Genomic DNA, 41121 nt, shown 5'->3' on the forward strand with positions numbered 1-41121 from the left:
TGGAATTTAGGGCTAATCTACGTCAGCCCCAAAAAATAAGCCGGAGCTTAAAATTTCTGCGGCATGAGGCTACCTGAAAAATATGGTCAATATAACTAAACCATTTTGAGTTTTCAGGTAGCCTTTCCGTTTATCAATCAGGCTACCTGAAATCTGTTTGGTAATGGTTAAACAAAAACTGGGACTGCTTTCACTTATCTTGCTGTCCTGCTATTAGCTATTTCATACCCCGCAAAAAACCAGCCCCGCCATCTGAAACGGCGGGGCTGTGCTGTGATTCCGGTTTACATATGCTGCGTGAAGGTACGGGTAATCACATCGCGCTGCTGCTCGGGCGTGAGGGAGTTGAAGCGCACGGCATAGCCGGATACGCGGATGGTGAGCTGCGGATATTTATCGGGATTAGCAGCTGCGTCTTCCAGCATTTCGCGGCTCATCACATTCACGTTCAGGTGCTGACCACCTTCCACTTTCGGACGCACGTAGCTGTCTACAGCCACTTCTTGGTAGCTCACATCGCCCAAATCGCTCAGGGCAACGATTTGGTCGGCAGCGAAATGCTCGTCCTTGCTGCACAGGCAACGTGCCTGCTGGGTTTCGTCGTCCAACAGCCAGAAAGAGTGCACCAAGGCGGGGTGTTGGGCCGATTGGGTAATTTGAATACCTTTAATCATAATGATTCATCTCCAAGAGTTGTGTTGTAAGGCGATGGTTTTAAAATAATTCCGCATTGCCGGGCAATACGGCGCGAAAACGGTTAAACGCAGCAGCGGCCGAAGCGCAGTTTTTGGTTGAGCAGGGCGTGGTAGCACAGCTGTTTCACCACCAGCACGGAGGTGTTGTCTTCCAAGGCCACCAGGGCATGGGTTTCCTGCGGTTCAAGCCGCGCCAGGGTCATCGGCTGCAAATCAATCTGCCCTTGCTCGGTTTTCAGGCACACCGAGCCGGAGAGCACGGTAATGGTAATGATGGCCTCGGCTGAATAAGGTGGAACTTCGTTGCCTTTTTGCAGATTGAGCTGCACGATTTGCTGATCGGCATCCTCTGCAATCACGCCGCCTACGGGTTGGTGTGGGTCTAGTTGATAGCCTCGCATGGTATTTCTCCTAAAAATTCGGATGCTGCCAACGCTAGGATAAAGCTTCAACAGACCGTTGGAATACGGCAACCGTTCAGTTTTAAATCAATCTCAGCAGAAAATGCATCAGCAGCCAAGCTGAAGCGGCTCAGGGAAAATTAATGATGCAAACAGTATTCCCAAGCTGCTGCTCTATTCTGCTATTGACCGCTATTTTACAGATTTTACTGATCTTTCTCAATTTTTAGTTGACCTCAAATTAGCATAGCTGGCTGCATTTGATTAAAAAACCACACAAAATAAAAGGCTACCTAAAAATCAGGCTATTTTGTTTTCAGGTAGCCTATAAACTTCAGCATGTAAAATTAGCTCCTCACACTAACATGTCTCTTTTTAAACTCATGCAAAAAGGCTACCTGAAATTTTCAGGTAGCCTCTTCAATACTTGCCAAGCGTTATTTGAGCAGTTGGCGTTTGGCATCGGCCGTTTGATTGTCCAGCCATGCGGCAACGACTTGGCCGCTGTAGAATTCCTGTTTCCAAATCGGCACTTCGGCTTTCACCGTATCTATAATATAACGGCAGCCGGCGAAGGCCATGTCGCGGTGGCCAGCAGTTACGCCCACCCACACCGCCATATCGCCCACTTCCAACCGGCCATAGCGGTGCACGCACACGGCAGCTTCTAGGCCGAAGCGGCGTTTGGCCTCTTCAATTACGGCCTGCCCTTGCCGACGCGCCAGCTCTTCATACACGCTGTATACCAAATAATCTACGCGCTGCCCGTCATTTTGTCGGCGCACCCATCCTTCAAAGCTGAGGAAGGCGCCGCATTGCTCGTTGTTTAAAAGCTGTTGGCGCAAGGCCTGGCTGTCTATCGCTTGTTCGGTTAAATCAAACATTTCAACCTCCTGCTACCGGCGGGATAAAGGCCACGATGTCGTTGGCGGCAAGCGGCTGCAGCCAATCGGCAAACGCATGGTTTACCGCCGCCCGCACGCGTTCTTGCGGCAGAGTGAAGCGGTATTGCTGCGAGAGTTGCTCGTATAAGGCTGCTGCGGTGCAGCCCTCGGCGACGTGGATTTTTTCTTGCTCTTTGCCCGCCTGTTCGCGCAGGGCGGCGAAATACAGCACGGTGATTTCAACGGTTGAACTCATGTTTGCCTCCGGATTTGTGTATTAGGCGGATGTCTTGAATTTGGATGTCGTGGCTCAGGGCTTTGGTCATGTCGTACACCGTGAGCGCTGCCACGGATACGGCGGTGAGCGCTTCCATTTCCACACCGGTTTTATGGCTGACGGCCACTTCGGCGCGAATATTCAGGCCGTGTGCGGCATCGTCGTATTCCAGCTCCAGCTTGCAGCGCTCCAGCATCATCGGATGGCACAGCGGAATCAAGCTGGCGGTATTTTTCGCCGCCATGATGCCGGCCAAGCGCGCCACTTCGGTAATCGCGCCCTTAGCAGTTTGCCCGTTGGCCGCCTGGATTTGGGCATACACTTCCGGCGGGAATACCACCCGCCCGGCAGCCACAGCCACACGGCGGGTGACAGCTTTATCACCCACGTCCACCATGCTGCTGCGGCTGTGTTGATCTAAATGTGTCAGCAAAATTTTATCCTTAGACTATCATCTATGAATGCATATTCATCGTTTTCAACGCATATGCATCATTTACTACATACTCAAAATCTTTTTCTCTATCACAATAATAATATATCTTTGGAGTCATAAAATCATTGCCATAAATTGAGGCAAGATGCTCTCCCGCATTATCTGGAATATAGAATTTTGCGCCCTTGAAATAACACTCCTCCAAGTTAAAGCTATCCATCTCAATACAGTTCACAATTAATTTTCCCTCCCAGCCTTCGTTACCAGCATCAAAATGGTAACTGTATTTTTTATCGCCCACCGTCCTAAATACGAAAAAATCAATCTTTACAATATCCTTATAATAAATAGCATATTCCGCAATAAAATTATTTAAATCCTTATTCGAGTCTGACTGAATTTTAAAATAATTCACCACCTTAAACCCATTACGTACAAGATGATTAATAAAATTACTCACAAATATAGAATCCTCAATCCCAAAATCAATATCAGTATCATGAGCAATAACATCTCCCTCTCTATAATAACCTAATAACGTACCAAACTCTAACCAAACTTTTATAGGTTCATTAAATGATTGTATCGCACTAGATAACTTCTGAAAAATAAGTTGCGAATTTTCTAAAAATATTTTTTGCCTAAGCTCTTCTCTTCTCTCGCCTATTTCTTTACGTTTTTCCTTTCTCTTTTTAGAGCTAAATGGGTGACATAAAGATATAAAAAATGTGCTTTCAAAAAAATTTTTCATTTTACCACTCTCCTATATTAGAAATAAATTTATAATGCATGATATTATCCATCTCATACGCATCACAAATACTTAACTCCCTAACTCTTATTTCCATTGAACCAAGTAATGACATTGGAATATTATCCCAATATAACTTACTATCCTCTAAAACACTCAATTTGTTATATTTTTCCAGCTCAGCTAATATTTTCTTGGAATCACCAAGATTCCAAAATGAAATACCAAGCAAGCTAGGTAGGTGTCTTGAAGAAATAATAATATCAGTTACTATCCCCTTTTCATTTAGAATAGGATTCCACTCAAGCTCATCAGACTCTGGCCTTATGATAGTATAATAAGTGCTAAATACGGGTTTATCTAAAAATATATTTTTAAATAGGACCACATCAGAATCAATTACGTAGGAATCACTAAGATACTTAGAGGCTAAGTAAAAAGAGTATATATTATTATATTCTCTATATTTGTTATTCTTTATCAGCTTACACCCATACTTATAAGTTAGATATTCAAACTGGCTAGAAAGGTAGCCTGTTACAATATAAATTTCATCAATACCCGCCTCTTTGAGATATAAAATAGTTCTTTCAATATTAGGAATACCTTTAATTTCAATAAGAGCTTTATGTTTACTCTTTGTAATTTCTTTAAGCCTACTCCCTAGCCCAGCTGCTAGAATAATCGCATTCACAAAGGTACCTTTCTAGATGATAAAGTAATACATGTACCAATAAACATCCCTAAGCAACACAAAATAGTCATTAAATTAACATCTATATCTAAAAATAAATAACTCATAATAACCGTCCATATTGTATATGTAATATTCATGGTTATAGCTCGAATTGGCCCAACCAAACCAATTGATTTATAATAATAAAAATAGGACAAGAATCCCGAAGCAAGTATAAATAATATTATAGAAGAATTTCTTATAGTTAATAAATGCAGCAATGAATAAATTTCTATTTTATTAAAGAAAATAATAACAAAATAGCCACTTATGGCCCCTAAAACTCTTATTGCATATACTAATTCCGGTGCAATAAACTTCATGGTATAGGATGATAAAACCACTTCAAGGCTCCACCCAATCGAACAAATACATACAAATATAAAATAAAAATAATCCAAATTTTTATGTTGATAAGATGGAAGAATAAGCATTACAGATGAAACAATTAAGATAAAAAAACCAGCCACCCCAACAGAATTTAATTTATCTTTTAAAAAAATACACGCTAACAAAGCAGCAATTGCTGGGTAACTACTAGATAATAATGCTGTATATTCAATACCAATATATTGAATACTCATCAGATAAGCATACATACCAACTGCGCCACCAAACACTCCGGAAAAAAATGGGAGAATCGCATACTTAATTTTTAGCTCTGGTATTTTTCTGGATCTAAAAGAAAATATAACTGATAAATTTAAGAAAGAGAAAAACTCAGATAGTAGCAAAATATATACCAATACTCCTATTGCATTAAAATTCGGGTAATTGGTATATAAATAACTGTATAGCACACCAGAAAGTGCCCAAAAAAATCCTGATATTCCTCCAAAAAAATATCCCATTTTATAATTTTATCTCCCTCATAATTCTTATAGAACGTTCTAACCGACATTTGGCATAATCCCCAAAATATTCATTATGCTCTTCCTTAATTAGCGTCCACACAAACCAAAGCAGATCCTGGGAGAACTGATAACTTCTTATTTTATTTAGAATATCTTCTTTATAGATAGGAAAAACATCTCCATAGTAATGTTCTAAAAAATAGCAACTTTCTTCTGTATCCAACTCAGCTTCAAGCAAAAAAGCTGCAATATCAAATATGGGATTATTCATGCCAGAATATTCCCAATCAATTAAAAATATCCTCTCCTTTTTTAATAATATATTCTCAAGAACCAAATCATTATGGCATGGAGATATCTTATTCTCATGGGAGAAATATCTATCATTTAATTTAAATAAAAAATTTATCAACTCACCAATCGATGAATGATATTTTAAAAGTCTATTTTTATCCTTCAGTAGAGATATGTAATAGTTAAATTCTGATAAAACATTAAATCTATTAATAAACTTACAACCTGCATTATGTAAATTCAAAAAAGTTTTTGAGATCTCTTTAACTATAAAATCATCTAGAATATCGGTTTTTTTTAAGACCCTACTTTCATGTAGGTATTCTGTCAATTTGACACCTGTTTTGGAATTAAAGTATAAAGTATTTACATTGACTCCAATATCAGACGCAAGTTTAGAATTATATTCCTCATAATTTCTATTTATCAGCAAGGAATTGATTTTATTTGGAATCCTTAGAACGTATTGAATATTGTCAATCGTTACCAAATAATTTTGATTTGTCATTCCTCCTATAGAAGAGAAAATTATGTGATACTCGATTAAAGCACTGATTAGGTCCTGAGGCGCTCTTTCAGACAATAGTGCAATAAATTGATTAATTTTCATATTATTAATCACTCATATTTATGCGACAGGGTTTCATTTCTGGCAAGGATATTTTTGGTTTATATCTATTATTCTAATATAACCTGCCTTCCATGACCAAACAACCGTTCTGCCTGCTCCACCGCCCGTGCAAACTCTGGTGGCGTGTTAAAGTTGCACAGCGGCAGCCATTCATCCGGCAGCGGCGCAACGGCAAACGGCACGGTTTGCAGCCAGGCGGTTACGCGGCGCTGCCCGCTTGCTACGTATTGGCGCAGCGGGGCGGCCAGGGCGGCAGACCAATGCGCCAATAGCGGATAATCCCGCCCGCCGCCGCTCAGCGCGGCCACGCCCTGCTGCCAAGCGGCACTGTTTCGCGATTGTTGCAAACAGCCTGCCACTTGCTCAGGCAGCAGCAGGGTATCGCAGGAGAGCACATAAATGCCGGCATGGCCTTGTTCGGTAGCCAACTCGAGCGCGGGCAGAATGGCGGACAAAGCACCCTGCCGTTCGGGCAGGGCATCGGGCAAGTATCGCGCGAGGGGGAGATGGGGGAAACGCTGCCCGGCCGAAGCAATCCACAGCGGCCGGTTTGCCGCTGAGGCCAGGCGCTCAATCAGCGGCACGCCGCGAAACGGCAACAGCGGCTTGGGGCGGCCCATCCGCCGGCTGAATCCGCCGCATAAAATCAGCAGCGGCTCGGTAGCAATCTCCATGAGGCCGGGTTTACTCACTTGCCCCAAGCGTTGAACACGCGGGTGAAGCCACAGCTGTTGATGCGCGGGTCGAGTTGCGGGGCGATGACTTTTTCCCAAGCGGTGCGGCAGGCACCGGTGGAGCCGGGCAGACAGAAAATGAGCGTGCGGTTGGCGATGCCGGCCACGGCGCGCGATTGGATGGTCGACATGCCGATTTCCTGCAGAGACACGGCGCGGAACACTTCGCCGAAGCCGGGGATGGTTTTGTCGAACAGGATTTCCACCGCATCGGGGGTAATGTCGCGCTCGAACATGCCAGTGCCGCCGGTAATCAACACGATGTCGGTTTGCGGCTCGGCAATGGCGGCGGAAACGATGGCGCGGATATCGTAGCGCTCGTCGCGGCACCAATCACGCGCGTACAACACGTGGCCTGCGGCCTGCAGGGCTTCGGCCAGATAGTTGCCGCTGCCGTCTTCGGCGGGGCTGCGGGTGTCGGTTACGGTGAGCAGGTGGATGCGGAAGGGGCGGAATTCGGGTGCGGAGCGGTGCATTTAGCCTCCGGTCATGGAAAGGTTGGTGATGAGGCCGACTTTTTTATCGTGCAGATAGTGGTGTTCGGGTTTTTCGGCAATGGTTTGATGCAGATAACGGCGCAAGCCTTCGGCATCACCTTCGCGCAGATGGGGGCGCAGGTCGTAGGCAATACCGCCGAACAGGCACAGGTGCATTTTGCCTTGGGCGGTAACGCGCAGGCGGTTGCAGCTTTTGCAGAAATCTTCGCTGTAGGGGGCGATGAAGCCGATGCTGCCGGAGAAATCGCGGTGGAAATATTCCCGTGCGGGGCCGGCGTGCGGCTGGCGCGGCAACAGCTGCCAGCCTTGCGCCTGCAGGCCGCGTTCGATTTCGGCGGCGGAGAGGTGCTGGCTGTTGAAGAAGCTGCCGTTGTCGCCGGTTTGCATCAATTCGATGAAGCGCAAGGTTACGGGGCGCTCGCGCACGAAATCGAGCGCGTCGGCCAGCGTGCGCTCGGCGTAGCGGCGCAGCAGCAGGGTGTTGACTTTGACGTTGCAGAAGCCTTCGGCCAGGATGTTGTCGAGCGCGCGCAGGATGTTGGTGCATTCGCGCTTGCCGGTGATTTCGAAGAATACGTCCGGGTCGAAGCTGTCGATACTGATGTTAATTTTGTCCAGTCCGGCAGCGCGGTAGGCTGGGAAGAGCTGCGCCAGTCGGAAAGCGTTGGTGGTAAGTGCCACGTTTTCAATCAGCGGGTTGGCTTTGCACACGGCGATGATGTCGGCCAAATCGCGGCGCAGGGTGGGCTCGCCGCCGGTGAGGCGGATTTTGCGCGTACCAGCGGCAGCGAACACGTTTACTAGAGTTTCGATTTCTGGCAGGGTAAGTTCGTCGGGCTTGGCTTTGCCTTGGTAGCCGTCGGGCAGGCAGTAGGTGCAGCGGTAGTTGCACAGGTCGGTAACCGACAGCCGCAGGTAGCTCAGGCGGCGGTTGTAGGGGTCGGTGAGTGTGTGGGGCGGGGTCATAATGGGTTTCCGTCTGGTGTGTGCCGGTTGCTCTATATTCTATTTACTTATGGGACACAGGCTACCTGAAACTTAGCTGGCGTGGCTTTTCAGGTAGCCTTTCCAGCTTTACAAAAATGCTTCGGTAAAAGGTTGCACCGTCACTTCCGCACCAGCAGGCAGCGAGCCGCTTTCGGCGGGGAGAATCAGGTAGGCATTGGCGCGGCTCACCTGATAAATACGGTGCGAATCCTGGCTGCCGCAGGGTGCGGCCAGCCAAGTGCCGTCTTCCTGACGGCTTATGATACCACGCTGAATATCGGTGCGGCTGTGGTTTTTCTTCACCGGCTCGGCCAGTTTGGCCGTAAAGCGCACGGGCTGAGGGATTTCGGCCGCGCCGCACAGCTGCCACAGGGCGGATTTGAGGAAAATATCAAAGCCTACAAAACCAGACACCGGGTTGCCCGGCAGGCCGAAACACCAAGTAGTCATGATTTGGCCGAACACGAAGGGTTTGCCCGGCTTGAGGGCAACCTTGTAGTGATGAATGCTGCCCACGCGCTCCACGGCTTCGCGCATGAAGTCATAATCGCCCACGGATACGCCGCCAGTGGTAATCAGCACATCGGCTTGGTGGATAACTTTATTCAGTATTTTCAACACGTCTTCCAACCGGTCGGCCACTTGGCCAAAGTCGATCACTTCCACCGGCAGGGGTGCGAGTCGCGCCATCAACATATAGCGGTTACTGTCATAAATGCGGTCGGTACGGTTGTCGGCCGTGCCCGGTTCGAGCAGTTCGTCGCCGCTAGAAAGTACGGCCACACGCAATTTGCGGCGCACTTCGATTTGGGCATAGCCCAAGGCGGCCAGCAGCATGATATCGGCCTGACGCAGAATCCGCCCTACCTGCAACACAGTATCGCCTGCCGCAATTTCTTCGCCACGGCGGCGGATATTGCCGCCCTCAGCCGCGTCTTTTTCCAAACGGATCACACCGTCTTGCAACTGCACGTTTTCTTGAATCACCACGCTGGAGCAAGCTGCCGGCACCACTGCACCGGTCATGATGCGCACGCAACCATCGGCAGGCAGGCTACCTGAAAACGGCTGCCCGGCCACCGATTCGCCCACTACTTTCCATTCACTACCTGCCGCCGCGGCCACGGGCAGGGCGTAGCCATCCATGGCAGAAATATCTGCGGGCGGAATATTCACCGCCGCCGCCACATCCTGCGCCAGCACACGCCCCACTGCCGACACCAGCGGTACGGTTTCGGTTTCCAACGGCTTTTGCACGGCGGCGATTTTGGCGTGAATCAGCGCTTGCAGTTCGTGAACAGGGGTAAGGGCCATGGATAGATTCCTTATTATCAAAAATATAAAGAGATGAGTGTGTGCTGCTCCTCCTGCCAGTTGGCGAACTGCAACCAATTATGGGTTACAGCAAAACAAACCAACGCAGGCAGGCAGAAACTGATGCTTTAGCTATTAAGTGGTTAAAAGGCTACCTGAAAGCCTGTTTTGCATTTTCAGGTAGCCTGCCGTTTTAGCACTTGGCTTCGGCATTCTTACGGGCGTAGTACCACCAGTTCAACCCGGCACAGATAATGTAGAACAGGATAAAGCCGATCAAGGCTCCGTTCACACTGCCCCAAAGAGAGAGCGCAGTACCGAAGCTTTTCGGAATCAGGAAACCACCATAGCCGGCAAATGCGGCGGTGAACCCGATAACAGCGGCGGCTTCGCGGTTAGCATTTTGTACGCATTGTTCTTGGGTGATTTGGCCGGCATCGGCAAATTTCTGATGGAAACCCAAGAAAATCAGCGGCACTTGTACGAAAGTGGAAGCATTGCCGATGCCGCTGAGTGCAAACAGCACCATAAAGCAGGCAAAGAAGGCAGGGAAGTTGCCCTGGCCGTTCGTCGGCAAGAACATCAATACGCCGAGCACGCCGATAATCATGCCCACGAACACCACCTGCGTGGTGCGCGCGCCGCCACCGAGTTTTTTACACACCCAACCGCCAGCAGAACGGGTGAGCGCGCCTACCAAGGGGCCGAGGAAGGCGAATTTGGCGGGATTAATCTCCGGAAACAGCAGTTTGATCAAAAATGGAAAACCGGCAGAGAATCCGAGGAAAGAGCCGAACGTACCCAAATAAAGGATACACATAATCCAGTTGTGCTTGCGTGAGAAAATCACAGACTGCTCTTTGAAGCTGGATTTGGCGCTGGCCAAATCGTTCATGCCAAACCAAGCTGCCAAAGTGGCCAAGATAATGAATGGCACCCACACAAAACCGGCGTTTTGCAGCCAGATTTGCACGGTTTCGTTGTTTTTCATCATGGTTTGCGGTTCGCCGCCCAACGCGCCGAACAGGCCGGCGGTAATGGCCAGCGGCACGATGAACTGCACGGCAGATACGCCGAGATTACCCAAACCGGCATTCAGGCCGAGCGCACTGCCTTTTTCCGCTTTGGGGAAGAAGAAGCTGATGTTGGCCATACTGGAAGAGAAGTTGCCGCCACCGAAACCGCACAACAGGGCAAGAATCACCATAGTGCTGTAGCTGGTAGTCGGGTCTTGCACGGCAAAGCCGATGCCGATAGCGGGCAACAGCAGGCTGGCGGTAGTAATCGCAGTCCATTTGCGACCACCGAAAATCGGCACCATAAAGGAATAGAACACGCGCAAGGTAGAGCCAGATAAGGCGGGCAATGCAGCCAGCCAGAACAGTTGGTCTTTACTGAAATTGAAGCCGACATTGGGCAGATTAAGGATGGTTACGCTCCATACCTGCCACATAACAAACGCCAAAAACAGCGCAGGGATGGAAATCCACAAATTGCGCCGTGCGATTTTACGGCCGGTGCTTTGCCAGAATTCGGGATCTTCCGGCCGCCAGTCTTGAATTAAGTGAGACATATCATTTTCCTAATGTGGTAAGTGTTCAGCTTTTGCGAGCACGTTTTTAACATGGAGGCTACCTGAAAAACCGCTGCGCAGTTTTCAGGTAGCCTTTAAGCGGATTACTGTTCGCGTTTGGCTTTGAAAGAGAAGTGCATCCAAATCAGCGATACACACACCGTGCCGTAGAGCAGCATGAAGGTGGTGGAGCGGATACCGGTGAGGTCGAGCAACATACCGAACATAATCGGCAGGAGGAAACCGCCCAAACCGCCAGCCAAACCCACGATGCCGGATACCGTACCGATGTCGTTCGGGTAGTCGTCGGCCACAAATTTGAACACAGAGGCTTTACCCACCGCCATGGCGATACCGGCGGCAAACATCAAAACGGTAAACAACACCACATTCAGGCCGATGTGCAGGCTTTGCGGACCGTGCGTGGTGGCAATCACGAGGTCGGTTTGCGGGTAGGACAAGATAAAGAAGCACACCCACAATACCCACATCACACCCCAGGTAACCTTATAGGCACCGTATTTATCTGATAACCAGCCACCTACTGCGCGCAATACGCCGCCAGGCAGGGAGAAGCAGGCAGCCAACATACCGGCGGTAGCAATACTCAGCCCGTATTCATTAATGTAGTATTTAGTCATCCACAGAGCCAATGCCACATAGCCGCCAAACACCACGGAATAATACTGGCTGTAACGCAACACGCCGGGGTCTTTCAGCATGGCCAGCTGGTCGGCAAGCGAGGCTTTGGGCGCGGTGTTGGGGTTATGCGGGGTGGGGTAGGTGGTGAACCAGAACAATACGGCGGTAGCGGCCATGATGACGGCGTACACTTTCGGTACGATTACCCAAGCGGCTGCGCCGGCACCGGCTGCTGCCGAATATTTAATCAGCGCAGGGGCAACGAATTTGTTGATGGCGCTACCGGCATTGCCCGCGCCGAAAATGCCCATGGCCAAGCCCTGCTGGTGTTTCGGAAACCAGCGTGCCACATAGGGGGTGCCCACGGAGAAGGAGCCGCCGGCCAAGCCCATCATCAGGCCGATGGCGATGAAGTGCCAGTAGTGGGTGGCGTAGCTCATCAGGAAGATGGCGGGCACGGAAAGCAGCATCAATACAAACATTACAATACGGCCGCCGAATTTGTCGGTCCAGATGCCCAGCGGTACGCGAATGAGCGAGCCGGAGAGTACCGGCACGGCCATCAGGATGCCGGTTTGTGTTTCGTTCAGGCCGAGCTGCTCCTGCACTTTCACGCCAACAATCGCCAGCATCATCCAAATCATGAAGCAGACTGTGAAGGCAAACGTGCTGAAAATAAGCACGGAGTAGCGTTTGTAATTTTCTGATTTCATTTTTTGTTTTCTCTATACTAAGGGGAAATTTCGCGGTTTGCACACCCTGATAAGGAAGAGGCTACCTGAAAACCGCCGATTGAAGCATGCGAAGCCAAACCGTTTATTTTTCGAAACAAAAAATCACACTGGAAAAATAAGGGTTTTAGCCGTTGCGAATTTTAAAACAATGATTTGGATTAAATAAGCCCTGTTGTAGCTAGGTCTTCTAGTCCGAAAGTATTAGAGCGGTAACCATTTTCACTAAGCCGATAGTTAAGCTTCATGGGTTAAACGCGTATAATGAGAGATTGCTCTTTTTGATTTCTCCGCTCATATCCATGAACTTTTTCAAAAGCCTGTCTGTTCGGCTAAAGCTGCTGACCCTACTGTGGCTCGTCATCGCCGTGGCCTCCATCAGCTACACCCTGCTGATTTCCTGGCGGCTGGAGGGCAGTGCTGCTGCCATCAACGACATCGGCAGCTTGCGCCTGAGAAGCTTCCGCATTGCCCTGTTAATTCGCGAAAATGCCGGAGCAGAAGAAATCGAACAGCGGTTGCAGCAATACGACAGTATCCTCGACAACGTGCGCCACGGCGACCGTGCCCGCCCGCTGTTCCTGCCGCCAGACAAAGTGGTGTGGCAGCGTTTCAACGAATTAGACCAGCAATGGCGGCAAAATATCCGCCCGGCTTTTCAGGTAGCCTACCAACAAAATCGTCCGGTTACCGATAAACAACTGCAACCCTTCCTCAGCCGTTTGGATAATTTAGTTTCTGCCGTTGAGCAAACCAACACGCGCTATATTTCTTGGCTGCGCTTGTTTCAAAGCTGCCTTTTGGTGTTGGTGGTGATGAGTTCTGCCTTTATGGTGTTTTTGCTGTATTGGTGGATTATTAAACCTTTACAGCATCTGCAACAAGGCGTGGCTGCTATTCACGATGGGCAGTTCGGCATTCAAATCCCCATTGATCACTCCGCCGAGTTCGCCCGTGTAGACAACGGTTTCAACCAGATGAGCAGCAGCCTGCACCAACTCTATTCCCACCTAGAAGAAGAAGTACTGGAAAAAACACGCGACCTGGCCAGCAAACATCACACCCTAGAAACCCTGTATTTCTTTTCGCGCTTTCTCAGTCAAACCCAAACCACCACCGAGGCTGCCGAAGTATTCCTGCAGAAAATGCTGGAAATGGTGGCCGCTGATGCCGGCAGCATCCGCTTAATCGATTTCAAACGGCAGCGTATGGATTTGGTGAGCCAAATCAACCTACCCGACAGCCTGCAAACCGCCGAAGCCTGCCAGCGCTTCGACGACTGCTTGTGCGGCCACGCCGTGGTACACGACGACTGGCAGCCCATCCAATTCGTGCGTGAACCAGACGGCCACGCCTTCGACACCGATAACAGCGAATGCAGCCGCATGGGCTTCCAGCAGCTGCGCATTTTTAAAATCCAATATAAAGCGCAAGATTTCGGCATGGTTACGCTCTATTTCAAACAGAAAGAGCCCGTGGCCATGGCCGATACCGAACTGTGGGAAGCCCTGTGCAGCCAGTTCGGCGTGGTGGTGAGCAACCTGCGCCTGATTGATGAGAGCCGCCAGCTGGCTGTATTGCAGGAGCGCAACCTCATCGCCCAAGGCCTGCACGACAGCATCGCCCAAGCCCTCACCTTCCTCAACCTGCAAGTGCAGATGTTGGAAAGTGCCCTGCAAAACCAAGAACAAGAGCAAATCAACGAAAACCTGCACTATATTAAAGACGGCATCCAAGAGTGTTATGACGACGTGCGCGAACTGCTCATCAACTTCCGCACCAAAATCAACAACAAAGACTTCACCGAAGTGGTGCAGACCCTAACCGACCGCTTCCAGCGCCAAACCCAAATCGGCGTGCGCCTGCATTGGCACGGCAACGGCCCCCAGCTCAACAGCGAGCAGCAGCTGCAAGTCGTGTTTATATTGCAGGAAAGCCTCTCCAATATCCGCAAACACTCCCAAGCCACCGAAGTGGATATCCGCTTCGACAACCGGCAGGATTTTGTGATGGAAATTGAAGATAACGGGCGCGGCTTCAATATCGAACGGCTCAAAGAACAGCATTCCGGCAACCATGTTGGGCTGAACATCATGCACGAACGCGCCCAACGCATCCGCGCCCAGCTTTCCCTACACTCCAAACCCGGCGGCACCCGGGTAACCTTGAATCTGCCTTACGAAGAAAGAAGACAGGTATGACCGAAAAAATCCGCATCGTACTCATCGACGACCACACCCTATTCCGCAGCGGCATCAAAGCCTTGCTCGCTCGGCAGGAAAACTACGAAGTAGTGGGCGAAGCTGCCGACGGCCTCAGCGGCGTGAAGCTGGTGAGCCAGCTTGCGCCCGACGTGGTGCTGCTCGACCTCGACATGCCCGTGATGAACGGGCGCGAAGCGCTGGCCCAAATCCTCAGCAGCCGCCCCGAGCAGAAGGTGGTGATGCTCACCGTATCGGAAGACGGCGAAAACTTAGTGGAATGTATGCGCCTGGGTGCGTGCGGCTTCCTCTTGAAAAACATTAATGCCAACTTCCTTATCGACGCCATCGGCAAAGCTGCCAACGGCGATAACGTCTTCTCCCCCGAAATGATGGCCTGCATGGTGCAATCCCTCATCCGCCCAGCTCAGCCCGCCGCCGAAAGCGCCCTCGACACCCTCACTTCGCGCGAACTCGAAGTGCTACGCTACCTCGCCGTGGGATACAGCAACAAAATCATCGCCAAGCGCATGGATTTGGCTGAGTCCACCGTGAAAGTGCACGTGCAAAACATCCTGCGCAAGCTCGAACTCGGCAGCCGTGTACAAGCCGCCGTTTATGCCGTGCAGCACAATCTGCCCTTGCCAGAAGAAGAGGAACCCGCTGATTGAGGCCACCTGAAAACATCATCTCCATGATCCAAATTTCTTCCCCCAATTTTCAGGTAGCCTGCGCCCTGCCCTACTCCGGCAAAAGGCTACCTGAAAGTCATCTTCCCCAATCTAGTCCGTCCCCTTCTCCCTCCAGCCGGATATTTTTTCCGGTCTGCCCTTGAATTCGACGCCTCCAACTCCATTTCCTTCGCCGCATAAGCAGCGTGCCGCGCCCTGCCCGGCACATTTCTGTTTACCCTCAATTGGGTAGCAACAAATCATCAAATTCAATTTTGGAGAGAAGATTTATGAAAATTCGTCCGTTGCACGACCGTGTGGTTATCAAACGCCTGGAAGCCGAAGAAAAAACCGCTTCCGGTATTGTTTTGCCCGGCTCTGCTGCTGAAAAGCCCGATATGGGCGAAGTGGTAGCCGTGGGCGCTGGCAAGCTCACCAAAGGCGGCGAGCGCCGCAAGCTGGATGTGAAAGTGGGCGACCGCGTGATTTTCGGCAAATACAGCGGCCAAACCGTAAAAGCCGATGGCGAAGAGCTGCTGGTGATGCGCGAAGAAGACATCTTCGGCATCGTGGAATAAACCGCGCTGATTCAAGAACAGAAATTACTGATTTTTTAATTACTGATTTTTTATTTTAGGAGTCATACACATGGCAGCAAAAGATGTACAGTTTGGCAATGAAGTCCGCCAGAAGATGGTAAACGGCGTAAACGTTTTGTCCAACGCCGTGAAAGTAACCCTCGGCCCGAAAGGCCGCAATGTGGTGCTCGACCGTGCTTTCGGCGGCCCGCACATCACCAAAGACGGCGTGACCGTGGCCAAAGAAATCGAACTGAAAGACAAGTTTGAAAACATGGGCGCGCAGATGGTGAAAGAAGTTGCCTCCAAAACCAACGACGTAGCCGGCGACGGTACCACCACCGCTACTGTGTTGGCACAAGCCATCGTGGCCGAAGGCATGAAATACGTTACCGCAGGCATGAACCCGACCGACCTGAAACGCGGTATCGACAAAGCCGTTTCCGCTCTGGTAAAAGAGTTGCAGAATATTGCCAAGCCCGTGCCGGAGAAATCTAAGGAAATCGCCCAAGTGGCCTCTATTTCCGCTAACTCTGACGAATCCATCGGCAATATCATCGCTCAAGCCATGAACGAAGTGGGCAAAGAAGGCGTGATCACCGTAGAAGACGGCAAATCGCTGGAAAACGAAGTGGAAGTGGTAAAAGGTATGCAGTTCGACCGTGGCTACCTCTCCCCCTATTTCGTCAACAACCCGGAAAAACAACTGGCCGAACTGGACAGCCCGTTTGTTCTGCTGTTTGACAAAAAAATCAGCAACATCCGCGACCTGCTGCCTGTGTTGGAACAAGTAGCCAAAACCAGCCGCCCGCTGTTGATTATCGCTGAAGACGTGGAAGGCGAAGCCTTGGCCACGCTGGTGGTGAACAACATCCGCGGCATCCTGAAAACCGTGGCTGTGAAAGCCCCGGGCTTTGGTGACCGCCGTAAAGCCATGCTGCAAGACATCGCCATCCTCACCGGCGGCACCGTGATCGCCGAAGAAGTGGGCTTGTCTTTGGAAAAAGCCACGCTGGAAGATTTGGGTCAGGCCAAACGCATCGAAGTGGGCAAAGAAAACACCACTATCATCGATGGTTTGGGCGATAAATCCGCCGTAGAAGCCCGTGTGGCCGAAATCCGCACTCAGATTGAAACCGCCACCAGCGAATACGACAAGGAAAAACTGCAAGAGCGCGTGGCCAAACTGGCCGGCGGCGTGGCTGTAATCAAAGTGGGCGCAGCCACCGAAGTGGAAATGAAAGAGAAGAAAGACCGTGTGGACGACGCGCTGCACGCCACCCGTGCCGCTGTAGAAGAAGGCGTGGTGGCCGGCGGCGGCGTAGCCCTGTTGCGTGCCCGCTCTGCCCTGAGCAAAGTAGAAACCGCCAATGCCGACCAAGAAGCCGGTGTGCAAATCGTATTGCGTGCGGTTGAATCTCCGCTGCGTCAAATCGTGGCCAACGCCGGCGGCGAGCCGAGCGTGGTGGTGAATAAAGTGCTGGAAGGCAACGGCAACTTCGGCTACAACGCCGGCAACGACAGCTACGGCGACATGCTGGAAATGGGCGTAATCGATCCGGCCAAAGTTACCCGCTTCGCGCTGCAAAACGCCGCTTCTATCGCCGGCCTGATGCTGACTACCGAATGCATGGTAGCCGACATTCCGGAAGACAAACCTGCCGCTCCCGACATGGGCGGAATGGGAGGCATGGGCGGAATGGGCATGATGTAATCATCCCAACACCATGCAAAAGCACCCTCGCTAGAGGGTGCTTTTTCTTGCCTGCCGTTTGCCGTTTAAAGGCTACCTGAAATTTTAACTTTGCAGAAACTTTACAGCGTTTTCAGGTAGCCCCTTTCCGTCACCACTCACATCTCAACCATAAAAATTCACATATATAACAACAAATAACAATCAAAAATAGCAATTCATCACGCCAAATCTAATCCAGTATCAAACTTTGGCACGCTTTATGCTTGTCCACTATCGCGTTCCTTTTTCTACCTATCTAAACTATCCCAACAATTATTAGGACACTAAATACAATGGCTACAGCAGTGAGAAAATTATCCCGTAACAACAAATCCCGCAGCAAACGCAGCGGCAGTAGCGGCGGCGGCGCATCGCGCGCAATCGGCCTGCTGCTGGCCCTGATTCTGGTGGGCGGTGGTGTTTATGCCTATATGAACCCGGAAATCATCGAGCAAGCCAAAGCCATGGTCGGCTTGGCCGAACCGGCTGATGAAGGCAACATGGGTGGTAGTGGTGCGGCCGCCCAACAGGCTCCCGCCGCCCCCACCATCACCGATCCGAAAGCCGTTGAGGCACTGAACATGGCGAAGGTATGGGTGGAAACCCGCTTGGCCAAAGGCACTCGCCTGAATGAAATCAACGAAGCAATCGACGTGCCCGCCAGCCAGAAGGAATTCTGGCAGAGCATTACCCTCAGTCAAGGCGCGATTACTGCTATTCCGGCCGGCAGCACTGCCGAGCGTGCGGTTCTGCTGCTGCCGATGCAATCGCAAGGCCAGCTGATTTGGGCTTGTGCCGGTGATATCCCACAGGCTATCGAAAGCATCTGCGCCCAGTAAAAGTTACTCTCTAGCTGTTCTTTTAGGCTGCTTGATTTTTCAGGTAGCCTGCTTTTTTCCTACATGCTTTGTATGGCTAAAGCTTAGTAGATTAAACTTAAATCAGAACCAAGCAACGAGCCGAAAAAAGCATGCGGCATGCAGCAAACACCACACTGGTTTAAATCGAATCCACTACCCTTCTCCATACCAAGCAAAAGGCTACCTGAAACATTTTCAGGTAGCCTTTTGCATATCAGTTGCTTCAAATCTGCCAACTTCACTCACGCAGCTCTTTAGGCAGCACAAACACAATACTCTCTTCTTCCCCTTCACCTTCCCGCACCGTCTCAAAGCCCCAGCCGTGCACGGTGTCCACCACCTCTTGCACCAGCACCTCCGGTGCGGAGGCTCCAGCCGTAATCCCTACCCGCTCTTTGCCAGCAAACCATTCCTTTTTCAGATAGCCTGCATTGTCCACCATATAAGCATCCACGCCATGTTGTGCGGCCACTTCGCGCAAACGGTTGCTATTAGAAGAATTGGGCGAGCCCACCACCACCACCACATCGCTGGCCGCCGCCAGCTGTTTCACTGCCTCTTGGCGGTTAGTGGTGGCATAGCAAATGTCTTCCTTGTGCGGGCTGCGGATATTGGGAAAGCGCACCCGCAGCGCATCGATGATTCCTTTGGTTTCATCAATCGACAGCGTGGTTTGGCTCACGTGCGCCAACTTATCTGGATTGCGTACTTCCAAATCAGCCACATCCGCCACTGTTTCCACCAACAGCATGCTGCCTGGCGGCAGCTGCCCCATAGTACCCTCCACTTCCGGGTGGCCGGCATGGCCGATCATGATGATTTGGTAGCCATGCTCATCCAAACGCGCCACTTCGCGGTGCACCTTGGTAACCAGCGGGCAAGTGGCATCAAACACGCGAAAACCGCGCTCCGCCGCTTCCTCCTGCACCGCCTTGGATACGCCGTGCGCCGAATAAATCAGCGTGGCGCCGGGCGGCACATCTGCCAATTCTTCGATAAAAACAGCTCCTTTGGCGCGCAAATTATCCACCACGAATTTATTGTGCACCACTTCGTGCCGCACATAAATCGGCGCGCCAAACAGCTCCAATGCCCGTTCCACAATATTGATGGCACGGTCCACCCCCGCGCAAAAGCCGCGCGGATTGGCCAGCATAATGGTTTTCGCCATGTTTTTTCCTCTGAGTGTGGTTGGTCTAGCTATCACTGAAGCTGACACTTTCAGGTAGCCTGATTACGCTTGCCCTGACGGAAACCGTCAATTACGAACAATGCTGCGCCAACGCAGATAAAACTGTCGGCCACATTAAACGCCGGATAGTAGTGATTATTCCAATAAAACAACAAGAAATCGATTACATGGCCGTAGTTGATGCGATCGATAACATTACCGATGGCACCACCGATAATCATCGCTGCCGCCACATCGCCCAAGCGGCCAAACTTCCCCGAACGGATACCCAAAGCCAAATACAGCGTCACCACCGCCGCCAAGCCGGCAAACAGGTATTTCTGCCAGCCAGAAGCACCGGCCAAGAAACTAAACGCCGCACCCGGGTTGTACACATGCGTCAAATCGAAAAAACCCTCGATCACCGGCTCGCGCCAGTTATACACAATATGATCCAACACCCACAGCTTGCTCCACTGATCCAACACCACCACCAAAGCAGCCAGCAAAGCATACGGCCACAGCCGGAACCACGAAACTTCTTTCATATTCATCATTACCCAACAGATAAAAAAAGTGGCCGCATTTTACTATAAAGCGCCAGTAGGCAGCGAAACTTATGGGCCAAGCCCGGCCGTGCAAACCAATGCACCACCATCAGGCTACCTGAAACCACTATTGCAACATAATTGCCCAACCTTCTCTTTTATTAAATAAAAAACCTATTGCCAGGCTAATTGGTTTCCATTACCATACAACAATAATACTGATTATCAATAGAACAACTATTTTCAAGGGGGCACACCCATGTTTGTTTGCGTTTGTAATGCCATTTCCGACCGCCAAATCAAAGAAACGGTTGCCGCCGGAGCCACCAGCCTTACCGACCTGCAAAACGCCTTGGGCGTGGCCACCTGCTGCGGATGTTGCGCCGACTTGGCCGTTTCCTACCTAGGCAACCACAGCGAAAACCATCAGGCAGCTGTCGGCAAAAACAACCTGCAATAGCCGCGTTGTCGTCGCCACCCACCTAACCCTACGCACATTGACACTGCTGCCGTATTACGGCAGCATTTTGCTTTTCAGGTAGCCTCAACAATACACATCATGGACTTATTCAATACCCGCTCCGTTACCTTCGAGCAGCCTACCGCCATGCTGCGCGCCTGCCATGGCAAAGTAAAACGCTTCTGCAGCCAGCTGCACGCCCTGCCCGACTATCTGCAACAGCACGGCTACAACACCGTAGCTGAGCAAGCCGTTGCCCAAATCCGTCACTATTTCAACGTAGCCGCCCCGCTACACCACCAAGACGAAGAAGAAGATTTCTTTCCCCTGCTGCTGCAATACGCCCCCGAAGCCAAGGCGCTGATCCAAGTGTTGGAAAGCGAACACCAATCCCTGCACAGCAGCTGGGATTTACTCAACCAACACCTGGTCTCCCTCGCCGACGGCACACCGCTTAATCTCGAGCTCATCTCCCGCTTCACTGCCGGCTACGACTTCCACATTCCGCGCGAAGAGCAGCTGTTCGACCTAGGCGACCAAAAAATCCCCGAAGCCGAACTGCACATCATCGGCAAACGCATGGCCGCCAGGCGGCAAGGCTAAAGGCCGAATGCTGTTCGGCAATATAGTGGATTAACAAAAATCAGGACAAGGCGGCCGAGCCGCAGACAGTACAAATAGTACGGCAAGGCGAGGCAACGCTGTACTGGTTTAAGTTAAATTCACTATAAAATTAAAAAGGCTATCTGAAAATCTGCTTCGCAGACATGTGCAAAGCCTACTTTCAGGTAGCCTTTCTGATATTCAAAGCAGCTTCTGCATACCTCGTTGGTTTGCATCGTTCACCCTTTACAGAAGGCTTTATCGCTATACGGTGACAGTACAAGCAAAAGGCTACCTGAAAGTCTAGCTTCGCAGAAACTCGCGATCTCGTTTTAACTGCGTTGAAGCTTACGCTTTCAGGTAGCCTTTATTGAAAGAATCAACCAAACTTAACCGCCGCAAACGCCGCAGCAGCCGCTCTCGGTGGTTTCGCCGTTGTTGTCGGCATTGTTGAGCACCTTCAGCTCGATATCGTCCTGCACTTGCGGTGCATTGTTATCGGCAGCTTCCGGCTGGAGGTTTTCGTTTTGGCTCATTACTTTTCCTTTCATCGGATGTGTGGGTAGGGGAATATATACCGTGATTTCAAGTCTGTTTGTCGGCAGCAGCCTCTTGCTGCTCCGATTCCTCTGCAGTCTGCGTGTTCAATGGAGTGGCAATTTGATCTTGTTCGGCTGCTTCATCTGCCAAAGCCGGAGCAGATTCGCCAACTGGCTGATCGGTTTCGCCAGCATCCGTTGCCTCCGTATTGCCCACATCAGCACCGTTGTCGCCACGCACATTGTGGCTGTAGTCTTTCGGCGGGCTGGGCTGCTTGCCTTCCATGATCTCCAGCACTTGATCGCGATCGATGGTTTCCCATTCCATCAAGGCCTTGCACATGGTTTCCATCTTATCGCGGTTTTCATCCAGAATTTTGTAGGCCACCGCGTATTGTTCGTCCAAAATGCGGCGGATTTCGGCATCCACATCCTGCTGGGTTTTCTCGGAAATATGCTGCGAGCGGGTAATGCTGCGACCAAGGAACACTTCGCCTTCATTTTCGGCATACACCATCACACCCATTTTTTCGCTCATACCATAACGCGTTACCATTTCGCGCGCTATCTGCGTGGCACGTTCGAAATCGTTGGACGCGCCGGTGGAAATGCGGCCGACAAAAATATCTTCGGCAATGCGTCCGCCGAACAGGATAGCCAGCTGGCTGAGCATTTGGTCTTTATACATCGAAATACGGTCACGCTCCGGCAGCTGCCAGGTCAAGCCCAGCGCACGGCCGCGCGGCATAATGGTTACTTTATGCACCGGATCGGTAAACGGCAGGCTCTCGGCCACGATGGCATGGCCGGCTTCGTGATAAGCGGTGGCGCGTTTCTCGTCTTCGTGCATCACCATGCTGCGCCGCTCGGGGCCCATATAGATTTTGTCTTTGGCATCTTCAAAGTCGCTCTGATCGACTTTGATTTTATTGCGACGACCAGCAAACAGTGCAGCCTCATTCACCAAGTTGGCCAAATCCGCGCCGGAAAAACCGGGTGTGCCGCGCGCCAGCGATACCAAATCCACCGAAGCATCCAGCGGCACCCGCTTGGCATGCACTTTCAAAATCTGCTCACGGCCGCGGATATCCGGCAGCGGCACCACCACTTGACGGTCGAAACGGCCGGGGCGCTGCAAGGCCGGGTCGAGCACGTCCGGGCGGTTGGTGGCAGCAATCACGATAACAGTCTGATTGCTTTCAAAACCATCCATCTCCACCAGCAGCTGGTTCAAAGTTTGTTCGCGTTCATCGTTGCCGCCGCCCAAACCGGCACCGCGCTGGCGGCCCACGGCATCGATTTCATCGATAAAGATAATACAAGGCGCATTTTTCTTGGCCTGCTCAAACATATCACGCACGCGAGAAGCACCCACGCCCACGAACATTTCCACGAAGTCCGAACCGGAGATGCTGAAAAACGGCACGCCCGCTTCGCCGGCAATCGCCTTGGCCAGCAAGGTTTTACCCGTACCCGGGCTACCAGCCAGCAAAATCCCGCGCGGCACGCGGCCTCCCAAGCTCTGATAGCGGTTCGGCGCTTGGAGGTAATCCACGATTTCCTGCACTTCTTCTTTCGCCTCGTCGCAACCGGCCACATCGGCGAAGGTTACGCGGTTGGCATCTTTATCCAGCAGCCGGGCACGGCTTTTACCGAAGGAAAACGCCCCGCCTTTGCCCCCGCCGCCGTTTTGCATGCGCAAAAAGTAAAACCAAGCGCCAATCAGCAGCAGCACCGGCAAGAGGCTGGTGAAGAAAATACTGCTCCACTGGCCGGGCTTTTCTTCGGGAATGTAGCGGAAATCAACGTTCTTATCCTGCAGCATCGTCAGGAGTTTGTCGTCCATCGGCGCATTGGTGTAGAACTTGGATTTGTCGGTGCGCTCGCCTTTAATCACATAACCGCTCAGCAGCGTGCCTTCAATATCCACCTTAGTCACTTCGCCTTTGTTTACCTGCTGGATAAACTGCGAATAGTTGATCAGCTGTTTGTCTTCCCTCTTGCCCAGCAACGTTTGGGCCGAGGCAAGCAGCACCCCGGCCAGAAACAGCCAAACCAAAATCGTCCTCATGGTGTTACGCACGGTAACAAGCTCCTAACTATATAAAATGCCACAAATAAAAAACAGATGATAACCAGCACTTTGCTGATTACCGCTTATTCCTGCCCAGCAGATATACCTCGCTGGAACGGCTGCGCGAGGCCTTGGGCTTACGCACCTGCACTTGGGCGAACACCCCGCGCATGGCCTGCATATATTCCTGAAAACCTGCGCCCTGGAACACCTTCACCAGCATATTGCCGCCGGTTTTCAGATGCTCGGCGGCAAAATCCAGCGCCAGCTCGCACAAAACATAGCTGCGCGCCTGATCGGTTACCGCATTGCCCGACATATTGGGTGCCATATCGCAAATTACAAGGTCTAGCGCGCGGCCTTCGAGCAGGTTCTCCAACTCTTCCAGCACCTCGTTTTCGCGAAAATCGCCTTGGATAAACGATACGCCTGCAATCGGCTCCATCGGCAAAATATCCAATGCGAACACCCTGCCCTGCACCCCCGCCAGCTTAACCGCCACCTGCGACCAGCTGCCCGGCGCGCTGCCCAAATCAGCCAACACCGTGCCGTTTTTAATCAACTTATCTTTTTCGTTGATTTCCAGCAATTTGTATGCCGCCCGGGCACGATAGCCGTCTTTCTGCGCCTGATGCACATAGGGGTCGTTCACGTGCTCGTTCAGCCAGCTTTTAGAGGATTTGGAACGGGTTGCCATCATCAATCCCTATCGAAGAAACGGTCGCATTGTAGCCGATAAGGCTACCTGAAAACCACAATCGGGGTTTCAGGTAGCCTTCTGATGCGCTAATCCAAGGGCTCAAACATTAAAGCTTTCGCCGCAACCGCATTCGTTTTTCACGTTCGGATTGGCAAACTTAAAGCCTTCCTGCAGGCCTTCTTTGGTGAAGTCCAGCTCGGTACCGTCGAGATAAACATGGCTTTTCGGATCAACCAACACCTTCACGCCGTGTCCTTCAAATACCAAATCATCAGGCAGAATTTCGTCGGCAAATTCCAGCGTGTAGGCCATACCGGAGCAGCCGCTGGTTTTCACGCCGATGCGGATGCCTTCGCCTTTGCCGCGCTTGGTGAGGAAGCTGCGGATGTGTTCGGCAGCGTTGGGGGTGAGTGTAATCATGGGGTGTCCTTTGTTTTCGGTTCTTGAAGAGGCTACCTGAAAAACAGTATGAGGGTTTCAGGTAGCCTTTCGATTAAGGTTTAGCGCTACTCGACCGTACCGCCACTGGCGTTCTCGTGCGGGCGGCGCAGTCGATGATTTCGTCTTTTTCCAAACGACCTGCCCGATTGTATGCCTGCAGGCGGGTAACAGTGCCGTTCCGGTAGAGCAGGCGCAGGCGCAATGTGCCGTCCGACAGGTAGCCGTGCGACCAACCTTCAATCTCGCCCTGTGCGTTATAGCTGTGCCGGGTGCGAACTCTGCCGTTTGGATGGAATATTTCCAACTGCGAGGGCCGGCCGTTTTTGATCACGACCTGCCTGTCTCCCCCGGGCGGCCAACGGTATTTGCCGTCGGGCAGGCCTTCCGGCAGCGGCGGAAGAATGCGGGCATACTGTTTTTCGCACATCCGCAGGCTCTCTTCATTTTCTGCCGTGAGCGCGGGCAGGTTGCCGACTGAGGCGGCACAACCAACCAGCAGCAATACGGCAGGGATTGGAAGAAGCAATTTGGTTTGCATAAGGCCTCGTTGTTCGGGCGGCAGATAGCGGATTAAAATTACAATGCTACGGCGTTGGCCCGCCTTGACGTTGCCTGCACGCCCTGAAGCTCGCCGCTTTTAATCCGCTTATTTTCAGGTAGCCTTACTTTGCCGCCTGTTGCCGCTTTGCCCAGCTCACGGCAGCCTGCATGGCGGCGCGTGCCTGCGGGCTGTTTTTCCAGCAGGTGCTGCCGGTGAGCGCCGCGCCCTGTTGCAGCATATCGTCCACATCGGCGGCGGCGAGTTTGGCCACGTCGTCCAAACCCATTTGCTGCAAGCGTTGCAGCACGGTTTTGCCAATGCCTTTTTCGGCGAGCAGGGATCGAGTTTCTTCTGGGGTAAACATGGGTTTGTTCCGTGTTAGTGTCGGCAGAGTTTTTGGGGGTAGGCTGCCTGAAAACCGTCGTCAGGCAGTGAAGCGATCATACACGGCATCGATGCCGGCACAGGCGCGTTGAATCGCTACTTCCCAGTCCCCTGACGTGCCTTCGGCATAAATAGTATCCACCGAAGCAAAGCCTAAGAAGCCACCAAGCAGGGTTTTCAGGTAGCTTGAAGCGCAATCCATCTGCGCCATCGGACCTGCTGAATAAACGCTGCCGCTGGCCTGCAACAGCAGTACTTTGTGCGCGCCCATCAAGCCTTGCGGTGCGTCATCTTCGCCATAACGGAAGGTTTCGCCGGGCACAACCAGATTGTCCAGCCAGTCTTTCAGGCGGGCGGGAATACCGAAGTTATACATCGGATAAGCGATAACGAGGCGGCGGGCGGATTTCACTTGCTCCACCACCGACATTAACCGAGCCAACAGTGTCGCCTGTTCTGCATTCGGCTGCTGCCCTTGGAACACGGTGGTGATAAACATTTCCACCGCAGCCTTGTCCAACGGCTGGATGTCGGTTTCCGCCAGATTGACGGTTTGCACGCTGCCTGCGGGCAGCTTGGCCAGCAGATGGGCAACCATGCGGTTGGTGGCGGATTCTGAGGAGTGTGGGTTGGGATGGGCGTTGATAATCAGGGTATCGATCATTCCAAAGGTCTTTCTAAAAGGAAACTCGGTTGCTATGAAACCATCAGTTTCAGGTAGCCTATTTCAGCTGGCTGTCCTTGCTGCCGCGCCGGTTGTAGGCGGATCGGAATTGCTGTTGTTTGTCCGCTTCTTCTTGGCAGGCAATACACAACTGCACGCCGGGCAAGGCGCGGCGGCGGGCTTCGGGAATCGGCTCGCCGCATTCGGCGCATTCGCGGGCACTTTCGCCGGATGGCAGGTTTCGCCGGGCGGCGGCGAGCGCGTCGTCTAAATTGGCGTCGATTTGCGCCTGTTCCGCGCCGTCGGGCGCCCAGCCGCCGGCCATGTTACGCGCCTTTTTTCTTTTTGTAGTCCGCCACAGCGGCTTTCACTGCGTCTTCCGCCAAAATCGAGCAGTGGATTTTCACGGGCGGTAATTCCAGCTCTTCGGCGATTTCGCTGTTTTTAATCGCCAGCGCATCGTCCAGGCTTTTGCCTTTCACCCATTCGGTAATCAGGCTGGAAGAAGCAATGGCAGAGCCGCAACCGTAAGTTTTGAATTTGGCATCTTCGATGATGCCTTCATCGTTCACTTTGATTTGCAGGCGCATGACGTCGCCGCAGGCGGGTGCGCCCACCATGCCAGTGCCGACATTGCTGTCGTCTTTATCAAGCGTGCCGACGTTGCGGGGATTTTCGTAATGGTCAATAACTTTATCGCTGTATGCCATGATGTGTTTCCTTAATTAAAATTTATGATGGTTTGTGATGGGGTTGAGGCTACCTGAAAACGGAGTTTCTGCGAAACGCAAACGGGTCGGCTAAATTTTGCACGCACCGTCTTCACAGCCGTCATCGTTGTTTTCGGGGTCGGTACCGCCTTCTACGGTGATGCCATCGAAGTCTTCAAGCAAGTTATCGAGATCGTCGAGATCGAGCTCTTGGTCGTTCATTGGTAGTGCCCTCATTGTTGGTTGGTTCATTATTTGCTTCTGTCTGTGGTTTAGAACGTGTGATACTTTTAATAACTTGTTCCTGATTAGCTTTAAACTGTTCTAAACATTCATCAAATTGCTGTTCGGCAGTTTGACGAACCAAAGCATCACCATCTTTCCGCCAATCTTCCAAAGAATGGCCGCCAGTTTCTTTGGTGCAAGAGAATCCAGGTTGTATTGACCCTCCCCAAATGCCAGAAGACATAATTAAATATATTTCATTATGCAGCAAATAGTTACCACCACCACTTAGCTTTTCATATACCAAATAAAAACGGCCGGGCTGAACATAAATATTATTACGTGTATGTACCTCTTCCTGAACAGGCATCTCGGCGAGCCATGTACGAATTTTTGGGGATAGATAGCTGAAAGCGGGATTAGGAAACTCCGGTTCTGCCACGCTGCCGCGCAAATCATGTTTAGAAAAGCCTCTTGTCGAACCGCCGACAAAGGTTCGTGCGATCGCAGTGAGTGTTGTCAAAGCGGTTGCGCCGACAGTATCTGACCTTTGGATAACTACCAATTTGGGTTCGCTAGTCGAACCATATCCAAAGCTACTATCTCTAGGATCACGAGGATGGTACAGCCTGTCGATTACCTTGATTTCTTGACCTTTTAAGGTGACAGTATGAGTGGCAACTTCAGTATAGTCCCTTCGGTACTCCTCCTCCCTCTTTGCCTGTGCCTCTTCGGGCGACAGCGGCTTGCTCGGCAACAGGGCGCAAGCGGAAAGAGTGAGTGCCGCAAATAGAACGATAAGGTTTGTTTTATTCATTTTAATCAGTAGATATGTAAAACGTTTTGATTTCAATCGGAACGATGTTTTCAGGTAGCCTCAGACCTTAATGTTCCGCCCACTCTACCGTACTCAAATCAATCCCTTCCTTAAACATTTCCCACAGCGGAGAAAGCTCGCGCAATTTACCGATTTTGGATTTAATCAGTTCTGCGGCAAACTGCACTTCTTCTTCGGTGGTCATGCGGCCGAAGGTGATGCGCAGGGATGAGTGTGCCAGTTCGTCGTTGCGGCCGAGCGCGCGCAGGACGTAGCTGGGTTCGAGTGAAGCGGAGGTACAGGCAGAGCCGCTGGATACGGCGAGTTCTTTCACCGCCATAATCAGGCTTTCGCCTTCGACGAAGTTGAAGCTGACGTTCAGGTTGTTCGGGGCGCGGTGTTCGAGGTCGCCGTTGATATAGACTTCTTCGATGCCTTCGATGCCTTTGAGGAAGATGTCGCGCAGTTTGCGGTAGTGTGCCATGTCTTGCTCGAGTTCTTCTTTGGCGATGCGGAAGGCTTCGCCCATGCCGACGATTTGGTGGGTCGGCAGGGTACCGCTGCGGAAGCCGCGTTCGTGGCCGCCGCCGTGCATTTGGGCTTCGAGGCGGACGCGGGGTTTGCGGCGGACGTACAGTGCGCCGATGCCTTTGGGGCCGTACACTTTGTGGCCGGACATGGAGAGCAGGTCGATTTTGGCGGCTTCGACATCAACAGGCACTTTGCCGCAGGCTTGGGCACCATCAACGTGGAAAATGATTTTGCGTTCGCGGCAGATTTCACCGATGGCGGGAATGTCTTGCACCACACCGATTTCGTTGTTCACCCACATCACGGAAATCAGGATGGTGTCAGGTCGGATGGCGGCTTTGAGTTCTTCTAAATCAATCAGGCCGTTTTCTTGTACGCCGAGGTAGGTGACTTCGAAACCTTGGCGTTCGAGTTCACGCATGGTGTCGAGCACGGCTTTGTGTTCGGTTTTGACGGTGATGAGGTGTTTGCCTTTGGATTGGTAGAAGTGCGCCGCGCCTTTGATGGCGAGGTTGTCGGACTCGGTCGCACCGCTGGTGAAGACGATTTCTTTGGGATCGGCGTTAATCAGGGCGGCGATGTCGGCGCGGGCTTTTTCGACGGCTTCTTCCGCCGTCCAGCCGAATGCGTGGCTGTTGGAGGCGGGGTTGCCGAAGGTTTCGATTAAGTAGGGAATCATTTTTTCGGCCACGCGTTGGTCAACGGGGGTGGTGGCGGCGTAGTCGAGGTAGATGGGGGTTTGTTTGGTCATGATTTTCTCTGTTTGGTATGTGGTTGTGTAATTAATTCATAGCCTAAACACATTTTCAAAGCGGCAAGCCAGCACCGCAGCAAGAAAAATGCGCCTTAGCTATAGCGGATATGGGTAAGGCTGATGGGGGTATCATGATGGTGGTGGTGACCATCCCTTTTATTAAGCACGTCTTGCAGGGAAACGCTGTTCAGGTAGCCTTGGATGGTTTGGTTGAGGCTTTCCCACAAATCATGCGTGAGGCAGGGCGCGCCTTTATGGCAGTTGGTTTGGCCACCGCAGCGGGTGGCATCCAGCTTGTCTTCGGCGGCATAGATAATTTCGGCAATATTGATGCTGCCAGGCTGGCGGCTAAGCAAATAGCCGCCGCCGGGCCCGCGCACGCTTTCTACCAGCCCGGCACGGCGCAGTTTGCCGAAAAGCTGCTCGAGGTAGGATAGGGAAATATTCTGCCGACCGCTGATGGCGTTGAGGCTGACGGGGTTTTCACGCCCATACAGCGCCAAATCAAGCATGGCGGTTACGGCAAAACGACCTTTGGTGGTTAATCGCATAGGGCTATGGTCTTGTTGCATCAGGGGGATGCGGATTTTCCAATACCCAAGTGATTTAGTCAAGTATAGATACTGTCCGGCATGAAAACAGGCTACCTGAAAACGACGTTTCGGCGCAGCCGAAGCAGAGTTTCTGCGAAGCTAAAACCAATCTAACCGTTTTTCAGGTAGCCTTTGCATCCGGCACAGGGCTTATTGTGCTTTCGCCTGCCAAGTGTCGCGCAAACCTACTGTCTTGTTAAACACGGGTTTGCCTTTCGCGTGGTCTTTGCGGTCGGTAACGAAATAGCCCAGCCGTTCGAACTGCCAACGGCTCTCCACAGGTAAATCGTTAGCGGCGGCTTCAACGTAGGCGGTGATTTCTTTAGCCGATTCGGGATTGAGGAAATCAGTAAATGGCAGGTATACGCCGTCTTCGCCGCGCACGGCATCTGGGCGCTCCACGGTAAACAGGCGGTCGTACAGGCGCACAGTGGCGGGTACGGCGTGTTCGGCAGAGAGCCAGTGGATAACGCCTTTCACTTTGCGGCCTTCGGGATTTTTGCCCAAGGTGTCGTAATCCAGGCTGCATTTGAGTTCGACGATGTTGCCGCTGGCGTCTTTCACCACTTCGTCGCACTTCATCACATAGCTGTGGCGCAGGCGCACTTCGCCGCCGGGCGTGAGGCGTTTCCAGCCTTTGGGCGGGTTTTCGCTGAAATCGTCGGCTTCGATGTAGAGCGTGGACGAAATCGGCAGTTCGCGGCTGCCCATATCTTCGCGGTTCGGGTGATACGGCGCAATGCGGCTTTCGGTACGGGCGGCATCGTAGTTGGTAAGCGTTACCTTAATCGGATTCAGCACGGCCATCATACGCGGGGCGGAGTTTTCCAGCTCTTCGCGAATCGCGCCTTCCAACACGCTCATATCGACGATGTTTTCCGATTTGGAAATACCGGCGCGTTTGGCAAACAAGCGCAGGCCTTCGGGCGTGTAGCCGCGACGACGCATACCGGAAATCGTCGGCATACGCGGATCGTCCCAACCGGTAACGTGGCCGTCGGCAACCAATTGGTTCAGCTTGCGTTTGGAGGTGATGGAATACAACAGCTCCAAACGGGAAAACTCATATTGGCGCGGACGGGTGGCGTGCGGCGCGGGGATATTGTCCAACACCCAGTCATAAAGCGGGCGGTGGTCTTCAAATTCGAGCGTGCACAAGGAGTGCGTGATGCCTTCGATGGCATCGGAAATGCAATGCGTGTAGTCGTACATCGGGTAGATGCACCATTTGTCGCCGGTGTTGTGGTGATGGGCGCGGCGGATGCGGTAGATGACGGGGTCGCGCATATTGATGTTGCCTGATGCCATATCGATTTTCAGGCGCAGGGTTTTGCTGCCGTCGGGGAATTCGCCGTTTTTCATGCGCGTGAACAAATCGAGGTTTTCTTCGATGCTGCGATCGCGGTAGGGGCTGTTTTTACCCGCCTCGGTCAGCGTGCCGCGGTATTCGCGCATTTGTTCCGGCGTTAAATCATCCACATAGGCTTTGCCGTCTTTGATCAGACCGACGGCGTAGTCATAAAGCTGGTCGAAATAATTGGAAGCGAAACGCGGTTCGCCCCCCCAATGAAAACCGAGCCACTCGACATCTTCTTTGATGGCGTTGACGTATTCGTCGTTTTCTTTTTCGGGGTTGGTATCGTCGAAACGCAGGTTGCACAAGCCGTCGTAAATATAGGCCAAACCGAAATTCAGGCAGATGGATTTGGCGTGGCCGATGTGCAGGTAGCCGTTGGGTTCGGGCGGGAAACGGGTTTGGATGGCTTCGTGTTTGCCGCTTTTGAGGTCTTCTTCGATGATGGTGCGGATGAAATGGTTGTCCGCGAATTGGTCTTTATTAAGCATGGTTTGGGCTACCTGAAAATAATGATGGTCGGGCGGATTTTACCTGAAAGCGCGGGCGGCTGTCAGATACGGCGTTCGCTAAAATTTTTCAGGTAGCCTTTGATAACGCAGAGGCTACCTGAAAAACGCGCACCAAAACTAATCGGCCAGCGAAAAATTCGGATGCGCCAGCAGTTCGGCTTTTTTGGCGGCGAAGCCTGCAGCATCGATGGCACGGGTGGCGTGCTCGAGCAAGCGCACGCGGAAGCCTTCGGCGAGCGCGTCGGCCATGCTGAAATACACGCAGAAATCGGCCGCCAGTCCCGCCACATCAATATCGGTTACACCGTGGGCACGCAAATAGGCGGCAAGCTGGGTGCTGCGACGGCGGCCGTTGTCGTAAAACGCGCTGTAGCTGTCGGTGTGCTTGTCCATGCCCTTGCGGAATACGGCGGCGATGGGCGTGGTGTTGAGTTCGGAATGGAACGCTGCGCCGCTGCTGCCGGCAATGCAGTGATCCGGCCACAGCACTTGCTCCAAACCGTGCAGATTGATGACGTCGAACGGCTTTTTACCGGCATGGGCGGAGGCGAAGCTCTCGTGTCCGGCGGGATGCCAGTCTTGAGAGGCCACCACCAGCGGATAGCCGCCGATAATCCAGTTTACCGGCTCGATAATGGCATCACCTTCAGCCACAGGCAAGCGGCCGCTTGGCATGAAGTCGTTTTGGATATCGACAAGAAGAAGGGCTCGCATGGTTTTCTCCTAAGTTAAATAGCTTTCAGGTAGCCTTCTTGCAAACAGGCTACCTGAAAATCCGGCAAGCTACACGCCGCGCAGCAGTTCGTTCACGCTGGTTTTGGCGCGGGTTTGCGCATCCACTTTCTTCACGATCACGGCGCAGTAGAGGCTGTGCGAGCCGTCTTTCGCGGGCAGGCTGCCGGACACCACCACCGATCCGGCGGGCACGCGGCCGTAGTGGATTTCGCCGGTTTCGCGGTCGTAAATCTTGGTGGATTGGCCGATGTACACGCCCATGGAAATCACGCTGCCTTCTTCCACAATCACGCCTTCCACGATTTCGGAACGCGCGCCGATGAAGCAGTTGTCTTCAATAATGGTGGGCGCGGCCTGCAAAGGCTCGAGCACACCGCCGATGCCCACGCCGCCGCTCAGGTGCACGTTTTTACCGATTTGCGCGCAAGAGCCCACGGTGGCCCAAGTGTCCACCATTGTGCCCTCGTCCACATAGGCGCCGATGTTCACATAAGAAGGCATCAGCACCACGTTTTTGCCGATGAAGCTGCCGCGGCGCGCCACGGCGCCGGGCACGGCGCGGAAACCGGCTACCTGAAACTGCTGCGGAATCCAATCGGCGAACTTGGTGGGCACTTTGTCGAAATATTTGCTCACCCCGTCGCTGGACACTTCGTTATCGGCAATACGGAAGGAAAGCAGCGCGGCCTTTTTCGCCCACTCGTTCACTTTCCACTGCCCCACGCCCTGCCGCTCGGCCACGCGCAGGCTGCCGGAATCGAGCTGATAAATCGTATCGAGCACGGCTTCCTTCACTTCGGCGGAAACGTTGTGCGGAGTAATTTCGGCGCGCTGTTCAAACGCAGTTTCGATGATGTTTTGTAGAGACATGGTTTCTCCTTGTGGGTGATGGGTGATACGGCGGATTCACTTCCCTTTTGCCGCGGCATGATAGCCCGCCCGGCATGAAAGCAAGTTTATCCGCCATAGAGTAAGCGGGAGGCTACCTGAATTTTTCAGGTAGCCCGTAATCTAAAACAGCCGATATTGTGCCATGTAACGCGCTTCTTGCGAATCGGTTTCGGCACTCACGCCTCCTTGCCGAACCACGCGCCCTGTTGTTGGAGAAGGCGCTGGCCGATGGGTTCGGCAAGTGTTTGTGCGGTCAGGCGGTTTAATTCAGCCTGGAAATCGTCAAAAGCCATCAGCTCCGAGCCGAAACGCGCCAGATGCGGCGTGTCTTGCTGGCAATCGATCAAGGCGATGCCGCAGCGCTGCAAAAACGGCACGGCATGGGCAAAGGCGATTTTCGAGGCATCGTTCTGCCAGGCAAACATCGATTCGCCGAAAAACACCCGCCCGATCTGCACGCCATAAAGCCCGCCGGCCAAAAGCAGATGATCGTTTTCATCGGGATACCAGCATTCAAACGAATGCGCATGGCCGATGCGGTGCAGCTCGTTGTAGGCTACCTGAAACGCCGGTGCGATCCAGCTGCCGCCCTGATGCGGCCTGGGCGTGGCGGCGCAGGCGGAAATCACGGCAGGGAAGTTTTGGTTGACCGTTACCGCGTAATGCCGGTTGCGCATGGTCTTGGCCAGCGAGCGGCCGATGTGCAGCCTCTGAGGGGGCAGCACCGTACGCGGGGCGGTGGCAAACCAAAAAAACAGGCCATCCTCCTCAAACCACGGGAAGATGCCCTGTTGATAAGCTGCCAAAAGCCGTTGTGCCGTCAAATCCCGGCTCACCGCCACCAAGCCGTCGTGTTCGGCAATAGCCAAGCGCGGGTCGGGAAACTGCAAACAGCCTTCCGGCAGCAAAGGAATATTGTGAGCCATAAAGGCTACCTTTCAGAGCCGTGAGGCTACCTGAAAATGCTGCCTGCTTATAAATGGTGTTTCTGCTGACAATCGCCGCACACGCCATACAGATACAGCGCGTGATCCACGATGCGGTAGCCGTTTTCTTCGGCAATTTTGCCTTGCAGGCTTTCGATGGTGGGGTTGTGAAACTCAGTCACTTTGCCGCATTTCACGCACACGATGTGGTCGTGGTGGTCGCCCTTGTTCAGCTCGTACACCGCCTTACCGCTCTCGAAATGGTGGCGCAACAAAATATCGGCCTGTTCGAACTGGGTTAGAACGCGGTAAATGGTGGCCACACCGATTTCAACGCCCTCTTCCAAGAGGATGCGGTATACGTCTTCCGCGCTCAGATGCTCTTCGGCGTGGGTTTCAAACAAATCCAAAATCTTCAGGCGCGGGCCGGTTACTTTCAGGCCGCTGCCTTTGAGTTGTGCAATATTGTTTTCCATGATGTATGATGTTCTGTCGCTCAAATTTGTCAGCAACCGTTATAATACGCATTTTTAAGGCACTTGCCCACCTTTAAATTACTCAGCCGGGGCGGTGCGCGATTTATCTTGAAAGGCATGTTTGTGAATAAATCCGTTTATTTGGCCTTGGCCGCCTGCATCGGTTTGGCCGCGTGCAGCACCGAACGCCTCGCCCGCTTCCCCTCCTACAAGCTCACTATCGTGCAAGGCAACGAACTCGACTTGCAGGCCGTAGCCTCGCTGCACCAAGGCTTGAGCAAAGAGCAGGTGCAGCACATCCTGGGCACGCCGCTGCTGCGCGACCCGCTGCACGGCAACCGCTGGGACTACGTTTTCGAAGTGAGCCGCGGCGGCAAAGTGCGCGAACGCAAAAACCTCACCCTGTATTTCGATGCGAACGATTCCCTGGTTAAAGCCGAAGGCGATGTGTTGGATGAATTGCGCAAGCAGCAACAGCAGCAAGCCGCGCCTGCCGGTAAATCCGCACAATAATCCCGCTTGAGGAATATTATGTCTGCCACCATTAGAGTTGCCCTGGCCGGGGTAAACGGCCGCATGGGCAAAGTGCTGGTTGAAGCCGTGGAGGCCAATCCGCACACCGTGCTCACCGGCGCGCTGGAGCATGCAGGCTCCGAAGCTTTGGGTTTGGATGCCGGCCATGCTTCCGGCTTGAAAACGGGCGTAGCCATCAGCAGCGACATCGATGCCGTACTCGCCAACTGCGACGTGCTCATTGATTTCACCCGCCCCCATGTTTCAGGTAGCCTTTTGCCCCGCTGCGCCGAGCGCGGCATCAAAATGGTTATCGGCACCACCGGTTTCGACGAAGCGGGCAAAGCCGCCATCGCCGCTGCCGCCAAACACACCGGCATTGTATTTGCCGCCAACTTCAGCATCGGCGTAAACCTCACCTTCCACATCCTCGACACCGTAACTCGCGTGCTGAACGAAGGCTACGACATCGAAATCATCGAAGCGCACCACCGACACAAAGTGGACGCCCCCAGCGGCACCGCGCTGCGCATGGGCGAAGTGATTGCCCACGCCCTCGGCCGCAACCTGGCCGACTGCGCCGTATATGGCCGCGAAGGCCACACCGGCGCGCGCAGCCCGCAAACCATCGGCTTTGCCACCGTGCGCGGCGGCGATATTGTGGGCGAACACACCGCCCTGTTTGCCGGCGAAGGCGAGCGCGTGGAAATCACCCACAAAGCCTCCAGCCGCATGACCTTCGCCGCCGGCGCCGTACGTGCTGCCGTGTGGCTGCAACAGCAACGCACCGGCCTATACGATATGCAAGACGTATTGGGCTTAAACAACCGTTAAACCCCCACTCACACCACCCGAAAAGGAAAGCACATGACCCGTATGGTAAATTGCATCAAGCTGGGCAAAGAAGCACCCGGCCTCAAATTCCCGCCCCTGCCCAACGATTTGGGCAAGCGCATTTTTGAAAACGTATCACAGGAAGCATGGGATGCCTGGACGCGCCACCAAACCATGCTCATCAACGAAAACCGCCTCAGCCTGGCCGACCCGCGCGCGCGCCAGTATCTGTCGCAACAGATGGAAAACTACTTCTTCGGCGACGGCGAGGCTGATGTAGTGCAAGGCTACGTTCCGCCTGCCAAATAAACCCGCAGCTGTCTACACAGCATTGAGGCTACCTGAAAATTCCCCCAGCCCATTTTCAGGTAGCCTTTCCTACCGAAACCCCGGCCCGCCATGATTCCCAGCGAATTCATCGACGAGCTGCTGGCCAAAACCGATATTGTCGACATCATCGACGAGAGCGTGCCGCTGAAGAAAGGCGGCGCCAACTACATGGCCTGCTGCCCGTTCCACAAAGAAAAAACCCCGTCGTTCTCCGTCAGCCCGAGCAAACAGTTCTATCACTGTTTCGGCTGCGGCGCACACGGCACGGCCATCGGTTTCGTCATGGAATACCAAGGGCTGGGCTTCACCGAAGCCGTGCAGTATCTGGCCGACCGCGCCGGCATGGTGGTGCCGCAGCAAAAAGGCCGGCAGGAAAGCCCCGAAGCGCGCGCACGCCGCAAACAGCGCCAGCAAACCCTGGAAGAAACCACCGCCCAAGCCGCTGCCTTCTACACCCGCGAGCTGGCCGCCAATGAAGCGGCAAAAGGCTACCTGAAAAAACGCGGCCTCTCCGATGAAGTCGCCACCCACTACGGCCTGGGCTATGCGCCCGACAGCTGGCGGCCGCTGGCGCAAAGTTTCGCCCCCTACCCTTCCGAAGCGCTGGTAAACAGCGGCATGGTGATTGAAAAAGACGGCAGCCACTACGACCGCTTCCGCCATCGCATCATGTTCCCCATCCGCAACAGCAGCGGGCAGGTTATCGGCTTCGGCGGCCGCGTGCTGGACGACTCCAAACCCAAATACCTCAACTCGCCCGACACCCCGCTGTTCGATAAAGGCAAAAACCTCTACGGCCTCTACGAAGCCCGCGCCGCCGTGAAAGAAGCCAGTCGCATCCTGGTGGTGGAGGGCTATATGGACGTAGTGGCGCTGGCGCAGTTCGGCATCGGCTACTGCGTGGCCGCACTGGGCACTTCCACCACCGCCGAGCACGTTAAAATCCTGATGCGCCAAACCGACAGCATCTATTTCTGCTTCGACGGCGACGCGGCCGGCCGCAAAGCCGCCTGGCGCGCATTGGAAAACGCCCTGCCCCAGCTGAAAGACGGCAAATCGCTGCATTTCCTCTTCCTGCCCGAAGGCCACGACCCAGACAGCTATGTGCGCGAGCACGGCCGCGAACGTTTTGAGGATATGCTGCTGCACCAAAGCAAGCCGCTTTCCGCCTATTTTTGGGATGCGCTCACCGCCAAACTCGATTTGCGCAGCCAAGAAGGCAAGGCCGAGCTGGTGAAAAACGCCTCTCCGCTGCTTACCCAGATTACCGCCCCCGCCCTCGCCTTCCTGCTCAAGCAGGAACTGAGCAACTTAGTGGGCATCGACCCGGCCAATCTGGCGCATCTGATGGGGCAGGAAGCCCCAAAACGCCATGTTGCCCAGCAACGCTACATCCTGCCGCGCCAAACCTTCCGCCAACCGCAAATGCTGAGCTTGGCGCAACAACAAATCCGCCGCCTATTGATAAATCCGCAATGGGCTACATATATCGACCTACCCGACCATCTGGAACTGGATGCCGACCTTGCCTGCCTGAGCGTCATGGCCGCCCATGTGCGCCGCAGCCGCTCACCGCTATCCAGCGCCGGATTGATGGAAGCCATGCGCAACACCCCCTATTACGGCAATATCAGCCGTATCATGCAGTCCGGCACGGACAGCGCCCACTTTGAGGGGGATGGCGAATCCGACGCACTGAATTTCCAATCGGGTATGCAAAAATTGATGAACGCCTTGAAAACCCAGCAAGTTGAAGCGTTGAAACGCAAACGCATCGAACACGGCTTGAGCGATGACGAAACCAAACTGCTGCTGGAGCTTTTAAGGCATCCTCCCGCCAACGGCAACGGCACCATTTAGGGCAATGCCGATTACACCGACCGACCTGTGAACAACGAGAGAAACATGTCCGAACAGAACAATCCCGCCACCGAAGAACAAGACGAAAGCAACCGCCCGCTCACCCCGGAGGAGCAAAGAGCACGGCTCAGACAGCTGATTCTGCAAGGTAAAGAACGCGGCTACATCACCTACGCCGAAATCAACGATGCCCTGCCCGACGATATGTCGGATGCCGAGCAGATCGACAATATCGTCAATATGATTTCCGGCCTGGGCATTCAGGTAACCGAAGAAACGCCCGACAGCGAAACCCTGCTGATGGCCGACAATACGGCCAATATGACCGACGACGACGCCGTTGCCGAGGCCGAAGCCGCCCTCTCCAGCGCCGACTCAGAATTCGGCCGTACCACCGACCCGGTACGCATGTATATGCGCGAAATGGGGCAGGTGGATTTGCTCACGCGCGAAGACGAAATCGTTATCGCCAAAAAAATCGAAACCGCCCTGCGCAACATGATTCAGGCCATCTCCGCCTGCCCCGGATCGGTTGCCGAAATTCTCGAACTGATTGAAAAGGTGCGCAACGACGAAATCCGCGTGGACGAAGTGGTGGAAGACATCATCGACCCGCACGAAGAGCTGCTCGACGAATTGGGCATTGGCGTGGACAAAGCCGAAGAATCCGCTCCAGAGGCTGATTTAGAGGAAAGCGAAGACGAAGATGCCGATGAAGAAGACGCCGACGAAGAGGATGCCGGCGCCATCTCTGCCGCTAACCTTGAAGAACTCAAGCAAAAAGTGCTGGCTCACTTCGAAGGCATCGAAGCCACCTACAAAAAAATGGTTGCCGCACTGCAAAAACACCACAGCCAGCACAAAACCTACCTCACCCTGCGCAACCACATCGCCGACCAGCTGCTCAACGTACGCTTCACCACCCGCCAGATTGAAACCTTGAGCAACAATCTGCGCATCCGCGTAGACAGTATCCGCCGCCTGGAGCGAGAAATCCGCGATATCTGCCTCAACCGCGTGCACATGGATCGGGACTACTTCATCAACAACTTCCTGCCCAATATCACCGATTTAAACTGGGTGGAAGCCGAAATCGGTAAAAACCGCGTGTGGAGCGAAGCCTTGAGCCGCTTCCAATACGCCATTATCGAAAAGCAGAATATCCTTATCGAACAAGAGCAACACGCGCAGATTTCCATTGCCGAGCTGAAAGAAATCAGCAAAAACATGGTGGCCAACGAAAAAGAAACCGCCGCCGCCAAGCAGGAAATGATTCAGGCCAACTTGCGCCTAGTAATTTCCATCGCCAAAAAATACACCAACCGCGGCCTGCAATTCCTCGATTTGATTCAGGAAGGCAATATCGGCCTGATGAAAGCGGTGGATAAATTCGAATATCGGCGCGGCTACAAATTCTCCACCTACGCCACCTGGTGGATACGCCAAGCCATCACCCGTTCGATTGCCGACCAGGCACGCACCATCCGCATCCCAGTGCACATGATTGAAACCATCAACAAAATGAACCGCATCTCACGCCAGTATCTGCAGGAAACTGGCGAAGACCCGGATGCCGCCAAACTGGCCGAACTGATGGAAATGCCGGAAGATAAAATCCGCAAAATCATGAAGATTGCCAAAGAGCCGATTTCCATGGAAACCCCCATCGGCGACGATGACGACAGCCACTTGGGCGACTTCATCGAAGACGTAAACAACATCGCTCCGGCCGATGCTGCCATGTATTCCAGCCTGCGCGAAGCCACCAAAGACGTTTTGGAAAGCCTCACCCCGCGTGAAGCCAAAGTTTTGCGCATGCGTTTCGGCATCGATATGAACACCGACCATACGCTGGAAGAAGTGGGCAAACAGTTCGACGTAACCCGCGAGCGTATCCGCCAAATCGAAGCCAAAGCCCTGCGCAAACTGCGCCACCCCACCCGCAGCGACCGCTTACGCAGCTTCCTAGATAGCGAGGAAAACAAACAGTAATCCTTGCTAGGCCGGCGGCTTGTCGGTACAATGCCGCCCTTTCTAGCCGGGTCTGTAGCTCAGGGGTTAGAGCAGAGGACTCATAATCCTTTGGTCGCTGGTTCGAGACCAGCCAGACCCACCAGATTTGATTTGGTTTTTCAGTTAGTTACGCAGTTTCAACTGCTTGTCTGTGTTTTGCTGGTTTTGGACTTTGGCAAAACTTTGGACTAAACCGATTCCGGGCGGCATGCTGGAATCGATTACACGGGCGTGTTGTGATAAGTGTTCCGGGGCGAGGTGGGCATACCTCTGCACCATTTCGACACTTTCCCAACCGCCCATTTCTTTTAGGGCTGCTAGGGGTGTTCCGTTCTGCACTAGCCAGCTTGCCCAAGTGTGCCGAAGGTCATGCCAGCGGAAGTCGGCTATCCCTGCTTTCTCCAAGGCTTCGCGCCACACACGGCTGCTGATGGATTTAA

At 52.9% G+C, this 41121-nt stretch carries 49 protein-coding genes and 1 tRNA gene; 13 read left to right on the top strand and 37 right to left on the bottom strand.

The window, feature by feature from the left end; all coding sequences use genetic code 11:
• Positions 1 to 284: 284 nt before the first annotated feature.
• The 15 genes from grcA to HMPREF2541_RS07320 all read right to left on the bottom strand — a co-directional run bounded on the left by grcA (position 285) and on the right by HMPREF2541_RS07320 (position 12419).
• On the bottom strand, positions 285 to 674 hold the full coding sequence (gene grcA, locus HMPREF2541_RS07255; RefSeq protein ID WP_003824230.1) for an autonomous glycyl radical cofactor GrcA: 390 nt from the start codon (positions 672 to 674) through the stop codon (positions 285 to 287).
• Between the two features lie 83 nt (positions 675 to 757).
• Positions 758 to 1096 carry a cupin domain-containing protein gene (locus HMPREF2541_RS07260; protein ID WP_003824229.1) on the bottom strand — a complete coding sequence of 113 codons (339 nt, stop codon included), beginning with the start codon at positions 1094 to 1096 and terminating at the stop codon, positions 758 to 760.
• A 437-nt stretch (positions 1097 to 1533) separates the two neighbouring features.
• Positions 1534 to 1980, bottom strand: coding sequence for a molybdenum cofactor biosynthesis protein MoaE (locus tag HMPREF2541_RS07265; RefSeq protein ID WP_023887187.1), 447 nt, complete (start codon positions 1978 to 1980; stop codon positions 1534 to 1536).
• Position 1981: 1 nt separating this feature from the next.
• On the bottom strand, positions 1982 to 2236 hold the full coding sequence (moaD, locus tag HMPREF2541_RS07270) for a molybdopterin converting factor subunit 1 (RefSeq protein WP_070542654.1): 255 nt from the start codon (positions 2234 to 2236) through the stop codon (positions 1982 to 1984).
• Positions 2220 to 2693, bottom strand: coding sequence for a cyclic pyranopterin monophosphate synthase MoaC (moaC, locus tag HMPREF2541_RS07275; RefSeq protein ID WP_035573466.1), 474 nt, complete (start codon positions 2691 to 2693; stop codon positions 2220 to 2222). The genes moaD and moaC overlap by 17 nt, the downstream gene beginning before the upstream one ends.
• A 19-nt stretch (positions 2694 to 2712) precedes the next feature.
• Complete coding sequence (locus HMPREF2541_RS07280; RefSeq protein WP_064086504.1) at positions 2713 to 3444, bottom strand: hypothetical protein; 732 nt, start codon at positions 3442 to 3444, stop codon at positions 2713 to 2715.
• A gap of 1 nt (position 3445) precedes the next feature.
• Positions 3446 to 4138: an NTP transferase domain-containing protein gene (locus HMPREF2541_RS07285; RefSeq protein ID WP_070542657.1), complete on the bottom strand. Its 693-nt coding sequence runs from the start codon at positions 4136 to 4138 to the stop codon at positions 3446 to 3448.
• Complete coding sequence (locus HMPREF2541_RS11635) at positions 4135 to 5031, bottom strand: DMT family transporter (RefSeq protein ID WP_083296789.1); 897 nt, start codon at positions 5029 to 5031, stop codon at positions 4135 to 4137. Before HMPREF2541_RS11635 ends, HMPREF2541_RS07285 begins: the two co-directional genes overlap by 4 nt.
• Position 5032: 1 nt before the next feature.
• The gene (locus HMPREF2541_RS07290) at positions 5033 to 5938 is read right to left on the bottom strand and encodes a choline kinase family protein (RefSeq protein WP_070542660.1); all 906 of its coding nucleotides are present in this window, start codon (positions 5936 to 5938) and stop codon (positions 5033 to 5035) included.
• Between the two features lie 68 nt (positions 5939 to 6006).
• Entirely contained in the window at positions 6007 to 6633 is a 627-nt protein-coding gene (locus tag HMPREF2541_RS07295; RefSeq protein ID WP_083296790.1) for a molybdenum cofactor guanylyltransferase, read from the bottom strand.
• A gap of 14 nt (positions 6634 to 6647) precedes the next feature.
• Positions 6648 to 7169: a molybdenum cofactor biosynthesis protein B gene (moaB, locus tag HMPREF2541_RS07300; RefSeq protein ID WP_023887191.1), complete on the bottom strand. Its 522-nt coding sequence runs from the start codon at positions 7167 to 7169 to the stop codon at positions 6648 to 6650.
• Entirely contained in the window at positions 7170 to 8156 is a 987-nt protein-coding gene (gene moaA, locus HMPREF2541_RS07305; RefSeq protein WP_064086291.1) for a GTP 3',8-cyclase MoaA, read from the bottom strand.
• A 108-nt stretch (positions 8157 to 8264) separates the two neighbouring features.
• Positions 8265 to 9491 (bottom strand): molybdopterin molybdotransferase MoeA, encoded by a 1227-nt coding sequence (glp, locus tag HMPREF2541_RS07310; RefSeq protein ID WP_070542663.1) that lies wholly within the window; start codon positions 9489 to 9491, stop codon positions 8265 to 8267.
• A 193-nt stretch (positions 9492 to 9684) separates the two neighbouring features.
• A complete protein-coding gene (locus HMPREF2541_RS07315) occupies positions 9685 to 11064 on the bottom strand; it encodes a NarK family nitrate/nitrite MFS transporter (protein ID WP_003824215.1) in 1380 nt (459 codons plus the stop codon).
• A gap of 104 nt (positions 11065 to 11168) precedes the next feature.
• Entirely contained in the window at positions 11169 to 12419 is a 1251-nt protein-coding gene (locus HMPREF2541_RS07320; RefSeq protein WP_003824214.1) for an MFS transporter, read from the bottom strand.
• Positions 12420 to 12739: 320 nt separating this feature from the next.
• On the opposite strand from HMPREF2541_RS07320, the gene HMPREF2541_RS07325 reads away from it, so the two are divergent.
• The 5 genes from HMPREF2541_RS07325 (at position 12740) to HMPREF2541_RS07345 (ending at position 18461) form a co-directional block, all read left to right on the top strand.
• Positions 12740 to 14638, top strand: a complete 1899-nt coding sequence (locus tag HMPREF2541_RS07325; RefSeq protein ID WP_070542665.1) for a type IV pili methyl-accepting chemotaxis transducer N-terminal domain-containing protein — start codon at positions 12740 to 12742, stop codon at positions 14636 to 14638.
• Entirely contained in the window at positions 14635 to 15309 is a 675-nt protein-coding gene (locus tag HMPREF2541_RS07330; protein ID WP_049257898.1) for a response regulator, read from the top strand. Before HMPREF2541_RS07325 ends, HMPREF2541_RS07330 begins: the two co-directional genes overlap by 4 nt.
• Before the next feature lie 290 nt (positions 15310 to 15599).
• A complete protein-coding gene (groES, locus tag HMPREF2541_RS07335; RefSeq protein WP_003824210.1) occupies positions 15600 to 15887 on the top strand; it encodes a co-chaperone GroES in 288 nt (95 codons plus the stop codon).
• A 70-nt stretch (positions 15888 to 15957) separates the two neighbouring features.
• A complete protein-coding gene (groL, locus tag HMPREF2541_RS07340) occupies positions 15958 to 17601 on the top strand; it encodes a chaperonin GroEL (protein WP_064083988.1) in 1644 nt (547 codons plus the stop codon).
• 326 nt (positions 17602 to 17927) lie between these two features.
• Complete coding sequence (locus HMPREF2541_RS07345) at positions 17928 to 18461, top strand: hypothetical protein (protein WP_141744215.1); 534 nt, start codon at positions 17928 to 17930, stop codon at positions 18459 to 18461.
• Between the two features lie 259 nt (positions 18462 to 18720).
• Here the strand turns inward: HMPREF2541_RS07345 and ispH are convergent, their stop codons facing one another.
• Both ispH and lspA read right to left on the bottom strand, forming a co-directional pair.
• A complete protein-coding gene (ispH, locus tag HMPREF2541_RS07350; RefSeq protein WP_064103955.1) occupies positions 18721 to 19653 on the bottom strand; it encodes a 4-hydroxy-3-methylbut-2-enyl diphosphate reductase in 933 nt (310 codons plus the stop codon).
• Positions 19654 to 19703: 50 nt separating this feature from the next.
• A complete protein-coding gene (gene lspA / locus HMPREF2541_RS07355) occupies positions 19704 to 20210 on the bottom strand; it encodes a signal peptidase II (protein WP_003824204.1) in 507 nt (168 codons plus the stop codon).
• Positions 20211 to 20460: 250 nt separating this feature from the next.
• Between lspA and HMPREF2541_RS07360 the strand changes: the two genes are divergently transcribed.
• On the top strand, positions 20461 to 20661 hold the full coding sequence (locus HMPREF2541_RS07360; RefSeq protein WP_003824202.1) for a (2Fe-2S)-binding protein: 201 nt from the start codon (positions 20461 to 20463) through the stop codon (positions 20659 to 20661).
• A 99-nt stretch (positions 20662 to 20760) separates the two neighbouring features.
• Positions 20761 to 21264 carry a hemerythrin domain-containing protein gene (locus HMPREF2541_RS07365; protein ID WP_070542668.1) on the top strand — a complete coding sequence of 168 codons (504 nt, stop codon included), beginning with the start codon at positions 20761 to 20763 and terminating at the stop codon, positions 21262 to 21264.
• Positions 21265 to 21653: 389 nt separating this feature from the next.
• On the opposite strand, the gene HMPREF2541_RS12195 is transcribed toward HMPREF2541_RS07365, so the two are convergent.
• The 19 genes from HMPREF2541_RS12195 to fur all read right to left on the bottom strand — a co-directional run bounded on the left by HMPREF2541_RS12195 (position 21654) and on the right by fur (position 35131).
• Complete coding sequence (locus HMPREF2541_RS12195; protein WP_162489729.1) at positions 21654 to 21800, bottom strand: hypothetical protein; 147 nt, start codon at positions 21798 to 21800, stop codon at positions 21654 to 21656.
• Positions 21801 to 21849: 49 nt separating this feature from the next.
• A complete protein-coding gene (gene ftsH, locus HMPREF2541_RS07370) occupies positions 21850 to 23874 on the bottom strand; it encodes an ATP-dependent zinc metalloprotease FtsH (protein ID WP_371125767.1) in 2025 nt (674 codons plus the stop codon).
• A 79-nt stretch (positions 23875 to 23953) separates the two neighbouring features.
• A complete protein-coding gene (locus tag HMPREF2541_RS07375; RefSeq protein WP_064086307.1) occupies positions 23954 to 24574 on the bottom strand; it encodes an RlmE family RNA methyltransferase in 621 nt (206 codons plus the stop codon).
• A complete protein-coding gene (locus HMPREF2541_RS12535; RefSeq protein ID WP_256388664.1) occupies positions 24549 to 24680 on the bottom strand; it encodes a hypothetical protein in 132 nt (43 codons plus the stop codon). The genes HMPREF2541_RS07375 and HMPREF2541_RS12535 overlap by 26 nt, the downstream gene beginning before the upstream one ends.
• Positions 24677 to 24997: an iron-sulfur cluster assembly protein IscA gene (iscA, locus tag HMPREF2541_RS07380; RefSeq protein ID WP_064086300.1), complete on the bottom strand. Its 321-nt coding sequence runs from the start codon at positions 24995 to 24997 to the stop codon at positions 24677 to 24679. Before iscA ends, HMPREF2541_RS12535 begins: the two co-directional genes overlap by 4 nt.
• Positions 24998 to 25070: 73 nt before the next feature.
• Complete coding sequence (locus tag HMPREF2541_RS07385) at positions 25071 to 25556, bottom strand: toxin-antitoxin system YwqK family antitoxin (protein ID WP_070542673.1); 486 nt, start codon at positions 25554 to 25556, stop codon at positions 25071 to 25073.
• Between the two features lie 124 nt (positions 25557 to 25680).
• Positions 25681 to 25923, bottom strand: a complete 243-nt coding sequence (locus HMPREF2541_RS07390) for a recombinase RecA (protein ID WP_070542676.1) — start codon at positions 25921 to 25923, stop codon at positions 25681 to 25683.
• Between the two features lie 60 nt (positions 25924 to 25983).
• Positions 25984 to 26607, bottom strand: a complete 624-nt coding sequence (locus HMPREF2541_RS07395; protein ID WP_070542679.1) for an FMN-dependent NADH-azoreductase — start codon at positions 26605 to 26607, stop codon at positions 25984 to 25986.
• A 58-nt stretch (positions 26608 to 26665) separates the two neighbouring features.
• Positions 26666 to 26932: a DksA/TraR family C4-type zinc finger protein gene (locus HMPREF2541_RS07400; RefSeq protein ID WP_049257908.1), complete on the bottom strand. Its 267-nt coding sequence runs from the start codon at positions 26930 to 26932 to the stop codon at positions 26666 to 26668.
• Position 26933: 1 nt separating this feature from the next.
• Complete coding sequence (gene iscU / locus HMPREF2541_RS07405) at positions 26934 to 27317, bottom strand: Fe-S cluster assembly scaffold IscU (RefSeq protein ID WP_003824193.1); 384 nt, start codon at positions 27315 to 27317, stop codon at positions 26934 to 26936.
• Between the two features lie 90 nt (positions 27318 to 27407).
• Positions 27408 to 27539, bottom strand: coding sequence for a hypothetical protein (locus tag HMPREF2541_RS12540; RefSeq protein ID WP_256388665.1), 132 nt, complete (start codon positions 27537 to 27539; stop codon positions 27408 to 27410).
• On the bottom strand, positions 27502 to 28395 hold the full coding sequence (locus HMPREF2541_RS11645) for a hypothetical protein (protein WP_083296791.1): 894 nt from the start codon (positions 28393 to 28395) through the stop codon (positions 27502 to 27504). Before HMPREF2541_RS11645 ends, HMPREF2541_RS12540 begins: the two co-directional genes overlap by 38 nt.
• Before the next feature lie 31 nt (positions 28396 to 28426).
• Positions 28427 to 29641 carry an IscS subfamily cysteine desulfurase gene (locus HMPREF2541_RS07410; protein ID WP_003824189.1) on the bottom strand — a complete coding sequence of 405 codons (1215 nt, stop codon included), beginning with the start codon at positions 29639 to 29641 and terminating at the stop codon, positions 28427 to 28429.
• Between the two features lie 95 nt (positions 29642 to 29736).
• The gene (locus HMPREF2541_RS07415) at positions 29737 to 30195 is read right to left on the bottom strand and encodes a Fe-S cluster assembly transcription factor (protein WP_035581028.1); all 459 of its coding nucleotides are present in this window, start codon (positions 30193 to 30195) and stop codon (positions 29737 to 29739) included.
• A gap of 192 nt (positions 30196 to 30387) precedes the next feature.
• The gene (locus HMPREF2541_RS07420) at positions 30388 to 32082 is read right to left on the bottom strand and encodes a glutamine--tRNA ligase/YqeY domain fusion protein (protein WP_070542680.1); all 1695 of its coding nucleotides are present in this window, start codon (positions 32080 to 32082) and stop codon (positions 30388 to 30390) included.
• A gap of 138 nt (positions 32083 to 32220) precedes the next feature.
• Positions 32221 to 32817: a bifunctional nicotinamidase/pyrazinamidase gene (gene pncA, locus HMPREF2541_RS07425; RefSeq protein ID WP_070542683.1), complete on the bottom strand. Its 597-nt coding sequence runs from the start codon at positions 32815 to 32817 to the stop codon at positions 32221 to 32223.
• 69 nt (positions 32818 to 32886) lie between these two features.
• Positions 32887 to 33708: a 2,3,4,5-tetrahydropyridine-2,6-dicarboxylate N-succinyltransferase gene (gene dapD / locus HMPREF2541_RS07430; protein WP_070542686.1), complete on the bottom strand. Its 822-nt coding sequence runs from the start codon at positions 33706 to 33708 to the stop codon at positions 32887 to 32889.
• A gap of 197 nt (positions 33709 to 33905) precedes the next feature.
• Entirely contained in the window at positions 33906 to 34655 is a 750-nt protein-coding gene (aat, locus tag HMPREF2541_RS07435) for a leucyl/phenylalanyl-tRNA--protein transferase (RefSeq protein ID WP_070542689.1), read from the bottom strand.
• Between the two features lie 47 nt (positions 34656 to 34702).
• Positions 34703 to 35131, bottom strand: coding sequence for a ferric iron uptake transcriptional regulator (gene fur / locus HMPREF2541_RS07440; protein WP_023887220.1), 429 nt, complete (start codon positions 35129 to 35131; stop codon positions 34703 to 34705).
• Between the two features lie 123 nt (positions 35132 to 35254).
• Between fur and HMPREF2541_RS07445 the strand changes: the two genes are divergently transcribed.
• The 6 genes from HMPREF2541_RS07445 (at position 35255) to HMPREF2541_RS07470 (ending at position 40784) form a co-directional block, all read left to right on the top strand.
• Positions 35255 to 35644 (top strand): outer membrane protein assembly factor BamE, encoded by a 390-nt coding sequence (locus HMPREF2541_RS07445; protein ID WP_070543032.1) that lies wholly within the window; start codon positions 35255 to 35257, stop codon positions 35642 to 35644.
• Between the two features lie 18 nt (positions 35645 to 35662).
• Positions 35663 to 36478 carry a 4-hydroxy-tetrahydrodipicolinate reductase gene (dapB, locus tag HMPREF2541_RS07450; protein WP_070542692.1) on the top strand — a complete coding sequence of 272 codons (816 nt, stop codon included), beginning with the start codon at positions 35663 to 35665 and terminating at the stop codon, positions 36476 to 36478.
• 33 nt (positions 36479 to 36511) lie between these two features.
• Positions 36512 to 36787 (top strand): oxidative damage protection protein, encoded by a 276-nt coding sequence (locus tag HMPREF2541_RS07455; protein WP_049257916.1) that lies wholly within the window; start codon positions 36512 to 36514, stop codon positions 36785 to 36787.
• Between the two features lie 90 nt (positions 36788 to 36877).
• Positions 36878 to 38668: a DNA primase gene (dnaG, locus tag HMPREF2541_RS07460; protein ID WP_070542694.1), complete on the top strand. Its 1791-nt coding sequence runs from the start codon at positions 36878 to 36880 to the stop codon at positions 38666 to 38668.
• Positions 38669 to 38713: 45 nt separating this feature from the next.
• On the top strand, positions 38714 to 40660 hold the full coding sequence (rpoD, locus tag HMPREF2541_RS07465) for an RNA polymerase sigma factor RpoD (protein WP_070542697.1): 1947 nt from the start codon (positions 38714 to 38716) through the stop codon (positions 40658 to 40660).
• A gap of 48 nt (positions 40661 to 40708) precedes the next feature.
• Positions 40709 to 40784: transfer RNA gene (locus HMPREF2541_RS07470), tRNA-Ile, on the top strand.
• A gap of 20 nt (positions 40785 to 40804) precedes the next feature.
• Here HMPREF2541_RS07470 and HMPREF2541_RS12200 read toward each other — a convergent pair.
• A partial coding sequence (locus HMPREF2541_RS12200) for a tyrosine-type recombinase/integrase (RefSeq protein WP_168161102.1) occupies positions 40805 to 41121 on the bottom strand: 317 nt, incomplete at its 5' end.

It is taken from the genome of Eikenella sp. HMSC061C02, from assembly GCF_001809035.1.
GTDB lineage: Bacteria > Pseudomonadota > Gammaproteobacteria > Burkholderiales > Neisseriaceae > Eikenella > Eikenella corrodens.

Excerpts from the sequence above, each read along its gene's own strand:
- ispH (WP_064103955.1), bottom strand. The coding sequence starts at position 19,653 with ATGGCGAAAACCATTATGCTGGCCAATCCGCGCGGCTTTTGCGCGGGG.
- HMPREF2541_RS07360 (WP_003824202.1), top strand. The coding sequence starts at position 20,461 with ATGTTTGTTTGCGTTTGTAATGCCATTTCCGACCGCCAAATCAAAGAA.
- HMPREF2541_RS07315 (WP_003824215.1), bottom strand. The coding sequence starts at position 11,064 with ATGTCTCACTTAATTCAAGACTGGCGGCCGGAAGATCCCGAATTCTGG.
- HMPREF2541_RS07320 (WP_003824214.1), bottom strand. The coding sequence starts at position 12,419 with ATGAAATCAGAAAATTACAAACGCTACTCCGTGCTTATTTTCAGCACG.
- grcA (WP_003824230.1), bottom strand. The coding sequence starts at position 674 with ATGATTAAAGGTATTCAAATTACCCAATCGGCCCAACACCCCGCCTTG.
- glp (WP_070542663.1), bottom strand. The coding sequence starts at position 9,491 with ATGGCCCTTACCCCTGTTCACGAACTGCAAGCGCTGATTCACGCCAAA.
- iscU (WP_003824193.1), bottom strand. The coding sequence starts at position 27,317 with ATGGCATACAGCGATAAAGTTATTGACCATTACGAAAATCCCCGCAAC.
- HMPREF2541_RS07375 (WP_064086307.1), bottom strand. The coding sequence starts at position 24,574 with ATGGCAACCCGTTCCAAATCCTCTAAAAGCTGGCTGAACGAGCACGTG.
- iscA (WP_064086300.1), bottom strand. The coding sequence starts at position 24,997 with ATGATTACACTCACCCCCAACGCTGCCGAACACATCCGCAGCTTCCTC.
- HMPREF2541_RS07365 (WP_070542668.1), top strand. The coding sequence starts at position 20,761 with ATGGACTTATTCAATACCCGCTCCGTTACCTTCGAGCAGCCTACCGCC.
- ftsH (WP_371125767.1), bottom strand. The coding sequence starts at position 23,874 with ATGAGGACGATTTTGGTTTGGCTGTTTCTGGCCGGGGTGCTGCTTGCC.
- lspA (WP_003824204.1), bottom strand. The coding sequence starts at position 20,210 with ATGATGAATATGAAAGAAGTTTCGTGGTTCCGGCTGTGGCCGTATGCT.
- pncA (WP_070542683.1), bottom strand. The coding sequence starts at position 32,817 with ATGCGAGCCCTTCTTCTTGTCGATATCCAAAACGACTTCATGCCAAGC.
- HMPREF2541_RS07265 (WP_023887187.1), bottom strand. The coding sequence starts at position 1,980 with ATGTTTGATTTAACCGAACAAGCGATAGACAGCCAGGCCTTGCGCCAA.
- HMPREF2541_RS07395 (WP_070542679.1), bottom strand. The coding sequence starts at position 26,607 with ATGATCGATACCCTGATTATCAACGCCCATCCCAACCCACACTCCTCA.
- HMPREF2541_RS12195 (WP_162489729.1), bottom strand. The coding sequence starts at position 21,800 with ATGAGCCAAAACGAAAACCTCCAGCCGGAAGCTGCCGATAACAATGCA.
- HMPREF2541_RS07400 (WP_049257908.1), bottom strand. The coding sequence starts at position 26,932 with ATGGCCGGCGGCTGGGCGCCCGACGGCGCGGAACAGGCGCAAATCGAC.
- HMPREF2541_RS07325 (WP_070542665.1), top strand. The coding sequence starts at position 12,740 with ATGAACTTTTTCAAAAGCCTGTCTGTTCGGCTAAAGCTGCTGACCCTA.
- HMPREF2541_RS07415 (WP_035581028.1), bottom strand. The coding sequence starts at position 30,195 with ATGCGATTAACCACCAAAGGTCGTTTTGCCGTAACCGCCATGCTTGAT.
- dnaG (WP_070542694.1), top strand. The coding sequence starts at position 36,878 with ATGATTCCCAGCGAATTCATCGACGAGCTGCTGGCCAAAACCGATATT.
- HMPREF2541_RS07295 (WP_083296790.1), bottom strand. The coding sequence starts at position 6,633 with ATGGAGATTGCTACCGAGCCGCTGCTGATTTTATGCGGCGGATTCAGC.
- fur (WP_023887220.1), bottom strand. The coding sequence starts at position 35,131 with ATGGAAAACAATATTGCACAACTCAAAGGCAGCGGCCTGAAAGTAACC.
- groES (WP_003824210.1), top strand. The coding sequence starts at position 15,600 with ATGAAAATTCGTCCGTTGCACGACCGTGTGGTTATCAAACGCCTGGAA.
- moaA (WP_064086291.1), bottom strand. The coding sequence starts at position 8,156 with ATGACCCCGCCCCACACACTCACCGACCCCTACAACCGCCGCCTGAGC.
- HMPREF2541_RS12540 (WP_256388665.1), bottom strand. The coding sequence starts at position 27,539 with ATGAACGACCAAGAGCTCGATCTCGACGATCTCGATAACTTGCTTGAA.
- HMPREF2541_RS07455 (WP_049257916.1), top strand. The coding sequence starts at position 36,512 with ATGACCCGTATGGTAAATTGCATCAAGCTGGGCAAAGAAGCACCCGGC.
- HMPREF2541_RS07280 (WP_064086504.1), bottom strand. The coding sequence starts at position 3,444 with ATGAAAAATTTTTTTGAAAGCACATTTTTTATATCTTTATGTCACCCA.
- HMPREF2541_RS07420 (WP_070542680.1), bottom strand. The coding sequence starts at position 32,082 with ATGCTTAATAAAGACCAATTCGCGGACAACCATTTCATCCGCACCATC.
- HMPREF2541_RS07410 (WP_003824189.1), bottom strand. The coding sequence starts at position 29,641 with ATGACCAAACAAACCCCCATCTACCTCGACTACGCCGCCACCACCCCC.
- moaD (WP_070542654.1), bottom strand. The coding sequence starts at position 2,236 with ATGAGTTCAACCGTTGAAATCACCGTGCTGTATTTCGCCGCCCTGCGC.
- HMPREF2541_RS07290 (WP_070542660.1), bottom strand. The coding sequence starts at position 5,938 with ATGAAAATTAATCAATTTATTGCACTATTGTCTGAAAGAGCGCCTCAG.
- dapD (WP_070542686.1), bottom strand. The coding sequence starts at position 33,708 with ATGTCTCTACAAAACATCATCGAAACTGCGTTTGAACAGCGCGCCGAA.
- dapB (WP_070542692.1), top strand. The coding sequence starts at position 35,663 with ATGTCTGCCACCATTAGAGTTGCCCTGGCCGGGGTAAACGGCCGCATG.
- groL (WP_064083988.1), top strand. The coding sequence starts at position 15,958 with ATGGCAGCAAAAGATGTACAGTTTGGCAATGAAGTCCGCCAGAAGATG.
- HMPREF2541_RS07390 (WP_070542676.1), bottom strand. The coding sequence starts at position 25,923 with ATGTTTACCCCAGAAGAAACTCGATCCCTGCTCGCCGAAAAAGGCATT.
- moaB (WP_023887191.1), bottom strand. The coding sequence starts at position 7,169 with ATGCACCGCTCCGCACCCGAATTCCGCCCCTTCCGCATCCACCTGCTC.
- HMPREF2541_RS11635 (WP_083296789.1), bottom strand. The coding sequence starts at position 5,031 with ATGGGATATTTTTTTGGAGGAATATCAGGATTTTTTTGGGCACTTTCT.
- HMPREF2541_RS07385 (WP_070542673.1), bottom strand. The coding sequence starts at position 25,556 with ATGCAAACCAAATTGCTTCTTCCAATCCCTGCCGTATTGCTGCTGGTT.
- aat (WP_070542689.1), bottom strand. The coding sequence starts at position 34,655 with ATGGCTCACAATATTCCTTTGCTGCCGGAAGGCTGTTTGCAGTTTCCC.
- rpoD (WP_070542697.1), top strand. The coding sequence starts at position 38,714 with ATGTCCGAACAGAACAATCCCGCCACCGAAGAACAAGACGAAAGCAAC.
- HMPREF2541_RS07330 (WP_049257898.1), top strand. The coding sequence starts at position 14,635 with ATGACCGAAAAAATCCGCATCGTACTCATCGACGACCACACCCTATTC.
- HMPREF2541_RS07260 (WP_003824229.1), bottom strand. The coding sequence starts at position 1,096 with ATGCGAGGCTATCAACTAGACCCACACCAACCCGTAGGCGGCGTGATT.